Origin of the sequence: Pseudoalteromonas sp. GutCa3 (assembly GCF_002836155.1) — a bacterium.
Lineage (GTDB): Bacteria > Pseudomonadota > Gammaproteobacteria > Enterobacterales > Alteromonadaceae > Pseudoalteromonas > Pseudoalteromonas arctica.
This window is the reverse complement of record NZ_PJBK01000047.1, coordinates 1-57,671: the sequence shown is the minus strand read 5'-3', so window position 1 is coordinate 57,671 and position 57,671 is coordinate 1. Positions and strand designations below refer to the sequence as shown.

Sequence of the window (57,671 nt, the reverse complement as noted above, 5' to 3'; positions counted from 1 at the left end):
TATCGGTCCTCGTGGCGACACTATTCGCCTTATGGGTGATAAAGTGTCTGCTATCGCAGCAATGCGTAAAGCCGGCGTTCCATGTGTTCCTGGCTCTGACGGTCCAGTATCAGATGATAAAGAACGCAACATGCAAATCGCTAAGCGTATCGGTTACCCGGTAATCATCAAAGCTGCTGGTGGCGGTGGTGGTCGTGGTATGCGTGTTGTTCGCAGCGAATCTGAACTTATTGATTCAATTGCATTAACACAGCAAGAAGCTAAGCAATTCTTTGGTAATAGCATGGTTTACATGGAAAAATTCCTTGAAAACCCACGCCACATCGAAGTTCAAGTATTAGCAGACGGCCAAGGTAATGCAGTACATTTAGGTGAACGTGATTGTTCTATGCAACGTCGTCACCAAAAAGTAGTTGAAGAAGCTCCAGCACCAGGAATTACTGCTGAAACGCGTAAATTCATTGGCGAGCGCTGTACACGTGCATGTATCGAAATTGGGTACCGCGGTGCAGGTACGTTTGAGTTTTTATACGAAAACGGCGAGTTTTACTTCATCGAAATGAATACACGTATTCAGGTTGAACACCCTGTAACTGAAATGGTTACTGGTATCGATTTAGTGAAAGAGCAGTTAAAAATTGCAGCGGGTCAACCGTTATCATTCACTCAAGACGACGTTGTTATTCGTGGTCATGCTATTGAGTGTCGTATTAATGCTGAAGATCCTGAAACGTTTATCCCGTCACCGGGTAAAATTACACGTTTCCATCCAGCAGGTGGTTTAGGTATTCGTTGGGACAGCCATATTTACGCTGACTACACGGTTCCACCACATTACGATTCAATGATTGGTAAGTTAATTACTTACGGTGAAAACCGTGATGTAGCTATTGCTCGCGCACGCAATGCACTTAACGAGCTAGTAATTGACGGAATTAAAACTAATACTCCTTTGCATAAGAGAATTCTTGCAGATGAAAACTTCCAAAATGGTGGTACTAACATCCACTACCTTGAGAAGAAATTAGGATTGTAATTCTAGCCTGTAAAAGGCGTTTTATCTCAGTTAATAACCAGAGTTATTAATCTGATTTAAATAATTAAAAATCCGATATCAGGAGACTGATATCGGATTTTTTAATGTCTGTAATTTATACCAATTCGTTTAATTAAATGATCAAGTATTATTGCGGATTGGTATAAAGCCTTATAGGCAATAAAAAAGTCCATAAAATATACTGCAAAGAGTAAATTCGATGGACTCAATATTTATACAATATGTTGAACTAACATTAAACTAATTTAGATTCAATTAACTGTAGTGCTTCTTCTAAAATTGTTTCTACTGCTTTTTTAGCGCGTTCAGGATCGCGTGACTTTATGGTTTCTAAAATATCAGCGTGCTTAGCAACGTCTGCGCCCGGTACACCTTTAATGTGGTTTGTATAACGAATACTTACTCTAAGGGCAGTACTAATAAACTCAGTTAACTGCACAAAAAAGCGATTGTTACTGGCAACTAATATGCTGGTATGAAAAGCAATATCAGCTTCGAGTGGGTCGTCCAAGCCTTCGTCTGCTTCAGCCATACGGGCTAAGGCGTTATCAATTTCAGCGAGTTGTTCAGCAGTTGCATTTAGTGCAGCAAGAGCGGCTGCTTGTGGTTCAAGGGCAACGCGTACTTGAGTAAATTCTTTTAATAATGAAAGTGATGGCTTGCTGCTTAAAATCCAACGTAGTACGTCGGTGTCAAACATGTTCCAGCTGCTTTCAGGTAATACACGAATACCTTGCTTAGGACGAGAAGAAATTAATCCTTTAGCAGAGAGCATTTTTACCGCTTCGCGGGTAGCGCTGCGACTTACATCATACTTTATACATAAATCGGCTTCAGAAGGGAGGCCTTCGCTTACAGGGTAAACACCACGCACAATAGCAAAACCCAAATCGTGGGTTAATTGTTGTGTTAAATTTTGACGGGGTTGGCTTTTCATTGCGCAGGATTCCGAGTTGATATATTGCTTTATTATATATCATATATCATATTAATGTACTCAAGGATATGATATAAACTTTTAATTAGTTAAATATTTTAGCACAGCAATAACAACTTAGTTTGGCTCTTTATACTGTAAATGTAAGTTTATAAAGAGTTTAAATAAAATTGAAAATGCGCTGTATGGAGAGTTGAATTTGAACACCCTAGCTCAATATCATAGTCTTTCTGGTAAAGTTATTTTTATTACTGGTGGTGCATCAGGCATTGGCAGAGCAATGGTTAAGTCCTTTGTAAACCAAAATGCAAAAGTAGCATTTATAGATATTGATGATAAGGCAGCGCAATCGCTTATTCGTGATTTACCCAATGCAAAACTATGGTATAGGCAAGTTGATGTAACTGACTCTCATGCACTTCAGCAATCACTTGTGGATGCATGCGCCGCTTTTGGTGCCATTAATGTACTAGTCAATAATGTAGCGAACGACCGCCGCCAAGCGAGCGAAGACGTTACAGTGCAAGACTGGGATCAGTGCTTACAAATAAACTTAAACCCTGCATTTTTTGCCTCTCAAGTTGCTATGTCTTTTATGAAAGGCGATGGAGCCGGCAGTATCATTAATTTTAGCTCTATTAACGCGATTATGGGCCAGCCACAAATGGCAGGCTATGTAACCGCAAAAGCAGGGCTAATTGGTATGACTAAGGCATTGGCTCGCGATTACGGCGAGTTTGGTATTCGCGTTAACGCTATTTTGCCAGGGTGGGTGGCTACCGACCGTCAACTAGCAAGCTGGTTTACCGAAGAAGAGCAAGTTAAGTGGATGGAAGCCATGGCACTTAAAAAATTAGTAACTCCTGAAGATGTTGCTAATTTGGCACTCTTTTTAGCCGCCGATGAAAGCAGTATGATCACCGGGCAAAGTATTAAAATTGACGGTGGGAGGCTTTAAAGCTTGGCTAATTCATCTCTTTTTATTGCTGTTGACTGGGGCACGAGCCATTTACGTGCTTATTTGTGCGAAGTACAAGCGCAATCAACACTTAAATTATTAGCACAACGTGATGGCCCTGGCGTTGTTAAGGCGAATCAAAATTTTGAGCAAACCCTAATCGACACGATTTCGGTGTGGAAGCAAGAATATGGCAGTTTACCTATATATATTGCAGGGCAAATTACCTCAAGCATCGGCTGGCACGAAACGCCATATTTAGAATGCCCAATTAATCCCGAAGGGCTACTTAATGCTGCGGTTAGCTTTGATTGCGATGGGCATATAATTAAAGCGTTACCTGGCACAAAGTGTACGCTGCAAAACGGCTTGTTTGATGTAATGCGCGGCGAAGAGCTGCAAATTTTAGGGTTTTTAAAGCAAAATCCAGAATATCAACAAGGTAAAATATTATTATGTTTGCCTGGCACACATACCAAATGGGTGCTTATAAATAACGGCGAAATCATTTGCTTTAAAACAGCCATGACCGGCGAGTTATACGATTTGTTATGTCATCAAAGTGTTTTAATTCCTAATGACTGCGCAGAAGGTGAGTTTGATTTTAAAGCATTTGAGCAAGGCTGTGAGCTAACTTTAGGTAGTGATAGCGGTAACTTGGCTCATGGTATTTTTAGTGTGCGTACACGCCAGCTTTCAAAAGAGTTAACGCCAGTACAAGCCAAAGCTTATTTGTCGGGTGTATTAATTGGCAGCGATGTACGAGCAGCTCGGCATGCAAGCGAGTGGCAATTATTGAGTGATACACAAGTTGTAGTGATTGGCACAAAGCAGCTGAATAAGTGTTTTACTACGGCGCTTAACCAAATAGGTGTGAAGTGTGTTGAGTTTGATATTAAAACAGCGACGCTTAGCGGTTTTAATTATTTGTTTAATTTAGAGTCAAAAAAATAAACCCCTCTATAAAAATTAAATTATAAAGGGGTTAACAGGAAGCTATTATAACTTAATAGTTAAGCGCTTTTAGCTGCTTGGTTATGCTCAATGTAATCATTGAGCGCAGCAACTTGTGCCTCATTAAAACGTAGTCCTAATTTGCTGCGGCGCCATAAAATATTGTATGCGTTTTCTGCCCACTCTTCATTTAGCAAGTATTCTACTTCTGCTGCAAATAAACCATGGCCAAAATCTTGGCCTAAATCACTCAACCCAGTTGCATTAGCTAATATATTTTTAGCGCGAGTACCATAAGTGCGTACAAAGCGTTTAAGTGTTATTTCAGGTAACCATTCATATTTTTCTTTTAGCTCTGATTTAAGTGCTTCTACAGAGCTAAAATCACCACCAGGGAGCGAGCTATGCTTGGTCCACGCTTTGCTCATTTGTGGGTAAAAGTCTTCAAGCTTATTAACCGCAGCTTCGGCAAGTTTGCGATAAGTTGTAATTTTTCCACCAAACACACTCAGTAGAGGTGTTTGTTTAGCATCACTCGAAAGCTCTAATTTATAATCGCGTGTAACGGCTTGCGCATTAACTGATTCGTCATCAAGTAATGGGCGTACACCTGAAAAGGTATGTACTATGTCTTCGCGTTTAATCGGTTGTTTAAAGTAGGTATTAGTAATATCAATTAAGTAATCAATTTCTTCATCACTAATTTTAACGTCTTGTGCTTCACCTTTGTGTTCTACATCGGTTGTGCCAATAAGTGAGAAGTCATCTTCAAACGGAATAACAAACACAATACGCTGATCTTTATTTTGTAAAATATAAGCTTGTTTCTCATCGTGAATGCGAGGCACTACAATGTGGCTACCTTTTACAAGGCGAATATTTTGTGGCGATTTTTCTGTTAGGGCTTCATCAAATAACTTAGCAACCCACGGGCCTGCAGCATTAACGATACCTTTGGCTGAAATGCTGTATTTAGCTTTACTCTTTTGTTGTTCAAGCGTTACCTGCCATTTACCGTGCTCACGTTTAGCATTTACACACTTAGTTTGTGTGGTAATAACGGCGCCTTTTTGCTGCGCTGCAAGGGCGTTTAAAACGACTAAGCGAGAATCATCAACCCAGCCATCAGAGTATTCAAACCCTTTGGTAATAGAGGGTTCTAAAACGCTATTTTCGCCAAATTTAATGCTTCGAGAACCCGCTAGTGTTTCGCGTTTCGCTAGGTTGTCATACATAAACAAACCAATGCGAATCATCCATGCAGGGCGTAAATGCTTTTGATGCGGCAATCTAAAAGTAAGTGGCCACATAATATGGGGTGCGTTCTTAAGTAGCACTTCTCGCTCTGCTAGGGCTTCTTTTACTAATCTAAATTCGTAATGCTCAAGGTAGCGTAGACCACCGTGGATCAGCTTAGAACTATTTGAAGATGTTGCACAGGCAAGGTCTGATTGTTCGCACAAGAGTACTTTTAATCCTCTGCCTGCTGCATCAGCTGCTATTCCAGTGCCGTTTACACCGCCACCGATGACTAGTAAGTCATATTCGTTATCTGCTAATTCCACCGAGCTAACCTTTTTATTTGTAATATAAATAAGACATAAACATCATAAAGCTGCTGTTTTCATTTGACAATAGAAAACCCAGTTTTTTATTCGTTAATTTTGACGCCAATCCATTTTCAATTTAAAGCAGTAAAGCATGCCTTTTAAATCTAGCATTTAGCTAAGTTAAAAAAGCAAAGTGGTTAAAGTATTGACCTTAACCACTTAGTATTTACTATGGGCAGTTTTTATTCGTTAAGCATACTTGAGCTACGCAGTGCTGCCATTTTGCGTATAGATCGTTACGCTCGTCGGCACTCATGGTTGGCTCAAAACGACGGTCGCATGTCCACATTTTAGATAACTGCTCAGTCGACTCGTACACACCTGTTTGTAAGCCAGCTAAATATGCTACGCCTAAAGAAGTGGTTTCGGTCACAGTTGGGCGCTCAACTGTTGCGCCTAAAATGTTTGATAAAAAGGTCATAACCCAATTATTTTTTACCATACCGCCATCTACACGAAGCACACTTGGGCGAAGACCATCACGCTCCATCGCTTTTTGTAAATCTTTGGTCTGGTAACCAACTGATTGCAGCGCTGCGGCAACTATGGTGCTAATACCCGAATCGCGTGTTAGCCCTAAAATAGCGCCACGTGCATTAGGGTCCCAATAAGGAGCACCTAAACCCGTAAACGAAGGCACTAAAAATACACCATGATCGAGCGGTACATCTTTAACCATCGATTCACTTTCGCCAGCATGGCTAAGTAGTTTTAAGCCTTCAACAATCCACTGCATAGTTGCGCCAGCCATAAATATACTGCCTTCAATGGCGTAAGTTGGCTTGCCGTTTAATCTATAAGCAACAGTGGTCAATAAGCGGTTTTCTGAGGTCAGTGCTTTTTCGCCAGTGTTAAGCATTAAAAAACAGCCAGTACCGTAAGTACTTTTTGCCATGCCTTGTTCAAAACATGCGTGGCCAACAAGCGCAGCTTGCTGATCGCCTGCAATACCACAAACACGAATTGGCGCGCCAAAAATGTCAGCACTGGTTGAACCAAACTCGTCAGCTGAATCCATTACTTCTGGCAGCATAGATTCTGGAATATCGAATAACTCTAAAAGCTCTTGATCCCACTGCTGGGTGTGAATATTAAATAACATGGTGCGCGATGCATTGGTTGCATCGGTGCGGTGCTCTTTGCCGCCTGTTAGCTGCCAAAGTAGGTAAGTGTCAACCGTACCGAAGGCGAGCTCACCTGCAAGGGCTTGTTCGCGTGCGCCTTCAACGTTATCTAAAATCCAACGAATTTTAGTGGCCGAAAAATAAGGGTCGAGCAATAAGCCTGTTTTATCGCTTATTGTTTGGCAAAGCTCATCAGTTGTTAGGCTTTCGCAATAGTCACTTGTGCGACGGTCTTGCCATACAATAGCGTTATAAATTGTTTTGCCTGTTTTTTTGTTCCACACTAAAGTGGTTTCGCGCTGGTTGGTGATACCAATGGCAATAATTTCTTCAGGCTTTACATCGTTTTTAGTTAACACTTCGCGACTAGTGCTAAGCACTGTTTGCCAAATATCGTTAGGGTCGTGTTCTACCCAACCATTTTGTGGAAAATGTTGCGAAAATTCTTGTTGTGCTGTACCAAAAACGTCTGCATCTTTTGTAAACAAGATGGCCCGAGAGCTTGTGGTTCCTTGATCAATTGAGAGTATGTATTTGGACATGATATTTGTGTTATTTATCTTATCTTATATATGACTAGATTGCCTTTAACCGAAGTTAATGGCAATGGTTTTTTCTTAAAATAGCAGATTAAAAAATAAACACGCTAATATTTTCTGGTAACTCTTTTATATAAAAGGCGTTTTATTTTTGCATTATTTTAAGGGCGTACGCGGCTATTGATTAAAACAGCCGCTTAAAGTTTATTATTACTTGGTGTGAGGTTTAGCTTGTTGCCAATCCATACCGGTAGAAAAGCGATTATCAAACCCGCGCCACTGTGGCAGCGGTTTACCATCAACAACAGCTTGGTCGCCGTTTTGTGGTAAATCTAAGTATTTACACTCGCTGGCTATGCCTTTTACGTGGCAATCCATCATGGCAAGTACAAAGTGTTTGTTGATTTCGTTTAGTGTACGCATAGACCACGAAGGCTCGTAGTAATGGCCTATATCTAGCTCACTGCTGCTTTGTGCAATAGCAGGGGCTGGGTGTGGTGCAATATTGTGGCGTGCATTTTTGTAAGTAAGCATGTACTTATCTTTGCTGCCTGTTTGTTCATAAAGACTTTTAATGCCTTCATAGCCTGAAATGTCATCTAAGTTACCGGCTATATAAAGCGAAGGTACTTTAATATTTTCCATTGCTTTGGCATCAAATATAGCGTGCTGTCCGCCCCATGGTGCAAAGGCCACCATCGCTTTTATACGTGGGTCTACTTTTGGATTTTGGTATTGCCCACCAGCGCAGCTGTTTAATAATTGCTGTACTTGTTTAATTTGAGCTGGGTCTTTCATACCCGTAAACATAGCTGTAGTTTGCTCATTAAAAGCGTAACAACCACCTATCGTATTTACCGCGCCATAACCACCCATTGAGTAACCAATTACGCCTGCACTTTTGTTGTCTACTTGCTTGCTTGCAAAGTTGTTTTGCTCATTAAAGTAATTAATAACAAACTGCTGATCGCGTGAGCGATTTATAAGCGTGCTAAAAAAGCCAGAGAACGGCGCATTATTAAAATCAACATCGGCATTGGTCGAGTCAGTATGATCAATCGCTACCACAATGTAACCGTGCGACGCTAAGTGCTCGCCAAGGTAGTACATAATCGTACGGTAACCGGTATAACCGTGCGAAAGCACTATCACAGGGTAGTGCTCTTTATTATTAATGGCGACATCACGCATTGCATCGGCTTGCAGAGTAAATTCTTTACCTGAACGAGTTTCATCGGTGTAGCTGGTAAGTGGTGCTTTTGCTGTCTTTGCAGCCGGATACCACACTTCTACTTTTAAAGGACGATCTTTTTGACCTTGTGTAGCGGGGTCAAATTGCGCAGGGTTAACTAAATCAAGTGTTTGCACACCTACATTGTAGCTACCTTTAGCTGCAAGTTCTGGCAGTACTTCGCTAGTGATTGGCGGGTATAGCTGCTCTGGTTTATTAGATTCAGCAACAGCTACACTGGCAGATAAACTGCACGTAGCAAGTAATATAGCTTTTGAAAGCGCCTTGAGTGTGTGTGTCATTGTGTGTCCTTGTTGTGTATTTTTATTTTTTAATTAGTCAGTTCAGCCGACTCGACGGCATTGCTATATTGCAACTGCCATTGTGCTCGTAAGGTATCCATTATGTTCATAACTCGTAAGCTAGTACCCAGTGGTAATACGCTGCTTTGGGTTTGTTTTTGTAATATACACTGCGTGACATGTGCAATTTCAAACTTAAAATTTTCATCGTCGCTAAAGTCGTATTCAAAGTATTGCGGGTCTTGGTCGTTTATGTGTAGTTCTAGCGTTTTTGCACCTACAAACTGAGGTATTCGAATATAGCCAAGCTCACCATTAATACATGCTTCTGTTGGGCCATTTTGCTGCAGTGCGCTGGCAAGAGATGCAAATTGCCCGTTACCGTAATCAACTATAGCAGTGCTTCGCTCATCAATGCCGGTTGTACTTTTATGTACAAAGGATTTGATGTGTTCAGGGGTTTTATTAAATACCACATCAGCAATCGAAATAGGATAAATACCTAAATCGAGCAGGGCGCCACCCGCTGTTACAGGGTTCATTAATCGGTGAGTGTTGGCAAAGCTGCCAGGTAAACTAAAGTTGGCATTAACACTGTGCACATTACCAATAACACCTTCACTTAGGAGCTGTTGTAATTTTACTATAGCTGGTAAAAACCGCATCCAAACACCTTCCATTAAAAAGCAGTTTTGTTGCTTGGCAAGCTTAGTGAGGCTTTGTAACTGCTCAGCATTAACGGTAATTGGTTTTTCGCTTAGCACGTGCTTATTGTGTGTTAAGCATTCGGCTATCGTTTTAAAGTGTTGATCGTGCGTATTGGCAATATAAATAGCGTCAATGTTTGGGCATTGAATAAGTGCTTGATAGCTCTCATAGCCTTGAATATTGTACGATGTGGCAAATTCTTTAGCGCGCTGCATATTCGTTGATGCAGCGCCAATAAGCTGTGCATCACTGCAATGCGCAATGCTTTTAGCAAAGGTGTGAGCTATATTGCCACACCCAATAATTCCCCAATTAACCTTTGCCATGCTTATTCCTTAGGTTTATTTAAAAAGACGTAATTTGTAATCCTGAACCCGCTGAACATACGTAAATATCAGCATTTAAGCTAAAGCGCTCAAAGTAATGCTTTTCTACCGCAGCTTTAATAAGAGGTACTTCAGCATCGCGACACAAACATACAATTGCGCCACCAAAACCACCCCCTGTCATACGTACTGCGCCGCGATCGCCCATCGCTTCTTTACAAATTTCTACTAGGCCATCGGTTGCTGGTACGGTTACTTCAAAGTCGTGTTTGAGAGATTGATGCGATGCAGCCATTAATTCGCGAAGCGCATCCATATCGTTATTTTGTAGTGCAGTAGTTGCTGCAATTACACGGTCGTTTTCGCTAATTACGTGGTGTGCACGTTTATATTCGTTTTCGCTTAATGTCGCTTTTACTGCTTGCAAGCCAGTCATGGTTGCTTGGCGAAGTGTTTCTACACCCATTTTTACAGCAGCTTGTTCGCAGTCAATACGGCGCTGGTTGTATTCGCTATCAACCAACTTGCGCGGGTAGTTAGAGTTAACAATAACAATATTTAAATCATCAGGAACTTTAACTGATTTGGTTGCTAGGTTTTCACAGTCGATTAATAGTGCATGCCCATTTTCGCCTTTAGCTGAAATAAGCTGATCCATAATGCCGCATTGGCAATGCATAAAGTCATTTTCGGCTTCTTGGCCAAATAGCGCAATTTGCTCTGGCGGTAAACCAAGCTGTGCAACATGGTTAAACATACCGCCAACTGCAACTTCTAGTGCTGCCGATGATGACAAGCCACTACCTTGCGGTAAGTTACTGTCAATAAGTAGATCGGCGCCACGCAGTGTGTAGCCCGCTCTTTTAAGAACATAAGTCACAGCACGAATGTAGTTACCCCATTGCGACTGGCCTTCAGTGATTTCTTCATCAACACTAAAGCTGTCTTTTTCGCCTGGGTAATTTAAAGAATGCACAGTAATAATATTGTCGTCGCGCTCTTTAAACATTACTTGGGTACGAAACTCTAACGAACACGGTAAAACAAAACCGTCGTTGTAGTCGGTAAATTCGCCAATGAGGTTTACACGCCCCGGTGCTGCTGCAATACCTTGAGCAGGCGCGCCATACAGTGACAAAAATTGTTGTTGGAATTCGTTAAGCTTCATCTGTGTGTCCTGCTGTATCTTTATAGTGTGTTGTACTGGCTGCTTTTAAAATAGAAGCAGCGGTTTCTGCGCTTAAATCGCGTTGGCTTTCGCCTAGCATTTCGTAGCCTACCATGTGTTTTTTAACAGTAGCAGAGCGAAGTAGCGGCGGATAAAAGTGTGCATGCAAACGCCAATGTTGCTCATCAGAGCCTCTATTAGCGGGTGCATTGTGCCATCCCATTGAGTATGGGAAGCTGCAATTAAATACGTTGTCGTACTTAGTGGTTAATACTTTAAGTGCCTGAGCCAAAGAGTTGGTTTGCGCATCGTTTAGCTGGCTAAAGTTTTGAATATTATCTTTAGTTACTAGCATTGTTTCAAACGGCCATGCAGCCCAAAATGGCACAACAACAAGCCAATGTTCGTTTTCAAATACAACACGAGTTTTATCTGCTTGCTCTTTTTGCGCGTAATCGTCAAGCATGGCTGTGCCATGCTTTTTATAATAGGCAAGCTGCTGGTTATCTTCGGCTTCTATTTCGGTTGATAAATGCGAGTGAGCCCATACTTGGCCGTGAGGATGAGGTTGCGAACAACCCATGATCTCGCCTTTATTTTCGAAAACTTGTACGCATTCGTACTGCTGTGCAAGCTCTGTGTAATTTTGTTTCCAGGTTTTTACTACTTCGTGCAATGCGTTTTGGCTAAGCTCTGGTAGTGTTTTATTATGCTCTGGAGAAAAACAAATTACGCGGCATTCGCCACTGGCTTCGTCGGCAATAAATAAATCGCTGTCTGACTCTAAGCTTTGTAATTGCTCGCTGGCATTAGGTGTTAATGCGCCAAAGTCATTTCTAAATACGTGTGTGTATTTGTAATCTGGATTGCTGTCGAAATTTGCACGGGTATTGCTTGGGCAAAGTGGGCAGCTTTCATCGTGTCTTGGTAATACGTTTTCATTAACGGCTTCTGTTGCGCCTAACCATGGGCGGTTATTACGATGTGGTGACACTAATACCCAACGACCCGTTAGCGGATTTTTACGTCTGTGAGTACTTTCTAATAAAGCCATATTAACTCTCCAACCCACTTGGGTAATTAGTTTGCCAGCGCCATGTGTCGTTTGTCATGTCGCTAAGTGTTAGTTCTGCGTGCCAGTTAAGTGTGTTTTGCGCTTTTGTGGCATCGGCGTAGTTACAGGCAATATCACCTGCTCGGCGCGGTGCAATTTGATAAGGAATATCTTTATTGGCTGATGCGCTAAATGCGTTGATCATATCAAGCACAGAATAACCTTGCCCTGTGCCTAAGTTGTAAGCATGAAAGGCGGTATCTGTTTTATGCTGCATAAATGCCGCAACATGACCTTTAGCTAAATCTAAAACATGAATATAGTCGCGCACGCCTGTGCCATCTTCAGTGTCGTAGTCGTCACCAAAAATATTAACCACGTCGCGTTTGCCTACTGCAGTTTGAGCAATAAAGGGCATTAAGTTATTAGGAATACCATTAGGGCTTTCACCTAATAAACCACTTGGGTGTGCACCTACTGGGTTAAAGTAACGAAGCGCTATGCCCATAAATTTGCTGTTGGCATTACATACATCTTGCATGGCTTGTTCAACCATAACTTTAGTCCAACCATAAGGGTTAGTTGCGCGTATAGGGTGTTTTTCGTCAATAGGGAGGTAGTCTGGTTCGCCGTACACAGTAGCCGATGAGCTAAATATAATATGGTTAACGCCTTCATCTTGCATGCTTTGTAGCATGCTTAATGTGCCCGACACATTATTTCGATAATAACGCAGTGGTTGCTCAGTTGATTCGCCAACGGCTTTTAAAGCCGCAAAGTGAAAAACAGCTTCGGCTTTAGTGTGTTTTAGGGCGAGTTTAAATTGTTGCTCGTCTTGAATGTCACCCAATATAAACTCAAAACGAGTACCTGTAATCTTTTCGAGTTGGTCAAGTACCCGCGCACTTGCATTAGACAAGTTATCATAAATAACAGGCGTAATACCTGCTTCATGCAATGCAATACATGTGTGACTACCTATGTAACCCATGCCGCCAGTAACTAAAACTTTCATGTTTATTCTCGAAAAGTGTATTTATATGATAAATACTACTATTAAGGTGGTTTAAAAACAATAGTTATGATTACTGGATAATTCAAATAAAAGCATAAAAAACATTCAGATTGAACACTCGCTTGTGTTTAAGTGGCATGTTTTTATTTTAACTAACATAGACTTAGCTTTATCAATTGATTAGATAAACTGATTCGATTATTGACCTAATTATCAGCGGTAGGGAGGCTGCTAATATAGCGAAAACAAAGTTAGGAGAGAGCAACATAAATAAAACAGTTTTACTTACCGGTGCTACCGATAGCACTGGCTAGAAACGCAAAGATGTTATTAACCCAAGCACTGTATTTATGAAACCTGTGGGTGGCTTTGTAAGGTTTAGAGAAAATAGCCATTGTTGATCTAAAGAGCTCACTTTATCAGTGAGCTCTTTTTATTTAGTTGCATTACTGCTCTTGCTGCAAGCGCTCGTATAGCCAATCTTTTAATTCCGTACGTTCGTGTTTTAGCTGATGCATTTGCTCGTCGCTTATGGGGGCATCTTTGAGCTCTAACACTCTAATTTCTTTATCTAGCTTGTCGTACTTATCTGCTTTTTTTGCAAATTCAGTATCGCTGTCATTTAACTCGGCAATGGTCTTTAAGTACTCTGGAAAGTCATTAGTTAATGAGTGGTCTTCGCCTAACATATTCGCTCCTTAATAGGATATAAATGAGCTCACAAGTAAGTGAGTTGTATAAGTGAATTACTGCCTTTCATATAATACACTGGGGCTTACATAGATATAATTCAACCATTGAGCCGCTAATTTGATGTAGAGCAAACAATCTGTTTATTTTGCCCAGTAAGGCATTTCACCAAAGTATTTAACAGAGCGATCAATAAACGCACGTACTTTAGGAGTCAATAATTTATTGTTGGGGTATACAGTTTAAATAGTTGTATTAACTACTCGTGAAAAGCTTAGGGTTCGATATTATTGCTCAAGGTGCAAGGAATCTCTGGCTAGAGAAAATAAATTTAAATATAACCATGATTCAATACGTTAATAAATCTATTAACCAGAGTTCAGGTTAAGTAAACTAGTACCCGCTAAAGACTTTTAAGCATTTTAGCTAAAAGAGTTAATTTTTAACGCTTTTTGCTAATTTATGTTGGTTAATTAATAGTGGTAGAATGCAGCGCTTAGTACTACTTGTGTGAAGTAAGTGGTCAATAATTTATAAGGTTTGTTGTGTAATGCTGTTAATGATCGATAACTACGATTCGTTTACTTACAACTTAGTGCAATATTTTCAGCGTTTAGATCAAGACGTTTTAGTAAAACGTAATGACGAGCTAAGCATTGCACAAATAAAACAGTTGAACCCGAAACACATCGTTTTATCGCCGGGGCCATGCACCCCTAACGAAGCGGGTATTTCGTTAAATGTTGTTGAGCAACTAAAAGGGCAATATCCTATTTTAGGAATTTGCTTGGGGCATCAAACTATCGCACAAGCTTTAGGGGGAGATGTAATTCGTGCTAAAAAAGTAATGCACGGTAAAACATCACCCATAGTTCACACTAATAAAGGGGTGTTTAAAGGTTTAGCTAACCCGTTAACAGTGTGTCGTTATCATTCTTTAGTGGTTAAATCACAAACTCTACCTAAAGAACTTGAAGTAACCGCATGGACTCAGACTGAGCAAGGCGAGTTTGACGAAATTATGGGGTTACTTCATAAAGAACTAGCAATCGAAGGTGTGCAGTTTCACCCCGAAGCTATTCTAACTGATCAAGGCTTAGAACTGCTTGATAACTTTTTAACTCGCTTCTAATGTTATAATACACAGAGCATTTAATACTTTATTAATGGATGTCATGACTGAACTTGTAGCCCAGCAGCGTACTGCCAAAATACTAAGCCAACGGGCTCATGACTTATTGCTTGGGCACAGCTTTGCGCATCAGCAAATTGGTTTCATTCATACATTAGATATAGATTACGGCGAACCCATGAAGCAACGTACTTTGCTTCAGGTTGAAGTGGCCGCACAGAATAAACGCCAGCAAAGCAGTACTGCACATCATAAGTACCGCGCTCAAGCGAGTGAGCAACTGCACAAAACAATTGAAACAGCTATATATAAGCAGCTTGAAGATATAGATGGCGTAATTCACAGTACTATAGGTATTGAAGATGGCATTGCCAATATACTCGATATATTAGCTGTAAAGTCGGCATCGGTAGGGCGTTTAGAGCCACTGGTTAATGATATAAGCTGGTTGGGTAGAGAATTAGTAACGCTTGTTAATTTACCTTACTACCGTAATCAACGTAGTAAAAACACGTCTGTAAAAGTAGATAAACCATCGCTTGCCCTTCGTTATATTGGCCTTGATAACTTACAGCTAGTGATTCCTACATTTGCAGCGCGTCATTGGATGCCACATAGCACCGAACCATTTTCATTATTAAAACGCCGGCTACGCGACAGCGCGATGGCAAACGCGATTGCAGCGCAAAAAATTGCACAAATTAATAATGTGAATGACGTTCATGCATTTACCCTTGGTATGCTTTTAGATGTAGGGCGAATTGCATTAGTGCGCTTGTACTTAAAAACGTTTGAGAAAGTATGGCAACGCAAAGTGCAGTTAGCCCGAAATGAAAACCAAAAAGATTTACACACCGCATTATTAGAGCTACAGCCCGACCCGCTATTTTTAACCACTCTACTTAGCAATAAGTCGATAGAAGTAAGCGCCAAAGTAATAGACAAAATGGCTTTTAAATATTTACCGTTTAAAGGTGTCATGCAGCAGCTAGTAAATGGGGTAGATAAAGGCGATACATTACTGCCGTTAACAGAAGTAATGCTAAAGGCACGTTGCTACTCTCAATATCTTAATTTAAAAGAGCATCAACTTATTGAGCCTGATGAAACTCTAAGCTGGTTTTCGTACTTTAAGTTCACTAAAACGGAACTAAAAACCCTCCAATCGAGTAATTTTACCAATTTAGCTATTCAAATTGACTAAAAATCTGAATTTTTTGTTAATTTTTTTGCGACTAACCATTCATTCTCACTCTATTGTTATATTGCATATTTGCCGATTAAAGCATGCGCGCCTTGGTGCTCATGCGGTTAGTTGTTTAAAAATAAGCATAAATAGCTATGCAAATAGTTATTCACTATCTATGAAATAATATCTTTAGCCCTTTATTTTCAAGGGATACATGAAAGTTTTTAACGAGACAGATATAAGTAATTCTGAAATAATGTGCGTCTGAAAATTGAACCACAAAGCAATTTTGCGCAATTATCAGGTTACTGATCTTGCCTATAAAGTTGGTTACAAATATTAACCAAACACCTATTTTGATGTTTTGTGTTGCTCACAATTAAGAGGAAATAAAATGACAGTCAATCGCGAATTATTTGATCACGTAATGGTTCCTAACTACGCACCTTCAAGCGTAATTCCTGTTCGAGGCGAAGGTTCTCGCGTATGGGATCAAGAAGGTCGAGAGTTTATCGACTTTGCTGGTGGTATTGCAGTTAACTGTCTTGGCCATTGCCACCCTGCATTAGTAGGCGCATTAAAAGAGCAAGGCGAAAAAATCTGGCATCTATCAAATGTAATGACCAATGAGCCGGCACTTCGTCTAGCTAAAAAAATGGTTGATGCTACATTTGCTGAAAAAGTTTATTTTGCCAACTCAGGCGCAGAAGCAAACGAAGCAGCGCTTAAGTTAGCGCGTCGTTTTGCACTTGATAAGTTTGGCGCAGAAAAATCACAAATCATCGCGTTCAACAAAGGTTTCCACGGTCGTACATTCTTTACCGTAACTGTGGGTGGCCAAGCTGCATATTCAGATGGTTTTGGTCCTAAGCCTGGCGACATTGTACATTGTGATTATAACGACCTAGCTGCTTTTGAAGCGCTTATCAGCGACAAAACATGTGCCGTAATGATGGAACCTCTACAAGGTGAAGGCGGTATTGTTTCACCCACTGACGAGTTTGCTCAAGGCGTTCGCGATTTATGTACTAAACATAACGCACTGCTTATTTTTGATGAAGTTCAAACAGGTGTTGGCCGTACTGGCGATTTATACGCATACCAAGGCTTAAACATAGTACCTGATATTTTAACTTCAGCTAAAGCACTTGGCGGCGGTTTTCCTATTGGCGCTATGATCACAACAACTGAGATTGCACAGCACCTTAAAGTAGGTACTCATGGTTCTACTTATGGCGGCAACCCGCTTGCGTGTGCTGTTGCAGAAGCTGCATTTGATACAGTAAATACGCCAGAAGTACTTGCTGGCGTAAAAGCTAAAGCAGCATTATTTAATGAACTACTTACTGCGGTTAACGAAAAATACAACGTATTTAGCGAAATCCGTGGCCAAGGTTTATTAATTGGTGCAGTAGTGAGCGAGCAATATAAAGGTCGTGCAAAAGAGTTTTTAGTGGCAGGGACTGAGCAAGGCCTTATGTCATTAGTTGCTGGTGCAGACGTAATACGTTTCACTCCATCTTTAGTAATTCCTGAAGCGGACATTCGCGAAGGTATGGCACGCTTTGAAAAAGCAGTAGCAAGCGTAGTAAACGCATAAGCGACTTAAGCCAACCAATTAAGGGCAAGCACTACTTGCCCTGCAATTCCTATTTACCGTTATTTATAAGGGAGCAAGCGGACTCATGATGATCCTTCGCCCAATCCAGCAAAATGATTATTCAGCATTACTGAAAATTGCCCACGAATCAGGGCATGGTTTTACGTCTTTGCCATTAAACGAAGAACTATTGCAAAAAAAGATCGACCATTCAGTAAGCTCTTTTGCTAAACAAACGTCACAACCTGGTGACGAAGGCTACCTGTTTGTTCTTGAAGATAGCGAAACCGGTGAAGTTGTAGGAACATCTGCAATTGAAGCTGCGGTAGGGCTTGATGATGCATTTTATCATTATCACTTAAGTAAAGTGATTCACTCTTCGCGCACATTAGACGTATACAAAGCGGTTGATATTCTAACGCTATGTAACGACTACACAGGTGCTACAGAGCTTTGCACATTGTTTTTAAAAGATGGTTATCGTAAAAATTGTAACGGTAAGCTACTTTCAAAAGCTCGCTTTATGTTTATAAAACAGCATCAAGAGCGTTTTGCGCAAACAGTGATTGCAGAAATGCGCGGTGTGTCTGACGAAAACGGCAGTAGCCCTTTTTGGCAGTGGCTTGAAGAGCACTTTTTCTCAATGGATTTTCCAACAGCCGATTACCTAACAGGTATTGGCCAAAAGGTTTTCATTGCTGAATTAATGCCTAAATACCCAATTTACGTAAACTTGCTAAGTAAAGATGCGCAAGCCGTAATAGGTAAAGTACACGACAACACTCGCCCAGCAATCGAGTTATTAAAAAGCGAAGGCTTTACGTTTAATGGCTACGTAGACATTTTTGACGGCGGCCCAACGGTTGAAGCAAAAGTAGATAACATTGCGACTATTCGTAATGCACGTAACTTTAACGTTGAAATTGGCGAAATGACTGGCGACACCATGGTGTTACTAGCTAACGAAAAGCTTAATGACTTTAGAGCAACCGTTGCACCAATGACATTTGACGAGCGCGCAAAAAGCCTTATTTTATCGCAAGAAATAGCAGATGCACTGCATTTGCAAACTGGCGATATTGTTAGTGCAACCACGATTTAATTTAGGAGAAAGTATATGACTCATCCTGCACAATTTATAAATGGTCAATGGTCACAAGGCCAAGGCACAGAATTTAATTCAGTAAACCCTGCAAATAACGACGTTATTTGGCAGGCTTCATCGGCAACTGCGGCGCAAGTAGACATCGCAGTAAATGCAGCGCGCGAAGCGTTTTATGCATGGGCTGATAAAAGTTTTACTGAGCGTTTAGAAATAATTAAAGCATTTGCAGCGCAATTAAAAGAAAACAGCGAAGAGCTCGCTATTACTATTGCACAAGAAACAGGTAAGCCACTGTGGGAAACTCGCACAGAAGCGGGTGCTATGGTTGGTAAAATTGCCATTTCTGAAAAAGCATTTTTAGAGCGCACTGGCGACGTAGAAAACGCAATGCCACTTGGCCGTGCGATGATTCGTCATAAGCCACATGGTGTTGTAGCCGTATTTGGTCCGTATAACTTTCCGGGTCACTTACCTAATGGCCACATTGTGCCAGCGCTTTTAGCAGGTAACACGGTTGTGTTTAAACCGTCTGAACTTACTCCTAAAGTAGCTGAGCTTACGCTTAAACTGTGGGAGAAAGCAGGTTTACCAGCAGGTGTAATTAACCTTGTACAAGGTGAAGTAGAAACGGGTAAAGCCCTTGCTGCTCACAAAGGTATTGATGGCTTGTTCTTTACGGGTTCTTCGCGTACTGGTCATATTTTACATGAACAGTTTGCGGGTCAACCGGGTAAAATTTTAGCGCTAGAAATGGGTGGTAATAATCCACTTATTATTACTGACGTTGAAGACACTAAAGCGGTTGTTCACGATATTATTCAATCAGCGTTTATCTCAAGCGGCCAGCGTTGTACATGTGCACGTAAATTGTTTTTACCTAAAGGTAGCAAAGGCGATGTAATTTTAGAGCGCCTTATCACTGCAACTAAAGCGATTAAAGTAGGCAACTACGATGATGCAGACCAGCCATTTATGGGCTCTATGATCTCATCAGCTGCAGCTGCAGGCATGGTTAAAGCGCAAAACGAACTTGTTGAGCTTGGCGGTCAAGTATTAGTAGAGCTTGAGCACACAGCCAATACTGGTTTTGTAACACCAGGTATTATTGAGTGTACAAATATTAGTGACTTCCCAGATGAAGAGCATTTTGGACCACTTTTAAAAGTATTCCGCTTTGACGACTTTGACCAAGCCATTGATAAAGCAAACGATACAACCTTTGGTTTATCGGCTGGTTTATTAAGTGACAGTGCAGCAGATTACGACCATTTCTTACGTCGTATTCGTGCAGGTATTGTTAACTGGAATCGCCCAATTACTGGCGCATCAAGCGCAGCACCGTTTGGTGGTATTGGCGCATCGGGCAACCACAGAGCAAGTGCGTATTACGCAGCCGATTACTGTGCATACCCAGTTGCTTCGGTAGAGCTTGAAAAAGTAGCTATGCCAGCAACACTAAGCCCAGGCTTAAAAATAGATTAAGTAGTAATACTACTTAATTATTATAAAAGCAGCTTCGGCTGCTTTTTTTGTATTGCTAACGCGCAAAGCTAGCAATCAACAGCGCTTTCTGCTTAAATCAAAAATAATTAATTATACAAAGGTGGTACAAAAATGGTTTTAGATAGGCAAGGGTACGATGATTTGATCATGTATCTAACTCAAAATTTAGCATTGTTTGAGAAGCCAGGCGAAATAAAACCAGGTGCCCCAACAGTAATGGAATTAATCGAAGACGTTATTGCACAAAATGTGATGCTTATTTGCGAGCAGCACACAAACCTCAACACAGAGCAGCGTAGTCAAATTGTACGTGAAGTTGATGGCATAGTTTACGATTTAGAAGAAGTCCTCAGCAGCATCACCTCACAGCCTGTCACGGTTGAACAGCATGCCTTTATAGATGAATTTGCAGGTTTAGTAAAAAACCTCTTTGATAGCGCTTTAACACAACAATCTTAGCCATTTTATAGCCCTGCGTTGCATTTTCATTTGCAACTACGGCTAACTTGCTTACAATCAAGAAAATATTTTTTTGAGATATAAAAATGCAAGCAAATGTAAAATGGGTTGAAGGCGATACGTTTATTGGTCGTTCTAATTCTAACCACAATGTTGTGTTTGATGGCGGCAGTGATAGCGCAGCACCAAGCCCAATGGAAATGGTTTTAATGTCAGTTGGCTGTTGTTCATCAGTTGATGTGGTTAGTATTTTAAAAAAAGCCAAACAAGATTTTTCAGATGTACAAGTACAACTAAGTGCAGAGCGCGCCGAAACAGCCCCACGTGTGTTTACCAAAATCAACTTACACTTTGTTGTTAAAGGCAATAATGTGTCTGAAAAGCACCTTGCACGCGCGGTTTCACTCTCTGCTGAAAAGTATTGCTCGGTTGCATTAATGCTTGATAAAACAGTAGAAATTACGCATAGCCACGAAGTTGTGCAAGATCAAGCAAAATAACGCTTTTTCCACGAGGGAAATTCGTATAAAATCCGCGAACTTTTCATTCTGCAGGTGCAGAACCCACTAATTTATAGGTTGGTTTATTATGAACAAACCCTTCGATAAACTTAAACTTCATGGCTTTAACAATTTAACCAAAAGTTTAAGCTTTAGTATTTATGATATTTGTTACGCAAAGACCGAGCAACAACGTAAAGAATATATTGAATATATCGATGAGCAGTACAGTGCAGATAGACTAACCGACATTTTAGGTGAAGTTGTTGATATTATTGGTGCTAACATTTTAAATGTAGCGCGCCAAGATTATGAACCGCAAGGCGCAAGTGTAACTATTTTGGTTTCAGAAGAACCAGTAGAAGAGCAGCAAAATTACGATGCTGACGAAGCACCAGGCCCATTACCTGATTCAGTTGTTGCGCACCTAGATAAAAGCCACATTTGTGTACACACATACCCAGAAGCTCACCCTGATGATGGTATTTGTACATTCCGTGCTGATATTGAAGTGTCTACTTGTGGCATTATTTCGCCACTTAAAGCGTTAAACTTCTTAATTCATAGCCTTGAATCAGACGTAGTAACAATTGACTACCGCGTTCGTGGTTTTACCCGCGACATAAACGGTGTTAAGCACTACATTGATCATGCTATTAGCTCGATTCAAAACTTCATGACAGAAGATACAAAAGAAGCGTACCAAATGATGGACGTGAACGTGTATCAAGAAAACCTGTTCCATACCAAAATGATGTTAAAAGAAACCGATCTAAACACGTATTTGTTCGGCCTTTCTACGGCAGATTTATCAGAGGGCGAAGAAGACGAAATTCGCTCAAAGCTGACCCGTGAAATGCAAGAAATATTCTATGGCCGTAACCTGCCAGATACAGAATAATAGCAACGAATTAAATTAAAAATGGCGCTCAGTGAGCGCCATTTTTTTATACTTTATTTTACAAGCAATAGCTGTGTTTGTCGGCCATTTAAATACCAGACACCGCTTTTATCAAAAATAGTATCTTCCTCTAGCATTATTCTTATTTCTTTATTCCACTGTTTTATAAACACCGCATTGTTAAGCTCAATTGAGTAAGCCGTATTTAAATGTAGCGGATAGTCACCATTTCCCGGTACACCTTGCTGAGAATCCCACATACCTAATGTAGTGCCAGCAGCGTGGCCATGATAGCCAAGAGGATGAGTATAAATAGTGGGTTTTAATCCCTGATCAATAGCGGCTTTTCGTGCTGCAGCTAAAACCTCATTACCGGTTTTACCTACCGCAAATTGATTGGTAAATATGTCTTGTAGTTTATTACCGCTTTTTAGTGCTTCAACTAAGTAACTAGGCGCACTTATTTCGTTTTCTTTGAGCACATACGCATGCTGCTGCGTGTCGGTATTTAAGCGTAAATAAGTAATCCCAAAATCGACATGAAGTAAGTCACCGGTTTGTATAACGTTATCATCGTAGCCATTGGTAAAGCTTTCTTCATGATCGAACGACTTCGCATCGGCGCGCTGAATAGCAACACTTGGATGAAACCATGTTTGTAGTTTTAGCTCTTTTACGCGCTCTCTAAACCACCATACCAAGTCATCGTTAGTTGTTTCACCAACCGTAATTGTTTTACCCGAAAACCCCTCTGCAATAATATGATGGGCAATAGCGACAATATGTTTATACATTTTAACTTCTTCAGGAATGCGTTGCTCTAACCACGCAACAGCAAGCGGCTCTGCAGAAATTATTTTATTGTGATAAGTGGCGGGCAAGTTAGCCATTAAGGTTTTGTAATCGCCTAGCACAAGGCCATCGGCATGTGCCCAGTCGGTAGAAGTATTAAGCGCAATGTTGCGAGGTTTGTATTGCTCAATAAGCGTATTGAGTGCCTGCCACTGGCTAGGTTGTGTTTGTTTATCCCACCCTTTTTTAAATACGTTACCTATTTTATAAGGCGCAATAGCGTAAGCATCAACACCACTTTGTTTATTAAGTGCAAATAGTAAAATCGTGGTGCGTCTGGCTGAAAGCCATGTTGCAGGCAGCATTGTTTTTAATATTGGATCTTCGTTATATTCACGACTTATAAGTAGCCACATATCAGTGTTGTGCTGCTTCATTAATGAGGGCATTAAGGTATTAACTCTAAGCTCAGTTATTTTATCTATAAACGCAGCGCGCTCTTTCATCGATAAAATAGCGGGAGCGTCATCAGCTTTAACAAAGAGGCTTAAAACAAGCGTAGTTAGCAAGCTTACATAAAGTAGGAGTTGTTTAGTAAAGTGCATAATTGTTTTATTTTTAGGCTAGTTAATTTATAACATGCCTGAAGAGCGACTATAAAAAAACAATTTGAGATAAACAGCACACAAAAAAGCCCAGCTAAAAAAGTAGCCGGGCTTTTGTATAAACAGCTTTATTACTTAAGCATGCTGTATAAAAGTGCAAATACAGCAAGCGAGCCAACCGCTAATATAAATAGCGTGCTAAAGCGATTTCGGTATTTATTAAGTGCAGGTACTTTATAAACTGCAATCATTGGCATAATGAATAAAATCATCGCAATGATAGGGCCCGATAACTGATCCATCATGTCTAAAATACTTGGGTTTTTAACAGCACAAAACCAAATAGCTAAAAACATGATTAACACACCAATTTTATCGGTAACGCCAGCGCTTAAGCCTGTTTGTTTAGTTACTAATCCTGTAAAGCTTTCGCGTGCACCTAAAAAATGACCCAAAAACGACGATGTAATAGCAATAAAGGCAACAAGTGGCCCAAGTGTGGCAATAAACGAGTTATCAGTAATATTAGCAAGGTAGGATAAAACCGATACGTTAGCCGCTTTAGCCGCTGCCATTTGCTCGCCTGTAAGCGACAGCACGCAAGAGAACACAAATAACAGTACAAAGGTAATAAGTAGCAAGCTAGTGCGCTTTAAAATCGCCTCAGACTTACGTGTAGCTTGTTCGCCGTAATGACCGCGTTGCACATTTACAAAGCTTGAGATAGCCGCTGCGTGGCTAAACGAAAACACAATAATAGGAATCGATAACCACAACGTTTTACCAAAGCTGCCTATTTCAGGCACCGTCATATCTGGCATCTGCCAGCTAGGGATTAAATAAAGTGATAAAAAGAACAATATGCCCACAAGCGGATACACTAAAATAGCAAAGGCACGTAGCATTAAGCGCTCGCCGCCCATCATTAAGCTAATCATGCCTGCAACTAATACGCCCGAAAGTAGCACGCGAGAAGGTGATTCCATCCCCATTTGATTAACCATAAAACTATCAACGGTATTGGTTAAACCTACACCGTAAATAAGCAAAATTGGGAATATAGATAAAAAGTACAACAAGGAAATTAACCGCCCCGCAGTCACACCAAAGTGCTCTTCAACTACGTCGGTAAAATCGGCATCTTTATTTTTTGATGAAAGTACAAAGCGCGCTAATCCACGGTGCGCAAAAAAGGTCATTGGGAACGCTAAACACGCCATAATAATTAACGGCCAAAAACCGCCAATACCAATGTTGATAGGTAAAAATAAAATACCCGCACCAACGGCGGTACCAAATAAACTTAATGTCCACTGCGTATCGTGCAGGTTCCATTTAGTTTTTGTATTTGAATTTGTGTGTGTGTTTGGTGATGCATTTGAAAGCGTTGCATCTTGAGATGTTGTCATGTGTGTGTGCTCATCCATTATTTAAATAATAACTACGCCGAAGGGTATAGTTTTTAGAGACATTTTTCATGTTTTGAAGAGATTTTTAGACTAATTAATTAGACTCAATTGGAGGGTAAGTGTCATGAATACGAAACAGTGGTGTAAAAGTGAGCAAAAGCCTTAAATGGCAAGCCACATTATAGAGTTACTGTACGGGGTAGGTTGGTTAGTTGGAGCGAAACCCAACACGCTATAGCGTCATGCTAGCAGGAAAGCCGAGGAAGGCGGTTTTCATAACGTAAAAATAGGGGAAGGTCATTTTTATTGGTTTTCATTTAAAAATCAAAATCTGCTCCCAAAAGCTATTAAGTCGAAGCCATTGATCTGAACTTCATAAGAGATTTTTATTAAACTCCGTTATACTTCCTACAATTGAATATGCCAAACGAAGTAAATAGGCCGCTAACTGCAATGAGCAAAGAAATTCTTTTCCATACTACTTTTGCGCACGAAACCAGTAAAACATGGGTTGTATTTGTCCATGGAGCAGGTGGTAGTTCGGCAATCTGGTTTCGTCAGCTTAAAGCCTATAAAAAAGAATATAATGTGTTGTTGCTAGATCTTCGTGGTCACGGTAAATCGAATAACTTAGTACAAAACTTTGTTGATAATAATTATTCATTTAATAATGTCTCTAAAGACATTATCGATGTGTTAGATCATAACAATATCACCAGCGCACACTTTGTTGGTATTTCATTGGGCACAATTATTATTAGAAATATTGCTGAAATTGCGCCGCAATATGTTTCTAGCATGGTGCTAGGTGGAGCGGTTACTCGTTTTAATACTCGCAGTAATACATTGGTTTATTTAGGTAATACTTTTAAACACTTCCTGCCTTATATGTGGCTGTATCGCTTATTTGCTTTTATTATGATGCCGAAAAAGCGTCATAAAGAATCTCGACTTTTGTTTGTTCGTGAAGCAAAACGCTTGTGCCAAAAAGAGTTTATAAAATGGTTTAAATTAGCCATGGACGTAAATCCTTTAATGCAATATTTCAAAGAAAAAGACATTGATATTCCCATTCTGTACATTATGGGTAAGGAGGATCATATGTTCCTTGGCCCTGTTAAAGAAATGGTTAAGCGTCATAAAAACAGCGTACTGCAAACTATTCACCATTGTGGCCATGTTTGTAATGTGGAACGCCCTGACTTATTTAATCAGCACTCGCTTGCTTTTATCGCCCAGCAAAATCGCTAAGGGTTGTCGCTTTTAAAAAGCTTTCAATTAATGGCAAGTACTTAGTAAATTGGATTAGGTCATTCTTTTTGGCTTTCGCCCTAAACTAAAAGCAAGACCTGATCCTAAAGGAGTTATTCTGAGTGGGGTACGTAGTAATCGAGAAGGTAATAAAAACGCATAGCTTGCTTGCACATCCCTATTGATAAGCAATGTTTACATTAGAGCTTTCTGATGTGAATATAAGATTAGTTTTTTTGAGTTGACCTTTCAATGCTGGAATCGGAGAAGAATACATAAATGGAATTTAAATCACATAAAATAATTATTGATCCAAACGACCCTTTTGAGAATGACAAGCTTGGACGAAAACCTCATGTCGAAAACTTTACTACACTCCTCAAAAACATTAGCTCACCGATTGTTTTATCCGTGAATGCTCCTTGGGGGCAAGGTAAAACTACATTTTTGGAGATGTTAAAAGCTAACCTACAAATAAATGATTGTTCGGCAATTTACTTTAGTGCCTGGGAAACTGATTTCGTTAATGATCCACTGCAAGCATTTCTGGGCGAGGTTAATAAAAAAATAGAGTCTCTTGTTGAGGGAGATAAAGAGAAAAGTAAAGCATGGGTTAATGCAAAGAGTGCAGGTGCACAAATTTTAAAAAAAGGTTTACCCGTGTTAGTAAAGCTTGCTACTGCTGGAATAATTGACGCTGAAAAAATAATTGAAGCTGAAGCAGCCAAATTCACGGAGGGATTATCTAAAGATTTTTTGGATGATTATACAAAGAGTAAAGAGGCTATTACTTCTTTTAAAGAGAATGTATCAAAAGCTTTAAAAAATGAAGATGGAGCTACAAGTCAATTATTTATTATTATTGATGAATTGGATCGGTGCAGACCTACTTATGCAATTGAGTTACTAGAGAGAATAAAACATCTTTTAGATATTGAAGGTCTTGTATTTGTAATTGCAATGGACAAACTTCAACTGTCTCATAGCGTTAAAGGGGTCTATGGTGCAGGGTTTGAAGCAATGGGTTATCTTAGGCGGTTTATTGATATTGAGTATATTTTGCCTGAGAGTGATTTAGACGCATTTATTGAACAGCTTTATAAAATATTTGAGTTTGATATTTTCTTTCAAAAAAGAACTCAATACCAATCATTTAGATACGAAAAAGATCACTTAAAGAATACCTTTAAATTATTGGCGAAAGCTAAAAAACTGTCTTTAAGGGAAGTAGAACAGTTATTTGCGAAAGTAAATTTAGTAGTTAAATCTACAGCGGAAGATGTATATCTTTACCCTGACTTGTTAGCATTCTTGATTGTTGCTAAAGAGTACTATTACGAAAGTTATAGTGGGTATATTAATGGAGGAGATACACCAGAAAAGCTGATTAAAGTTCTTCATACAATAACCCCTAATTTGAAATCAATAGATTCTAGAGCGTGCGCAGTAATTGAAAGCTCTTTAATTGGAGCAAAAAATGATAGATACCACGGTAATATTGGAGAAGCGCTAAAGTACCATGAAGATATAAGTTCTGATGAAAGTGCTAGTACAGAAGAACAGAGCTATTCATATGATGTAGTACAATTAACAAAAAGTTTTGACGGGTTTCGAAATTCGATTGATCTAGAGAGTTTAAAGCAGAGGATAGAAATGCTAGAAAGCTTCAAATTCAATAGTTAATATAAAGTCCTATTGTAGTTAAAGCTATCACTTGTCTTTTTAACAACCGATAGCTAACCACTCAAAACTGCGCTTACTCTTCTATCGCACTTACAATAAAGTACGGATTTAAGTATTCATCTTTGGTGTTATAAATAAGCGGGCTGCCATCAAGCTTAGTGACTTTAGCACCGGCTATTTCGGCGATGGCGTGGCCTGCTCCGGTATCCCATTCGCAAGTTGGGCCCAAGCGCGGGTAAATATCGGCGCTGCCCTCAGCGACTAAACACAGTTTTAGTGAGCTGCCTTTAGACACCATTTCAACCTCGTCAAAGCGTTTTACAAATTCGGCTAAATCGGGTGATGGGTGCGAGCGGCTGCCTACAACACGAATTAACCCTTTGTTAGGTTTGGTGGTTACTTTAAGCTCAATTCGCTCATCGCCTTTATCTTTAAACGCGCCAATGGCTTCGGCGGCTAAGTACGATACGCCAAGGGCAGGTGCATCTACTACGGCTAAAATAGGAATGCCGTTTTTAATTAGGGCGATGTTTACGGTAAATTCACCGTTCTTTTTAATAAATTCTTTAGTGCCGTCGATTGGGTCAACTAACCAGTAGCTTTTCCATGTTTGGCGTACATCCCAGCTTATGTCGGCATTTTCTTCACTGAGTATTGGAATGTCGGGTGTGAGCTGTTGAAGCCCTGCCACAATCAGTTTATGAGCTGCTAAATCGGCGTCGGTTACGGGGCTTTCATCAGCTTTGTACTCAACGTTAAAGTCCTTTTCGTAAATTCCCATTATCGCTTGGCCTGCTTTGCGGGCAAGGATGAGGGTTTCTTCTAGCAGTTCGGTTTGATTCATGGGGTTAACCTATATTATGTGCTTTTGTTTTAGATACGTTATCAGTTGTGTAACCGATTGGTCTAGGGTGTTTTTACTTGTATCTAAAATTATTTCTGGATTGTTTGGCACTTCGTAGCTTGAATCGATACCAGTGAAGTGTTTTATCTCTCCAGCGCGGGCTTTTTTGTATAAGCCTTTTGGATCGCGGCTTTCGCATACATCCAGTGGGGTATCGATAAATACTTCAATAAATTCGCCTTCATCTACTAGACTGCGCACCATGTCGCGCTCTGCTCTAAAAGGCGATATAAATGCAGTAAGTACTAACAAGCCAGCGTCGGTCATTAGTTTAGCGGTTTCGCCTACGCGGCGTATGTTTTCAATGCGGTCTTCGTCGCTAAAGCCTAGGTCTTTACATAAACCGTGGCGTACGTTGTCGCCATCAAGCAGGTAGGTGTGCGTACCTTGCTGATTAAGCGCCGCTTCTAGTGCGTTGGCTACGGTGCTTTTGCCAGAGCCTGAAAAGCCGGTAAACCATAAAATAGCAGGCTTATGTTTTTTTTGCTCACTACGCTGTGCTTTTGTCGTTGCGTAGTTATGCCAAACTATATTTTCATCCATAGTGAGAGTCTCTTATGCTGTGAGCGCAGGTATTAAAACGGAAATACCAGCGGGATCAAGGTTAATACCGTGATTGAATAAATAATAGAAAGGGGTAAGCCCATCACTATGTAATCTTTTAAGCGATAGTTACCCGCGCTATAAACCATTAGATTAGTTTGATACCCAAATGGCGATATAAAGCTGGCTGATGCGCCAAAGGCAACCGCCATAATAAACGGTAGCGGGTCTACATTAAAACCAACCGCGAGTGAGTAAGCAACAGGGAACGACAATGCAGCTGCCGCGTTATTAGTAATAAGCTCGGTAAATAATACGGTCATTAAAAATATGGCAATAAATGCGCCGTAAGGGCCAAAGTCGCCAAGTACCATAAACATGGCGTCGGATATTTGCCCGGCAAGTCCGGTGCCTATCATTAACTTGGCAAGGCCAATGGCGCTGCCTACTACCACTAATAACTCGAGTGGAAAACGGCGTTTTACTTCGTTAAGTTTTATGGTGCCACTTAGCATTAAGCCAATCAGTAATACTAATAAGCCTTTAACCAGCGGGACTATACCAATAATGCTTAAACCCAGTACTGCGGCAAAGCTTAGAAGCACAATGTTTGATTGTTTAGGTGCAAGGTGGGCTTGTAAGTCAAACCCTGAAATATACACAAATTCGCGCTTTAAATTAGGCAAGGTGTAAAAGTTTTTGCCTGGCGCAAGTATTAGTGAGTCGCCAGCTTGTAGTTGTACTTGCCCAAGGCCGCCTTGTAAGCGGTCGTGCCCACGGCGAATGGCAATAACAGCAGCATGAAATTGCTCTCTAAAGCGGGCTTCTTTTACGGTTTTACCAATAAATTTTGATGACTGACTTACGACTACTTCTACTAAGTGTTCTATGTCTTTTTGATGATTCTCGTGCACTACTTTTAAGCCGTCGAAACGGGTAAGTAATGGCACCGATTTTATGTCACCTACAAAAAGCAGCACGTCGTCTTTTTGAATAATTTGCTGCGGGGTGACTGCGCAAATGCGGCTGCCATCGCGAATAATTTCCGCGAGGAATAAGTCTTTTAAATCACGCAGGCCGTTTTCTTCAACGGTTTGGCCTATTAATTTTGAGTTTGCTTGTACTTTACCTTCTAGGTAAAAAGGCACGACTTCTTGATCGCTTTTACCGTTGTCGGGTAAATATTTAAGCATTACTAAAATGGTAATTAGGCCTACGCTTAGCGCGCCTAAACCCACTAAGGTAAAGTCAAAAAAGCCTAGCGGTTTCATGCCCGCATCAACTGCAAAGCCATTGACGATTAAGTTGGTTGATGTACCAATAAGCGTAATAGTGCCGCCCAAAATAGCAGTGTACGACAGCGGTAATAATAGCTTTGAAGGGGAGTGATTAGGGTTGTCTTTTATCGCGGTAATAAGCGATGCAACAACGGCGGTATTGTTAGTAAACGACGATAAAAAGGCGGTTGATAACCCCAATTTTGTTACCGATTTTACTAAACTACCTTTAGATAGCGATTGCGCTAACTTTTGAATTAGGGTGGTTTTTTCTATTGCGGTCGACACTAACACCAATAGTACTAAGGTGATAAGCGACGGGTTAGCATAATTAATCAACATGCTTTCAAGATCGATTAGCCCTGCTAAGTAGCTGGTGCCAATGGCGCTTACAAATAACCATGCTGGATTAATACGGGTGCCAAAAAGGCACCCGACTAAGGTAAGCATAATGCCTGTTAAAACGAGCTGTTCTACCATGCTTTTAAATTCCTAACAGGCTAAAGTCAACTTATAACTTAGAAATATCAAGCGCTTGCCAATGCGGAAAGTGCTTGCGTACTAAGGTGTTAAATTCAACTTCAAATTCGCTAAAGTTACTTTGCTGTGCTTGGCTTTGCAGTACTTGTTCAATCATGCCCGCAGCAACCGTTAGGTTTGATAAGCGATCGATTAGTATAAACGAGCCTGTTTCGTGATTGCTGTGGTACTCGTCTGCCAAAATAGTTTCGGTTAGTTCAAGTGTCACAATTGCAATTTCGTTTAACTGCAGTGAGTCGCTAATGCCGTGTTCAAGCGTATTCACATCAATTGTGTAATCAATTTTTGTAACAATAGCTGAGGTGTTTTTACTACCTAGTTTTAGGTTATAGCTTTTACCTAATACTAATGGCGACTCATGCATCCACACAATTTTAGCTTGCAGCTGGTTAGTAACAACGGCCGTTGAATTTGCAGGTACTATTACATCCCCTCGGCTAATATCAATTTCGTTATTTAGGGTAACGGTAATTGCTTGGCCTGCTTCGGCGCTGTCTAGGTTGCCATCAAAGGTAACAATTTCTTTAATGCTTGATGTTTTACCCGACGGTAATACTTTTATTGCATCGCCTACGTGTATCTTGCCTGATGTAAGTGTGCCCTGAAAACCACGGAAGTTTAAGTTAGGACGCACTACATATTGCACTGGTAGGCGCGCTTCAAAGCCTGTATCTGTTTCGGCTGCTGGCGAATCTTCTAGTAATTCTAGTAGCGGCTTGTCGGTGTAATACGGTGTATGTGCAGAGCGTGTTACTACGTTGTCGCCTTTAAGCGCCGACATAGGTACAAACTTAATGTTTGATACGTTAAGTTGCTCAGCAAATTTAAGGTAATCAGCCTTAATTTTTTCATACACGGTTTCGTCAAAATCAACGATATCCATTTTATTAACGGCAACAACAAACTGCTTAATGCCCAGCGAGTCACAAATAAAGCTATGGCGCTTAGTTTGTACTTGTACGCCGTAACGCGCATCAACCAAAATAATGGCGACATCGCTTGTTGATGCACCCGTTACCATGTTGCGCGTGTATTGCTCGTGCCCAGGTGTGTCGGCAATAATAAATTTACGCTTAGCCGTAGAAAAGTAACGATACGCTACGTCAATGGTAATGCCTTGCTCGCGCTCAGCTTGTAGGCCATCAACTAATAATGCAAGGTCAAGATCTTCACCTGCATTACCTACTTTTTCGTTATCTTTATGAAGGGCTGCTAGCTGATCTTCATAAATTTGGTGGCTGTCGTGCAGTAGGCGGCCAATCAATGTTGATTTACCGTCATCTACGCTGCCACACGTAAGCATACGCAATAAGCTTTTGTCTTGTTGGCGTGCTAGGTAGGCGTCTATGCCTATTTCTTTTACTTCGTTAAATGTATCGTTATTTTGGCTAGACATTAAAAATACCCCTCACGTTTTTTCTTCTCCATTGAGCCGGCTGAATCATGGTCGATAACACGACCTTCACGTTCAGATGACGTAGATAGCAGCATTTCTTCAATAATTTCGGTTAAAGTACTGGCTGTTGACTCAACTGCACCGGTAAGTGGGTAGCAGCCTAATGTACGAAAACGTACAGATTTCATTTGCGGTACTTCACCTTCGTTAAGTGGCATACGCTCATCGTCAACCATTATTAGGGTGCCGTCGCGATCAACAACAGGGCGCTCTTTTGCGAGGTAAAGCGGTACCATGTCGATGTTTTCTTGGTAAATGTATTGCCAAATATCTAGCTCAGTCCAGTTAGACAACGGGAAAACACGAATGCTTTCGCCCGGATTAACTTGGCTGTTATAAGTATTCCAAAGCTCAGGGCGTTGGTTTTTAGGGTCCCAACGGTGGTGTTTGTCGCGGAACGAGTAAACACGTTCTTTTGCGCGTGACTTTTCTTCGTCGCGGCGTGCGCCACCAAATGCAGCATCAAAACCATATTTGTTAAGTGCCTGCTTTAAGCCTTGGGTTTTCATTATATCGGTATGTTTACCCGAGCCATGCGTAAACGGGCCTACACCCATTTCAATGCCTTCTGGATTTTTGTGTACCAGTAGGTCAAAACCGTATTCTTTAGCTATACGGTCGCGAAACTCAATCATTTCACGAAACTTCCAATTGGTGTCTACGTGTAATAACGGAAACGGAATTTTTGCAGGGTAAAATGCTTTACGCGCTAAGTGCAAAAGTACCGACGAATCTTTACCAATAGAGTAAAGCATTACTGGGTTCTCAAACTCAGCGGCGACTTCGCGCATGATTTTGATACTTTCAGCTTCAAGTTGCTGAAGGTGAGTTAAAGCCATTGTTAGTCGTCCTACTAAAATGATTAAAAGTTACAAATTTAAAATTCGGTTATGTATTTGATACATCTGTTAGCGGCTGTGCAAAGCTGCTTGTTTGTTCGTTTTTCCCAAACCACGCTAGTTGCGAGTGCAGGGCGGCTACTTCACCAATAATGAGTAGCGCAGGCGATATAATGCTGTTGCGCTGGATTAAGTCGGCAAGTTCGCCTAATTGGCCTGTTACTACACGCTGATTTTTACGTGTACCGTTTTCGATAATGGCAACAGGTGTGTCGGCTTTGCGGCCATGCTTTAAAAGCTCGCTTTGTATGTGCGGCGATTTAATTACGCCCATGTAAATAGCAAGCGTTTGATTTGCTTTTGCCAGTGATTGCCAATCAAGTTCTTGGCCGTCTTTTTTACAGTGGCCAGTTACAAATTGAATGGCTTGTGCATGGTCACGATGCGTTAGCGGAATACCCGCATACGCACTACAACCTGCAGCGGCTGTAATACCCGGTACAATTTGATAATTTACGTTGTTAGCAGCCAGTACTTGTACTTCTTCGCCACCACGGCCATAAATAAACGGATCGCCACCTTTAATGCGGCACACTTTTTTGCCTTGTTTAGCAAGGTCGACCAGCATTTGGTTGGTGTCGTCTTGAACAACACTATGATCGCCTAAACGTTTGCCTACACAAATAAGGTCAGCATCGCGGCGCACTAGTTCCATAATTTCGTCAGACACTAAAAAGTCGTATACAACCACATCTGCTTGTTGCATAAGTTGCAGTGCTTTAAGTGTTAAAAGCTCTGGATCGCCTGGGCCTGCACCTACTACATATACTTCGCCTTCAGGTTCTGCTTTTGCATCTAGCATTTGCTCTAATTGCTGCTGTGCGGCTTGAGTATCACCGGTTTGCACTTTACTCACGACAGATGAGTCGAACACGCCTTCCCAAAATTGGCGGCGGTCTGAAAAATGTTTAAAGCGTTTTTTTACTTTGTCTCTAAAGCCACCGACAAGTGTTGCAAGAGGGCCAATATGATGCGGAATAAGGGTTTCGAGCTTTTCGCGTAAGCGACGTGCAAGTACCGGCGCTGTGCCTGCACTTGATATAGCAATCGTAATTGGGTCGCGGTCAACAATGGATGGGAATATAAACGTACATTTAGGTTGGTCATCAACCACGTTTACAAATACATTGCGGGCATTGGCAAGTTCAAATACGTTGTTGTTTACTTCATCGCGGTCGGTTGCTGCAATAACAAGCATTTTGCCATCGAGATGCGACTCATCAAAATAAGCATCAATAAGCGTTACTTCATTATTATGCGCATGCTCTTTTAGTTCGTCGCAAAACCAAGGCGCTACTAAAGTAACGCTCGCTCTCGCTTTTAAAAACGCGCGACATTTGCGTAATGCGACCTCTCCACCGCCAACAACCAATACTGGTTTGTTGTCGAGTTTGGTAAAGATAGGTAAATACTGCACGTTAATAAGACCCCTAAACAAATTCAAATATAAGAAAACGCTTTATTCTGATAAGCAGAATATAGCGGCTATCAATAAGTAAAAAATAATTAAAACCAAGTTGATATAACCAAAAGTTATAATGGGTGGGCTTTTTAGGCCTAAGAGTTAGTTAACAAGGGATTGCGCCGAGTTACAAGTAAAATTAACAGCTTATAGTGTTTGGTTATGAGCTATAGCGAGTTTGGTTTAATTTGTTAATATGGAAGCATATTCTATTTTGTACTTATACCAATTGCATTAAATTAGTGATTTATTATAGCGACGAGAAAATAGCTCAATAACAAGGCTAAAATTATGATACATAGTTGTTCTATATAAATAATTTTTAACGTAGTTAGTAAGTTATTTAATACGCTAAAATGATCATGTTTTTAATAAAATTGGTATTACATAAGCAACGGAGCTCTAATGACACAACACCAAAAAGATGCCGCATTAGCAGTCGCACTGATGGATTTAACAAGCTTAAACACCAGCGATACAACCAAAAACATTCAAGCGCTTGTTGATAGTATAAACCCGACGCTGGGCACGCCTGCCGCTGTATGTGTTTATAGCGACTTTGTTGATGATGCAAAAATAGCACTCGCAGCGCGTGAGCTTAACCACGTAAAAGTTGCAACGATCACTAACTTTCCAACGGGTGATGCGCCACTGAGTGATGTAATTAACGAAACACTTATTGCAATAGAGCGCGGCGCTGACGAAATTGATTTGGTTATTCCTTATAAAAAGTTAATTGCGGGCGATGTTCAAACAGTACTTAGTTATGTAAGCGAAAGTAAAAAAGCATGTGGGTCGCGCGCCCAACTAAAAGTAATAATAGAAAGCGGTGAGCTAAAAACCGAAGCGCTAATAACGCAGGCTACTCAATTGGCAATTGAAGGTGGTGCCGATTTTGCAAAAACCAGTACGGGTAAAGTGGCCATTAATGCAACCCTTGAATCAACAAGAATTATGCTAACAGCCATTAAAAACTCGGATAAACGTGTGGGCTTTAAAGCTGCCGGCGGTGTTAAAACTGTTGCCGATGCCAGTGATTATTTAGCGCTAGCACGCGCAATAATGGGTGATGATTATTTGCAAGCAAATACATTTAGATTTGGTGCTTCAAGCTTACTGAATGATGTTTACAAGGTGTTGAATGAAACGCAGCAGTGATGAGGAAAAACGTCAGTTAGAGCATGATGCTGCTAAATTGTTTTTACGTTGCTATGAGCAGCAGTTGGGTGTTCATATGCGCAACATTTGGCATAATGAGCCTAATAAACCTGACGTTAGTTGTTATCAAGAGAGTGAACAGCTTGATATAGAAATTGCTCATTTATATGCCAGCGAAACAGAAGCGATGGCTGTTTTAGGACGATCGTTGTCAATGCAAATGCAACGAGATTTGGCAGATATGGCACAAAAGCCAAGTGAACACAGATTGCGGGCTGCATTAGAGCGGTTGCTGAAACAAAAAGCGAAAAAACGTTATTATTCAGAGCGTACTTGGCTTGTTATTCGTAACGCCAGTACTATTTGGCACAAAGCTGACTTTGAAGCTGTGATCAATGACCTTAACTTTCCAAGAACCTATCAATTTGAGCAAATTTGGTTAGTGTGTGATTTTTATCGTGGTGAGTTATTACGTATAGATTGAAAAACGGCTCTAAGTAACAGCCGTTTTTCATTTTAAACTTAAAGCTAATATTTATTAATTAAACTTGAACATGTTGCCTATACTTTCGAGGCTTGATTTGTTCGTTTTAGCAATACAACCACTATCATCAAGTGACTGCTTAGTTGTTTCATCAGCTAAACCGGTTACCTTTAGTTTTTTATCTTGTTGGTACTCACGAAGTGCGATAACTGTTTTACGATCGTACTCAACATCCTGTGTTTCGAATTCTTCGTAATCAGGCTGGTTTCTTAGGTAACCCAAACATACTAAGCTTAGGCGCGACATTGCTAAATCCATCTTTTCATAATGTGGCATTCTATGGGTTGGTACATCAACTGTTACAGCACTCTTGCTGGCTGTTTTTGCTTGTACAGCTGCCGGTGGCGGCGCAGTGTAACCCGGTGCTAAAGTGTTGTTACTGTTATAGCGATAGTAAGTATCTGGAATTTTAGTTTCTAAAAACTCAACCGCTTTAATAATAACTTCACGAAGGGCTTTTTCTTTAGGGGTATCAGACCATCCACTAATATTACCGCCAACAAGTGCGCCACCAAAGTTGGTTGCGGCTCCAGTAAAGTCAAAATCTTTACTGCCACCTTCAACACTTGTTGCTGCTAAAATTCGTGATGTGCGTGTATCTATTAGACGAAGGTCAATTGCCATATGAGAACCTGAAAAACCAGCTGATACAGAGCTAAATACATCGCCCATAAAGCCGCCACTGCCAACACTTGCACCAGAGCTATCGTCATCAAATTCAGTTACCGCTGCAATAACGACTATTTCAGCGCCTTCAATCTCACCATAAGCGGCACCCGATGATGCACTAACGCGACCTGAGGCTGCTAGGTCTTGTTCTGATAAAACAGCATCAAGCGCTTGGCGCTCTAAAACAATAAAGCGATTTGTTGATACGAGTGCCGTAGTTAATTGATCAGCCATACCGTCGCCTATTTCTTTACGCCACCATTTTGAGTTGTTAGATTTATCGGTAAAGCGTGCAACAGCAATACGAGCTTTAGGGCCATTGTATTGTTCTTGTGCAACTGCATTTATGTCTGGTGAGTTTTGACCTGAAGTGACATTTGTAGAGGTGCTTTGACAAGCGCTCAGAGTGGTCGTTAATAGTGCAGTTAATAGTAGTTTTTGTGGTGCTTTTAACATATGACTGTCCTTAATTAATATGCTTAAAGGAAATGCAGTGCATTTCCTTTAATATTTAAATTCATGTTAATTTAGTTAAATCAGTAGGTTAATAATAGTACTGGTGCGAAATTCTTAGTCACACAGGCGAAATTTATCAGGATTGTTCGCGAAACTGTTTTGGGGACATATTATATTTTGCTTTAAAGCACCGGGCAAAGTAGCTTTGTGAATTAAAGCCAACTTGCTGTGCTACTAGGCCAATTGCAAGCTCACTATTTTTTAAAAGCTCTTGTGCAAATTCTAAACGAATATTTCGAATGTAATCGCTTGGTGTTAGGTTGTACAAGGCTTTCATTTTTAATTGTAAAGCGCGAGGGCTAAGGTAGAGCGATGCTGCAAATTCTTCTACGCTAAATGCTTCGTCTTGGTAATGCTCTTTTACTGTTGTTTTTACACGCTCGGTAAATACATAATCTTTACTTTGCGCCATTTGTGGGTCGAGCTGGGCTGTTTGTGATAAAGCAGGTAGTTGTTGTTTTAAATGTTGATTAAGTACTTCTCTAATCGTTAATAACCCTTGAACGCGGCTGAGTAACAGCTGCGGCTCAAAAGGTTTACTCAAATAGTCATCAGCAAGTAAGTCTAGGCCCTTTAATTTACTATGCGTATCTGCCTTTGCTGAAAGTAATAACACCGGAATATGGCTAATAGCCGTGTCGCTGCGCAGTGCTTTAATAAACTGATAGCCATCCATAACGGGCATCATTACATCACTTATTACCAAGTCAGGCATTTCGTTTTTACATAAAGCTAAACCTAGCTCTCCGTTAGCTGCACTTATACACGTGAAGCTACTAATAAATAGTGACGTTATTAAATCACGCATTTCATCGTTGTCTTCAATAATAAGAATCTTATTACTTTTTACTGCACATAGATTATTGTTTTTAGACACAGCAAGAGCAGTGAGGTTAGAGGTTTCGTCTATTTGAGTTGTTGGGAGTGAAACAGTAAAACAACTGCCTTTGTTTAATTCACTTTTAAGTTCAATAGTTCCTCCATATTGCTCAACTAGCTGCTTCACCAGCGCTAAGCCAATACCGCTACCGCTTTGATTACTCGTATCTATGCGTGTAAATCGTTGAAAAATGGTCTCAAGGTGTTCTTTATCTATACCAACACCAGTATCTGAAACTGTGATGATTAATGTTTGTTTTTGAGTTAATAGCTGAAGTAATACTTTGCCAGTGTTTGGAGTGTATTTTTGGGCGTTACTCAATAAGTTACTGATAATAGAAATTGTATGATTTAGCTCTAATTTAATGGGAATAGTTTTTTGCGTTAAATCTTCAAACTCGAACGTAATATTTTTTTGCTTAAATAAAGGGGTGAAATCTTCAATTAATTGTTCAACTACCGGCTTTATAGCATAGGGTGTGACGTGTTTTACTGCAGTGCTTGGGCGCTGGCTGAGCTGTAAAAGTTGGTTTATTTGATCCAATAGCTTATAGCTATTACGTTGAATCATCGCTAGTTTTTGTTGGGTGTCTGAATCCTTATGGCTTTTTTGTAAACTCTCAAGTGGCGCTAATATTAAGCTCAATGGTGTTTTAAGTTCATGGCTAACATTATCTAATAGTTGGGTTTTTAAGTTGCTAAGTTCTTTCTCTTTTAAGTTTGCTTGCTCTGCAACGTTAGCTCTATACCTTGCTGTTATAATTAACCACATTATAAATAATACGATCATGATGTAAGTGACATAGGCAACATTGTTCTTCCACCAAGGTGGAGTAACTTTAAGCGCAACCATTGTTTTATCATCACTCCATTGACCGTATTGATCTTTAACTTTTACAATAAAGTGATAGCTTCCAGCGGGAAGTTGAGAATAACTAACTTGCCTCTGGTTTTTGTTTGCGTATAAAAACTGCTTATCTAACCCAGCTAACTTGTAAGCATATTGGTATTGAGAAGGGGGCTCTGCACTGTTTAAAGCAGAAAATTTAAAGCCGATAACACCATCTTCTTCTTTAAAAAAGAGTCTGTCTGTATAGCTTATAAGCTTAGCCGTTTGGGTCTTGTTTTTTATATATTGCTGCGTCGCGACTGACTGGTTATAAATAAGTAAGTCTGTAATAACGGGTTCTGGGGGTTGAGTTGCTAGGGTTAGTTTTAACGGATCAAATTGATTAAAACCGTTAATACCACCAAAAAATAGCTCGCCGTCATCTGCTTGAAAAGCGGCACCTAAAATAAAAGAATGATGCTGTATACCGTTTGCGGGTAAAAAATGCTGCATTTGTTGGGTTTGAGGAGCGTAACGGGTTAGGCCTTGGTTGCTGCTTAGCCACAAGTAACCGCTGCTATCTTGTTTAATTGCAAAAATATTATCGTTAAGTAAGCCATCAAACTCTGTAATGTTTATTACTTTGTTTGTTTGGATATTTAACTTATTGAGCCCGCCAAAAGTACCTACCCATAAAGTGTTTTTATCTTGTAAATGCAAGGATGTAACCATGTCATGCGTTAAACTATTAGGCTTTTTAAGATCGCTTTGGTAATGAGTGAATGTTTCATCATGTAAAGAAAGTTTATTTAACCCTGCGCGGGTTCCTGCCCATATAGCGTTATTGTCGCTGTCATAAGTAATACTAAAAACAGTATTATTTGAGATACTATTTTTATCTGCGGTGTATTTAAAATTTGTAACCTGTGAAGTATCGGGATTAAATCGCGTTAAGCCTTCGTTACTGCCCAGCCATAAATTACCACTTAGATCACCTTCGATTGCATAAATACGGTTACTACTGAGTTGATGGCTTTGCACAGTAAAAGCCGAAAAGTTATCATTAATTGGGTTGTAAAGCAGTAAACCACCTCCGTATGTGCCTATCCATACGCGTTTATTGGCATCTTCATAAAGACTAAATATATTGTTATTAGTTAAGCCTATATCTTGATTTTTATCTGTTTTATAGCGTTTAAATCCTGTGTCAGTTTGTTTGTTAAGTCCGTCGCGCGTACCCACCCAAAGTAAGTTTTTACTGTCTTTGAGTATTGCTCTTACAAAGTCATTCGAGATAGAAGCTGGGTTATTGCTTTGATGTTTTTGATGACCAAACTGAGCCTGCCTTTTATCATAGCGATGTAATCCATAGCCGTCTGTACCAATCCAAATAATGCCTTGAGGGTCTTGGTAAAGTGACAATAGGTGATCGTTAGCTAAGCCATGTTTTAAATCTGGAGAGTGAGTAAGTTGATGAAACTCGCTACTTAATAAATTATCTGTAGCTTGGTAATAAAGACCATGACCATAAGTGCTTACCCATAATTTTTTTTCATCATCAAAAAGTATATCTGTGACCCAAACATTTTTGAGTTGCTCAAAGTTATAAAATGCGAGTGTGTTTGAGTCAAAAACACTTAGACCAGTCTTACCTCCTATAATAAATTTGCCGTTTTCTGCTTTTTTTAATTGCCAGAGCTGTTCAGGGCTATTAGGTATATGTTCGAACTGATGTGTTTGTGTATCGAACTTAATCAGCCCGATACTACTTGCTAACCAAAGGTTTTTTTGATCATCAAAAAGCACATCCTTAAAAACAACATTTAAGTGATTCGTGCCCTGATAAGAAAATAATTCGGTAGTACCTGTGTATGTATCTAAACGAGTAAGTTGCCCTTTATCGTGACCAATCCAAATGATTTGTGGCGAATTAGAAGAAATTGATGAAATACGTTCGTTTGTAATAGGAGGGGTTGAATACTGGTTAAAAACACTAAAACTTCCTGTTTCAGTATTTAATAAGTTGAGCCCATTACTTGTTGTAGCAAACCAAATGTGGCCGTTTCCTAAATTCAGGCAGTCTGTAATCCAATTCCCCGAAATACTAGGGTGTGAAGGATTGAATTTATAGTGCTTAAATTCATACCCATCAAATCGGTTTAAGCCACCTTGGGTAGCAAACCAATGAAACCCTTTTTCATCAGTGGTACTGCAGGTGATTGAATTTTGTGATAAACCTTGTTCATTTGTATATGTATCTAAATACAATGGCAGGGCATAAGAACTAATATGAAATAATAATAAAAAGCTAATAATTTTATATCTTATGATTGTTTTTATTGCTTTCACAGACTTCCCATCTAATTGTGAGTCCCTATAATTTTGACAATCATAAACTGCTTTTTAATCAATGTTAAGATTGATTTTTTAATGCAATGCCGAGATTTTCCAATGTGGGTATCTTTTAGGCTTGTGTTAATGGACTGCGTAAGTATAATAGGCATCCACTTTGCAGGGGCGTAGTTCCAATTGGTAGAACAGCGGTCTCCAAAACCGATGGTTGGGAGTTCGAATCTCTCCGCCCCTGCCAGTTTTACTTGTGGTTTGAGTAGTCTGAGATTAAAAACCGGTTTAAATTAAGTCTGTTTTTAAGTTTAGATTTTAATGGATTAACCTTACCGTAGTGTAGGGTTGTTGTGTCTGTAGTTAAGGTAATAATATTATGAGCACGAATGTAGAAACACCATCAAGTGCGATGGAGTCAGTAAAGTGGTTAGTAGCAATCGCGCTACTTGCAGGCGCAGTTGTTGGTAATCATATGTATGCAGATCAGTCTGTATTGCTACGTGCTATCGGCGTTGTTGTTGCAATAGCGGCCGGATTAGCAATTGCCTCGCAAACATTTAAGGGACGTAACTTTCTTGCTTTCGCTAAAGAAGCTCGAATTGAAGTACGCAAAGTTATTTGGCCAACGCGCCAAGAAACTACCCACACGACATTAATTGTAATGGTTGCAACAGTGATTATGGCACTTATCCTTTGGGGATTAGATGGCATTTTATTCCGCGCTGTAGGCTTTTTAACTGGATTGGAGATCTGATCCCATGTCGGATGAGAACGAGAACAAAGAAATTAAGTTACGTTGGTATGTAGTACAAGCCTTTTCTGGTTACGAAAAGCGTGTAGCTCAAACGTTAACTGAACACATTAAAATCGAAGGTCTTGAATCGAGCTTTGGTGAGATACTAGTACCAACTGAAGAAGTTGTTGAGATGCGCGCTGGCCAAAAGCGTAAATCTGAGCGTAAATTCTTCCCAGGTTATGTATTAGTACAAATGGATATGAATGACGCAAGCTGGCACTTAGTGAACAGCACTGAACGTGTAATGGGCTTTATTGGTGGAACGTCTGATCGTCCTGCTCCAATAACTCCTAAAGAAGCAGAACGCATTCTTAATCGCCTTCAAGAAAATGCTGAAGCACCTAAACCTGCTACATTATTTGAACCAGGTGAAGTTGTGCGCGTTACAGACGGACCATTTGCAGATTTCAGTGGTGTAGTTGAAGAAGTTGACTACGAAAAGAGCCGCGTAAAAGTATCTGTACTTATTTTTGGTCGTTCTACGCCAGTTGAGCTTGAATTCGGTCAAGTTGAGCAAGATAAGTAATTGATTAAAAAAGCTTCGCTAATTTTTATTTAAATTTTGGCATGAAGCTTGAAAAAGGCCGCTGATTAACTTATAATCAGCGGCCTTTTTGTATTAAGGTAAAATTTATTTTTTACTGTGCAAAAAGTACGAAACCAATTTTTAAACTGGGAAGCCGTTAGAGTACGCGTCCTCGCGCGCACAAGGCTGAGACCCACCAAATGAGGTATTTATAATGGCTAAAAAAGTTGAAGCTCTAATCAAGCTACAAGTTGCCGCTGGTATGGCTAATCCTAGTCCTCCAGTAGGTCCTGCACTAGGTCAACACGGTGTAAACATCATGGAATTCTGTAAAGCGTTTAACGCACGTACAGAGTCTATCGAAAAAGGCGCTCCAGTTCCTGTAGTGATCTCTGTTTACGGTGACCGTTCATTTACGTTCGACATGAAAACGCCACCTGCTGCTTACTTACTTAAGAAAGCTGCTGGTATCAAGTCAGGCTCAGGCCGTCCTAACACTGATAAAGTAGGCACAGTAACTCGTGCTCAACTTGAAGAAATTGTTGAGACAAAACGAACTGACCTTACAGCTGCCGATATGGACGCAGCGGTTCGCACTATCGCAGGTTCTGCGCGTGCGATGGGCTTGAACGTAGAGGACTAAGAAATGGCTAAATTAACTAAACGTATGCGTACTATCCGCGAAAAAGTGGAAGTAACAAAAGATTACGAGATCAATGAAGCAGTTGCTCTTTTAAAAGAGTTAGCGACAGCTAAATTCGTAGAAAGTGTTGACGTTGCCGTTAACCTTGGTATCGATGCTCGTAAATCTGATCAAAACGTTCGTGGTGCTACTGTACTACCTAACGGTACTGGTCGTGACGTTCGTGTTGCTGTATTCACACAAGGCGCTAATGCAGAAGCTGCAAAAGAAGCCGGTGCTGAATTAGTAGGCATGGAAGATCTTGCTGAACTAGTTAAAAAAGGCGAGATGAACTTTGACGTTGTTGTTGCATCACCAGACGCTATGCGTGTTGTTGGTCAACTAGGTCAAATCTTAGGCCCACGTGGTCTAATGCCAAACCCTAAAACTGGTACTGTAACGCCTAACGTTGCAGAAGCAGTTAAAAATGCTAAAGCAGGTCAAGTACGTTACCGTAATGACAAAAATGGCATCATCCATACTACTATTGGTAAGGTTGATTTCACTGCAGAGCAATTACAACAAAACCTTGAGTCTCTAATTGTTGCGCTTAAGAAGGCTAAACCTTCTCAAGCTAAAGGTGTTTACTTGAAGAAAGTAACTATCTCTACAACAATGGGCGCAGGCGTTTCTGTTGACCAAAACACTTTAAGCACAACTGTAGCTTAATCAGTGTTTACATGGCGTGAAATTTGTACTATAATTTCGCGCCATTTTGTTGATTAATTTATTAATTGGCAAAGTAAAGAATTCGGGTTGAAGTCCATAATTTCGTTAAGCCTTCGGGGTTAACGATAAATTGGGCTTCCGTCCAAGACCGTAGGTGGCTTCGGCCTTAATATTCACCTACGTAGACGGTGTAGACCCCAGATAGATTTTTCCTAATCCTTCTGGCTCTCGCCGTAAAAAGCATCTCTACCTTGTTTGGTAGGGAAGAGTAGAACAGGGGAATCCGATAATCGGTATCCCCATTAAACCAGGAGTAACACCCATGGCTTTAAATCTTCAAGGCAAAAAAGCAATAGTTGCTGAAGTCAACGAAGCAGCCAATGGTGCTCTATCTGCAGTTGTTGCAGATTCTCGTGGTGTAACAGTTGGCGCAATTACTGCCCTTCGTAAAGAAGCTCGTGCAAATGGTGTTTGGATGAAAGTTGTCCGTAACACTTTAGCAAAACGTGCTCTTGAAGGAACAGATTTTGAGTGTCTTTCTGATTCATTTGTTGGTCCAAGCTTAATCGCTTTCTCATCAGAGCACCCAGGTGCTGCTGCGCGTATCTTTTCAGATTTCGCGAAAAAGAATGAGAAATTCGAGCTTAAAACGGCCGCTTTTGAAGGAAATGTTGTTGATGCAGCAATGCTTGCTACATTACCTACATACGACGAAGCTGTTGCACGCTTAATGAGTGCTATGAAAGAAGCGTCTGCTGGCAAATTGTGTAAAACAATTGAAGCAGTACGTGTACAGAAAGAAGAGCAAGCTGCTTAATTTTAAGCTGTTTAATCTCACTTTCGGTGTAAAATTTATTTGGACGTAATGTCCGTTAATTATTAGGAAATTTGTAATGTCTGTATCTAAAGACCAAATCCTTGACGCAATTGCTGAAATGTCAGTAATGGACGTTGTTGCTCTTATCGAAGCAATGGAAGAAAAATTCGGCGTAACTGCTGCAGCTGCAATGGTAGCTGGGCCAGCTGCTGAAGCTGCTGAAGAGAAAACAGAATTTGACGTAATCCTTACTGGCGCTGGCGCTAATAAGGTTTCTGCAATCAAAGCTGTTCGTAGCGCAACTGGCCTTGGCCTTAAAGAAGCGAAAGCTCTTGTTGAAGCTGCTCCTACACCTGTTAAAGAAGGTGTATCTAAAGAAGAAGCTGAAGCACTTGCAAAAGATCTTACTGAAGCTGGTGCTGAAGTTGAGGTTAAGTAATTTAGCTTTTGCTAAGTTCGCTGCCTGAGAAATCAGGCAAGGGCTGGTGATTATTTAATCACCGGCCTTTTTGCGCTATAGAGTGATGCACTCTTTTAGTTCAAATAAAATCTGATTTTTTCTTTACTTTCAACGCTTTATAGTTTGCTAGTGTTAAAGTGGGATCTAATTAGAACAACAGTTAAATGTTGTAAAATCTTGGCATAGCTGCCAGTTAAGTCTGTTCTTACAAGAACAGGTCGGGTCAAAGATCAGCAAGCTGAGGAACCCCATGGCTTACTCTTATTCTGAAAAGAAACGTATCCGTAAGGATTTTGGTAAACGTCCACAAGTTTTGGATATACCTTTTTTACTGTCTACACAGTTAGAATCGTTTAAAAAATTCTTAGTGCCGGACGCTGATGGCGATCATGGTTTGGAAGCTGCCTTCCGTTCTGTGTTCCCTATTAAAAGCTACTCGGGAAATTCTGAGCTTCAATACGTAAGTTACCGTATTGGTGAGCCAGTTTTCGATGTAAAAGAATGTCAAATTCGCGGTGTGACTTATTCTGCTCCACTTCGCGTGAAACTGCGTCTTGTTGTTATGGACAAAGAAGCACCAGGCACAGTTAAAGACATTAAAGAGCAAGAAGTTTACATGGGCGAAATTCCGCTCATGACAGATACCGGTACTTTTGTAATCAATGGTACAGAGCGTGTTATCGTTTCTCAGCTACACCGTAGCCCTGGTGTATTCTTTGATAACGACCGCGGTAAAACCCATTCATCGGGTAAAGTATTATATAACGCACGCGTTATACCTTACCGTGGTTCATGGTTAGACTTCGAATTTGATGCAAAAGATAACTTATATGTACGTATTGACCGTCGTCGTAAATTACCGGCGTCTATCATCCTACGTGCACTAGAGTATTCTAGCGAACAAATCCTAGATATGTTCTTCGATAACACTACGTTTGAAGTAACGAATGGTAAAGTTCTTATGGAACTTGTACCTTCGCGTTTACGTGGTGAAACTGCCGCTTTTGATATCAAGAGCGAAGACGGTGAAGTATTTGTTGAAAGAGGTCGTCGTGTTACGGCTCGCCACATCAAGAGCATCGAGAAGAAAGGCATTAAGCAATTAGAAGTACCACATGAGTACATCATTGGCCGTATTGTAGCTAAAAACTATGTTGATGAGTCAACTGGTGAAGTTATTGCAAATGCAAATGACGAGCTAACTCTAGAGCTAATGGCTGAATTGGTTAAAGCCGGTTACACTAAAATTGATACGTTATATATCAATGAAGTGGACAGCGGTGCTTACATGTCAAATACTTTGAACATTGACTCTGCAAGCAGCCGTTTAGAAGCACTAGTAGAAATTTACCGCATGATGCGCCCAGGCGAGCCACCGACGAAAGACGCGGCTGAAGCCTTATTCCAGAACTTGTTCTTCTCTGAAGAACGTTATGACTTATCTACTGTAGGTCGTATGAAGTTCAATAGCCGTGTTGGTTACGATACAGACACAGGCCCTGGCACATTAAGCAAAGAAGACATCGTGTCTGTTATGAAAGTATTAATTGCTATTCGTAACGGTCAAGGCGATGTTGATGATATCGATCACTTAGGCAACCGTCGTATACGTAGTGTTGGCGAAATGGCTGAGAACCAATTCCGTGTTGGTCTAGTACGTGTTGAACGTGCTGTACGTGAGCGTTTAAGCTTAGGTGACCTTGACGCGATAATGCCACAAGATCTTATTAACGCTAAGCCTATTTCGGCAGCGGTTAAAGAGTTCTTCGGCTCGTCTCAGTTATCACAGTTTATGGACCAAAATAACCCACTATCAGAAGTTACGCACAAACGTCGTATCTCTGCATTAGGTCCGGGCGGTCTAACTCGTGAACGCGCAGGCTTTGAAGTACGTGACGTTCACGTAACTCACTATGGTCGCGTATGTCCAATCGAGACTCCAGAGGGTCCAAATATCGGTCTAATTAACTCGTTGTCTACGTACGCACGTACAAATGACTACGGTTTCTTAGAAACACCTTACCGCAAAGTGGTAGACGGTGTTGTAACTGATGAAGTTGATTATTTATCAGCCATTGAAGAAGGTCAGTTTGTTATCGCACAGGCGAACTCAAACTTAACTGAAACCAATGAGTTTGTTGATGAACTTATCCCATGTCGTCACAAAGGTGAATCTACCTTTATGGGTCGCATGGACCAGCAGTATATGGATGTATCACCACAACAGGTGATCTCTGTAGCGGCAGCACTTATCCCGTTCCTAGAACACGATGATGCTAACCGTGCATTGATGGGTTCAAACATGCAACGTCAAGCAGTACCAACATTGAAAGCGGATAAGCCGTTAGTAGGTACTGGTATTGAGTTAACACTAGCGAAAGATTCTGGTGTAACTATCGTTGCTAAACGTGGTGGTGAAGTAATGTATGCTGACGCAAGTCGCATCGTTGTAAATGTACATGAAGAAGAACGCATTCCTGGTGAAGCGGGCATCGACATCTACAACTTAACCAAATACACACGTTCAAACCAAAATACATGTATTAACCAAAAACCAACTTGTATGGTTGGCGAACCGGTTACTCGTGGTGACGTGTTAGCAGATGGTCCTTCGACTGACTTAGGTGACTTAGCCCTTGGTCAAAACCTTCGCGTGGCATTCATGCCATGGAACGGTTACAACTTCGAAGATTCAATCTTGTTATCAGAGCGCGTAGTTGAAGAAGATCGTCTAACGACTATCCATATTCAAGAACTACAGTGTGTTGCCCGTGATACTAAATTAGGTCCAGAAGAGATCACTGCAGATATCCCGAATGTGGGTGAGTCTGCGCTAGGCAAGCTTGATGAATCAGGCGTTGTATATATTGGTGCTGAAGTTAAAGGCGGCGATATCCTAGTAGGTAAAGTGACTCCTAAAGGCGAGACACAGCTTACACCTGAAGAGAAGCTACTGCGTGCTATCTTCGGCGAAAAAGCGTCTGACGTTAAAGACAGCTCTTTACGTGTACCAAATTCTGTAACTGGTACTGTAATTGACGTGCAAGTTTTCACCCGTGATGGTGTTGAAAAAGATAAACGCGCGTTAGAAGTTGAAGACATGCAGCTTCGCGAAGCGAAGAAAGACTTCAACGAAGAGTTCCGTATTTTAGAAGCAGGCGTTTTAGACCGTGCACGTAAGCTACTTATAGCTGCTGGTTTTGATGAAGATAAACTTGCATCTCTAAATGCTGAAAAAGTACTTACGCAAAGCCTTGCTGAAGAAGACAAGCAAGCTGAGCTTGAGCAACTAGCTGCACAGTACGATGAACTTAAAGCTGAATACGATAAGAAGTTTGAAAACAAACGTCGTAAAATTACCCAAGGTGATGACTTAGCACCAGGCGTACTTAAGATTGTTAAAGTATACCTAGCTGTTAAACGTCGTATCCAACCGGGTGATAAAATGGCGGGTCGTCATGGTAACAAAGGTGTTATCTCGACTATCGTACCAGTAGAAGATATGCCTTACGATGACAAAGGTCGTACGGTAGATATCGTATTGAATCCACTAGGTGTACCATCACGTATGAACATCGGTCAGATCCTTGAAACACATATGGGTCTTGCTGCACGTGGTATCGGTGAACGTATTGAAGAGATGATGAAAGAACAACGTGAGCTTCATGAGCTACGTGACTTCATCAAGCAAGCATACGAAATTGGCGAATCTCGCCAAGTTGTAGATATTGCTAGCTTCACTGATGACGAAATTCGTCGTCTAGCTGAAAACTTAAAAGGTGGTTTACCAATAGCTACTCCTGCATTTGATGGCGCGAAAGAAAGCGAAATCAAAGACATGCTTGAGCTTGCGGGCTATCCTCGTAGTGGTCAGGTTACACTTTATGATGGCCGTACTGGCGATCAGTTTGAACGTCAAGTAACTGTTGGTTACATGTACATGCTTAAACTTAACCACTTGGTTGACGATAAGATGCACGCACGTTCTACTGGTTCTTACAGCCTTGTTACTCAGCAGCCGCTGGGTGGTAAAGCACAGTTCGGTGGCCAGCGTTTTGGTGAGATGGAAGTATGGGCACTTGAAGCTTATGGTGCTGCTTACACTCTACAAGAAATGCTAACAGTGAAATCGGATGACGTGAACGGTCGTACTAAGATGTATAAAAACATCGTTGATGGTAACCATAAAATGGAACCAGGTATGCCAGAATCGTTCAACGTATTGTTGAAAGAAATCCGCTCACTGGGTATCAACATCGAGTTGGAAGAAAATTAAGCCAATTAGATGCTGCAGTTAACGCTGCAGCATCTGTTACGGCTGAATAGAATGTAGGGACGAGATTATCCGTCCTCAAGATTAACTCCGACAGGAGAGCTAAGGTGAAAGACTTACTTAAGTTTCTGAAGCAACAAAATAAGACCGAAGAATTCGATGCAATTCGCATTGGTCTTGCTTCACCAGACATGGTTCGTTCATGGTCATACGGTGAAGTAAAGAAACCTGAGACTATTAACTACCGTACTTTCAAGCCTGAGCGCGATGGCTTATTCTGTGCCCGTATTTTCGGCCCAGTGAAAGATTATGAGTGTTTATGTGGTAAATATAAACGCCTTAAACACCGTGGTGTGATCTGTGAAAAGTGTGGCGTTGAAGTAACACTCACTAAAGTGCGACGCGATCGTATGGGTCATATTGACCTTGCGAGCCCAGTTGCACATATATGGTTTTTAAAATCATTACCGTCACGTATTGGCTTAATGCTAGATATGACGCTTCGTGATATTGAACGTGTTCTTTACTTCGAATCATTCGTAGTAACTGAACCTGGTATGACAACGCTTGAGCGTGGTCAGTTATTAGGTGAAGAAGAATACTTAGATTCACTAGAAGAGCACGGTGATGAGTTTGAAGCTAAGATGGGTGCTGAAGCAGTTTTAGACTTGCTTCGTGAACTTGATCTTGCTCAATTAATTGCTGAGATGCGTGAAGAGTTACCAACAATTAACTCTGAAACTAAGCGTAAAAAAATCACTAAACGTCTTAAGTTAATGGAATCGTTCCACCAATCAGGTAATAACCCTGAGTGGATGATCATGACAGTACTTCCAGTATTGCCACCTGATCTACGCCCATTAGTACCATTAGACGGTGGTCGTTTTGCGACATCTGATCTAAATGACCTTTACCGTCGTGTTATTAACCGTAATAACCGTCTTAAGCGTCTACTAGATTTAGCAGCACCAGACATTATTGTACGTAACGAAAAACGTATGTTACAAGAAGCGGTAGATGCGCTACTTGATAACGGTCGTCGTGGTCGTGCAATTACAGGTTCTAACAAACGTCCTCTTAAATCTCTTGCTGATATGATCAAGGGTAAGCAAGGTCGTTTCCGTCAGAACTTACTTGGTAAGCGTGTGGATTATTCAGGCCGTTCTGTAATCACAGTTGGTCCTACACTTAAGCTTCACCAATGTGGTCTTCCTAAGAAGATGGCACTAGAGCTATTCAAACCATTCATCTATGGCAAATTAGAACGTCGCGGCATGGCTACGACAATCAAAGCTGCTAAGAAGATGGTTGAACGTGAAGTTCCGGAAGTATGGGATGTACTTGACGAAGTAATTCGTGAACATCCAGTATTACTTAACCGTGCACCAACACTTCACCGTTTGGGTATCCAAGCGTTTGAGCCTGTGCTTATCGAAGGTAAAGCGATTCATTTGCATCCATTAGTATGTGCGGCTTACAACGCCGATTTCGATGGTGACCAAATGGCGGTACACGTACCGTTAACAATCGAAGCGCAGCTTGAAGCTCGTGCATTGATGATGTCAACAAACAACATTCTATCTCCTGCGAATGGTGAGCCAATCATCGTTCCTTCACAGGATGTTGTATTGGGTCTTTATTACATGACTCGTGACCGCATTAACGCTAAAGGCGAAGGCGCGATATTTAAAGATCCAAAAGAAGCAGAAAAAGCATACCGCAGTGGCAATGCAGACCTTCACGCAATTGTGAAAGTACGTATTAGCCAATCAGTTAAAAACGAAGACGGCGTAGTAGAAGATACTATTACTGTTATCGATACAACTGTTGGTCGTGCGATTCTGTCTCTAATTTTACCTAAAGGCATGCCGTTTGCGTCAATCAACCAGCCGCTAGGTAAAAAGCAGATTTCTGGCTTATTGAATGAGTGTTACCGTCGTCTAGGTCTTAAAGATACAGTTATCTTTGCTGACCAAGTTATGTACACCGGTTTCCATTATGCAATGAAGTCAGGTGTTTCTATCGGTATTGATGACTTAGTTATCCCACCGGTAAAAGCACAGATAATTGAATCAGCTGAAGCTGAAGTTACTGAAATCAACCAACAATTCCAATCAGGTCTTGTAACGGCTGGTGAAAAGTACAACAAAGTTATCGATATCTGGTCACGTGTAAACGAAAACTTATCACGTGAGATGATGTCTAACTTGTCGAAAGACACAGTTATCAATGCACAAGGTGAAGAAGTAGAGCAACCGTCATTTAACTCAGTGTTTATGATGGCCGACTCAGGTGCTCGTGGTAGTGCTGCACAGATTCGTCAGTTGGCGGGTATGCGTGGTCTAATGGCACGTCCAGATGGTTCAATCATCGAGACTCCAATCACAGCTAACTTCCGTGAAGGTCTAAACGTACTTCAGTACTTCATCTCAACGCATGGTGCGCGTAAAGGTCTTGCCGATACAGCACTTAAAACAGCAAACTCGGGTTACCTAACGCGTCGTCTAGTAGACGTTGCACAAGATTTGGTAATCAATGAAGATGACTGTGGCACAGAAGATGGCTTAACAATGAAACCGCTTATTGAAGGTGGTGATGTTGTAGAAGCACTTCGTGAACGTGTTCTAGGTCGTGTTGTTGCTGAAGATATTGTGATTCCAGGTACTAATACAGTGCTTGTTGAACGTAATATCATGCTAGACGAAAAACTGTGTGATCTTTTAGAAGAGCATTCAGTAGATGAAGTTCGTGTACGTTCTGTTATCACTTGTGATAATGACTTTGGTGTTTGTGCTAACTGTTATGGTCGTGACCTAGCACGTGGTCATATCATCAACGCTGGTGAATCAGTGGGTGTTATCGCGGCACAGTCAATTGGTGAGCCGGGTACACAGTTAACAATGCGTACCTTCCACATCGGTGGTGCGGCATCTAGAGCATCTGCAGAAAATAATGTACAAGTTAAAACTAACGGTACATTAAAACTTCATAACTCTAAGTACGTATTAAACACAGACGGTAAGATTGTTATTACTTCTCGTTCTACGGAAATTACTATCATTGATAGTCATGGTCGTGAGAAAGAGCGTTATAAAGTACCTTACGGTGCGGTATTAACAGTACAAGACAATGCTGAAGTTCTAGGTAACGATATCGTTGCTACTTGGGACCCGCATAGTCACCCAATCGTTCTTGAGCATAAATCAAAAGTATCGTTCAGCGATATCGATGATTCAAATACTGAAGCACAGACTGATGAGCTAACTGGTTTAACCCGTGTAGTTGTAAAAGATCTTGCTAAAGTAAATACGAAAGAACCAAAGCTTATCATCGAAAGTGAAGAGCGCGGTCTGCAAGAAACACGTCTTCCTTCATTCACGACGATTGAAGTTATTGACGGCGTTACAGCAAACCCAGGTGACGTGTTAGCACGTATTCCGCAAGAAGGTTCGAAAACTCGTGATATCACGGGTGGTCTACCACGCGTAGCCGACTTATTTGAAGCTCGTAAGCCAAAAGAACCAGCTATATTAGCTGAAGTAACTGGTACAATTAGCTTCGGTAAAGAGACTAAAGGTAAGAAGCGTTTAGTTATTACTCCAGCTGAAGGTGATCATTACGAAGAGATGATTCCTAAATGGCGTCAACTTAACGTGTTTGAAGGTGAGCAAGTGTCTAAAGGTGAAGTTATCGCCGATGGTCCTGAATCACCGCATGACATCTTACGCCTACGTGGTGTGACTCATGTTGCTAACTATATCGTTAACGAAGTGCAAGAGGTTTACCGTTTGCAAGGCGTTAAGATCAATGACAAGCACATTGAAACAATTATCCGTCAAATGTTACGTAAATGTACCATTATGCACGGCGGTGATACTGACTTCTTAGCCGGTGAACAAATCGAAGTGGCGCGCGTTAATATCGCAAACCGTGACCTTGAAAAACAAGGTAAGATACCAGCTAAGTTTGAAATCCAGTTAATGGGTATCACAAAAGCATCACTAGCAACAGAATCTTTCATCTCTGCAGCGTCTTTCCAAGAGACAACACGTGTTCTTACAGATGCGGCAGTGAATGGTAAGAGCGATGAGCTTCGCGGTCTTAAAGAAAACGTAATTGTGGGTCGTTTGATCCCAGCCGGTACCGGTTTTGCGTATCATCAAGAACGTATGGCTCGCCGTAAACAAAGCAAAGTAGTAGTAGAAGAGCAAACAGTAAGTGCAGAAGAGGCAACTCAAGCACTTACAGACGCTCTAAATGCTGATTTGTCTGGAAATCAATAAACTGTTCTTAATCAATAGATTAAGTGATCGCAAGTCAGTTATATGCTGTCTTGCGGTTAGTTTAGGTTGACAGGTTAAACTTTGCTCATTAAAATTCCGCCACCCATTTACTTGTGTGCTTAATGCAGGCTCGTAAATAAAGGGCGGATTTTTTATTTTTTTCAGTAGTAATTTTAATTTCAGGAGCTATTTAAATGGCAACTATTAACCAGCTAGTGCGTAAGCCACGCCGTAGCAAGGTTACGAAAAGTAACTCAGCTGCACTAAAAGCGTGTCCGCAAAAGCGCGGTGTATGTACTCGCGTATATACAACTACACCTAAGAAACCAAACTCGGCGTTACGTAAAGTAGCACGTGTACGTTTAACTAACGGTTTCGAAGTAACTTCATACATTGGCGGTGAAGGTCATAACCTTCAAGAGCATAGTGTAATCCTAATCCGTGGTGGTCGTGTTAAAGATTTACCAGGTGTGCGTTTTCACACTGTTCGTGGTGCACTTGACTGTGCAGGCGTTAGCGATCGTCGTCAAGCTCGTTCTAAATACGGTGCAAAACGCCCTAAAGGCTAATTGTTTTCCGTTAGTAAGGCCAAGCACTAAATATTTATAATTATTGTTTTGGGTGATTGACTCGAAAGAGCAAACCTGAATAAACCGGAGATACAAAATGCCTAGAAGACGCGTAATCGGTCAACGTAAAATTCTTCCAGATCCTAAGTTCGGATCGGAACTTCTTGCTAAATTCGTTAACATCGTGATGTTAGACGGCAAGAAATCTACTGCTGAAAAAATTGTTTATGGTGCGCTAGACGTGGCTGCTGAGAAATCAGGCAAGTCGCACCTAGAAATCTTTGAAACTGCACTTGATAACATCCGCCCACAGGTAGAAGTTAAATCTCGCCGTGTTGGTGGTTCAACTTATCAAGTACCAGTTGAAGTACGTCCAGTTCGTCGTAACGCATTAGGTATGCGTTGGTTAGTAGACGCTGCACGTAAGCGTGGCGAAAAATCTATGGGCTTACGTTTAGCTCAAGAAATCGTTGACGCTTCTGATAATAAAGGCACTGCGGTTAAGAAACGTGAAGACGTTCACCGTATGGCTGAAGCGAATAAAGCATTCGCTCATTACCGTTGGTAATCTGTCTTTAACCTTTAAGAGGATCATATGGCACGTACAACTCCACTTGAGCGCTATCGTAATATAGGTATTGTCGCTCACGTAGATGCAGGCAAAACCACCACAACAGAACGTGTTCTGTTCTACACGGGTCTTTCTCATAAGATCGGTGAAGTACATGATGGCGCTGCAACTATGGATTGGATGGAGCAGGAACAAGAGCGTGGTATCACAATCACTTCTGCTGCAACAACGTGTTTTTGGAAAGGGATGGACGCTCAATTTGACGCCCATCGTATCAATATTATTGATACTCCAGGACACGTAGATTTCACTATCGAAGTAGAGCGTTCTTTACGCGTATTAGATGGTGCGGTAGTTGTTCTTTGTGCTTCATCTGGTGTACAGCCGCAAACTGAGACAGTTTGGCGTCAAGCGAACAAATACGAAGTTCCGAGAATGATCTTCGTAAATAAAATGGATCGCACGGGCGCTGACTTCTTAGCTGTGGTTAGCCAGGTGAAATCTCGTCTTGGAGCAACGCCTGTTCCAATTCAGTTGCCTGTAGGCGCTGAGGACGACTTTAAAGGTGTTATTGACCTTATAAAAATGAAAGTGATTAACTGGAACGAAGCGGACCAGGGTATGACTTTCTCTTATGAGGCAATACCGGCAGAACTTCTGGAATTAGCTGAAGAATGGCGCTCTCACTTAGTTGAAAGCGCTGCTGAAGCAACAGAAGAACTAATGGATAAATACTTAGAAGGTGAAGAGTTAAGTGAAGCAGAAATTAAAAATGCTTTACGCCAACGAACATTAGCTAATGAGATTGTTCCAGTTACTTGTGGTAGCGCATTTAAAAACAAAGGTGTTCAAGCTGTGCTTGATTGCGTTGTTGAATATATGCCCTCACCAGAGCAAGTGAAACAAATCCAAGGTATCTTAGAAAATGGTACTGAGGAAGAACGTCCAGCTAATGATAAGGCGCCGTTTGCTGCACTCGCTTTTAAGATTGCAACAGACCCGTTTGTTGGAACCTTGACCTTTTTCCGTGTTTACTCTGGTACTGTTAAACAGGGTGACACGGTATATAATCCAGTAAAAAGTAAGCGTGAGCGACTTGGCCGTATCGTACAGATGCATTCAAACTCTCGTGAAGAGATCAAAGAAGTTTTCGCAGGCGACATCGCGGCAGCTATTGGTCTTAAAGACGTAACAACAGGTGAAACACTGTGTGATCCGAATTCTATTATTACGCTTGAGCGTATGGAATTCCCTGAACCAGTAATCTCTATTGCGGTTGAGCCTCGCACTATAGCTGACCAAGATAAGATGGGTATCGCGCTGGGTAAACTAGCTGCTGAAGACCCTTCTTTTCGAGTACAAACTGACGAAGAATCAGGCCAGGTTATAATCTCTGGCATGGGTGAACTTCACCTAGATATCATCGTCGACCGTATGAAACGTGAATTCAGTGTTGAATGTAACGTTGGTAAGCCGCAGGTCTCATACCGAGAAGCTATTCGTTCAACTGTTAAGGTTGAAGGGAAGTTTATACGTCAGTCAGGTGGTCGTGGTCAATATGGTCACGTTTGGATTAAACTTGAACCGATGGATATTACGGATGATGAGTCACCAATTTACGAGTTCGTTAACGAAACCGTAGGTGGTTCTGTTCCTAAAGAGTTCGTCCCTGCGGTAGACAAAGGTATCCAAGAGCAAATGTCTCAAGGTGTACTGGCAGGCTACCCATTACTTGGCGTTAAAGCGACTTTATATGATGGTTCATTCCATGATGTAGATTCGAATGAAATGGCATTTAAAATAGCAGGTTCACTGGCAATGAGAGATGGGGCGCTTAAAGCTAACCCTGTACTACTAGAGCCAGTAATGAAGGTTGAAGTACTCACTCCTGATTCAAATATGGGTGATGTAGTTGGCGACTTAAACCGTCGCCGCGGCATAATCGAAGGCATGGAAGATGCATTAGGTGGACTTAAGCAAATTAATGCGCAGGTTCCTCTTTCTGAAATGTTTGGTTATGCAACTGCTTTACGATCTGCAACACAGGGCCGTGCCTCATACTCTATGGAGTTTGTGAAGTACGCTGAAGCCTCTAAAAACGTTGCAGATACAATAATTTCAGCTCGCGCTGTTATATAATTTTAGCTTGTCTGGCTCAATAGTGAGTCAGGCTTTAATTTCTTTATTAGGAATTTTTTAAG

At 40.9% G+C, this 57,671-nt stretch carries 45 protein-coding genes and 1 tRNA gene (1 of these 46 running past the window's edge); 27 read left to right on the top strand and 19 right to left on the bottom strand.

The window, feature by feature from the left end; genetic code table 11:
* Nucleotides 1-1,036, top strand: the 3' portion of a protein-coding gene (gene accC, locus CXF64_RS08745; protein ID WP_007580045.1) for an acetyl-CoA carboxylase biotin carboxylase subunit. The gene continues 305 nt to the left of window position 1, outside the view; 1,036 of the gene's 1,341 nt are visible here — the last part of the coding sequence; its start codon lies beyond the left edge, outside the window; it ends in the stop codon at nt 1,034-1,036.
* Between the two features lie 256 nt (nt 1,037-1,292).
* Here accC and CXF64_RS08740 read toward each other — a convergent pair whose 3' ends face one another.
* Nucleotides 1,293-1,994 carry a FadR/GntR family transcriptional regulator gene (locus CXF64_RS08740; protein ID WP_007580047.1) on the bottom strand — a complete coding sequence of 234 codons (702 nt, stop codon included), beginning with the start codon at nt 1,992-1,994 and terminating at the stop codon, nt 1,293-1,295.
* A 199-nt stretch (nt 1,995-2,193) separates the two neighbouring features.
* Here CXF64_RS08740 and CXF64_RS08735 point away from each other — a divergent pair, with 199 nt between their 5' ends.
* Both CXF64_RS08735 and CXF64_RS08730 read left to right on the top strand, forming a co-directional pair.
* Nucleotides 2,194-2,952: an SDR family NAD(P)-dependent oxidoreductase gene (locus tag CXF64_RS08735; protein ID WP_002958845.1), complete on the top strand. Its 759-nt coding sequence runs from the start codon at nt 2,194-2,196 to the stop codon at nt 2,950-2,952.
* A gap of 3 nt (nt 2,953-2,955) precedes the next feature.
* Nucleotides 2,956-3,906 carry a 2-dehydro-3-deoxygalactonokinase gene (locus CXF64_RS08730; RefSeq protein WP_101216830.1) on the top strand — a complete coding sequence of 317 codons (951 nt, stop codon included), beginning with the start codon at nt 2,956-2,958 and terminating at the stop codon, nt 3,904-3,906.
* A gap of 59 nt (nt 3,907-3,965) precedes the next feature.
* On the opposite strand, the gene glpD is transcribed toward CXF64_RS08730, so the two are convergent.
* The 8 genes from glpD to CXF64_RS08690 form a co-directional block, all read right to left on the bottom strand.
* A complete protein-coding gene (glpD, locus tag CXF64_RS08725) occupies nt 3,966-5,471 on the bottom strand; it encodes a glycerol-3-phosphate dehydrogenase (protein WP_101216829.1) in 1,506 nt (501 codons plus the stop codon).
* 214 nt (nt 5,472-5,685) lie between these two features.
* Complete coding sequence (gene glpK / locus CXF64_RS08720) at nt 5,686-7,182, bottom strand: glycerol kinase GlpK (protein ID WP_033010428.1); 1,497 nt, start codon at nt 7,180-7,182, stop codon at nt 5,686-5,688.
* Between the two features lie 207 nt (nt 7,183-7,389).
* On the bottom strand, nt 7,390-8,712 hold the full coding sequence (locus CXF64_RS08715; protein ID WP_101216828.1) for an alpha/beta hydrolase family protein: 1,323 nt from the start codon (nt 8,710-8,712) through the stop codon (nt 7,390-7,392).
* A gap of 29 nt (nt 8,713-8,741) precedes the next feature.
* Nucleotides 8,742-9,746, bottom strand: a complete 1,005-nt coding sequence (locus tag CXF64_RS08710; protein WP_101216827.1) for a Gfo/Idh/MocA family protein — start codon at nt 9,744-9,746, stop codon at nt 8,742-8,744.
* A 19-nt stretch (nt 9,747-9,765) separates the two neighbouring features.
* The gene (gene galK / locus CXF64_RS08705) at nt 9,766-10,914 is read right to left on the bottom strand and encodes a galactokinase (protein ID WP_101216826.1); all 1,149 of its coding nucleotides are present in this window, start codon (nt 10,912-10,914) and stop codon (nt 9,766-9,768) included.
* Nucleotides 10,904-11,968: a UDP-glucose--hexose-1-phosphate uridylyltransferase gene (locus tag CXF64_RS08700; RefSeq protein WP_101216825.1), complete on the bottom strand. Its 1,065-nt coding sequence runs from the start codon at nt 11,966-11,968 to the stop codon at nt 10,904-10,906. Before CXF64_RS08700 ends, galK begins: the two co-directional genes overlap by 11 nt.
* Before the next feature lies 1 nt (nt 11,969).
* Nucleotides 11,970-12,983 (bottom strand): UDP-glucose 4-epimerase GalE, encoded by a 1,014-nt coding sequence (gene galE / locus CXF64_RS08695; RefSeq protein WP_101216824.1) that lies wholly within the window; start codon nt 12,981-12,983, stop codon nt 11,970-11,972.
* Nucleotides 12,984-13,429: 446 nt separating this feature from the next.
* Nucleotides 13,430-13,672, bottom strand: a complete 243-nt coding sequence (locus CXF64_RS08690) for a YdcH family protein (protein ID WP_024589575.1) — start codon at nt 13,670-13,672, stop codon at nt 13,430-13,432.
* 551 nt (nt 13,673-14,223) lie between these two features.
* On the opposite strand from CXF64_RS08690, the gene CXF64_RS08680 reads away from it, so the two are divergent.
* From CXF64_RS08680 to speD, 8 genes are all read left to right on the top strand, one after another.
* Entirely contained in the window at nt 14,224-14,805 is a 582-nt protein-coding gene (locus tag CXF64_RS08680; RefSeq protein WP_024589576.1) for an anthranilate synthase component II, read from the top strand.
* A 43-nt stretch (nt 14,806-14,848) separates the two neighbouring features.
* Complete coding sequence (locus CXF64_RS08675; RefSeq protein ID WP_024593401.1) at nt 14,849-16,009, top strand: HDOD domain-containing protein; 1,161 nt, start codon at nt 14,849-14,851, stop codon at nt 16,007-16,009.
* Nucleotides 16,010-16,388: 379 nt separating this feature from the next.
* On the top strand, nt 16,389-17,594 hold the full coding sequence (locus CXF64_RS08670; RefSeq protein ID WP_101216823.1) for an aspartate aminotransferase family protein: 1,206 nt from the start codon (nt 16,389-16,391) through the stop codon (nt 17,592-17,594).
* Nucleotides 17,595-17,679: 85 nt separating this feature from the next.
* On the top strand, nt 17,680-18,696 hold the full coding sequence (gene astA / locus CXF64_RS08665) for an arginine N-succinyltransferase (protein ID WP_101216822.1): 1,017 nt from the start codon (nt 17,680-17,682) through the stop codon (nt 18,694-18,696).
* A gap of 15 nt (nt 18,697-18,711) precedes the next feature.
* The gene (gene astD, locus CXF64_RS08660) at nt 18,712-20,181 is read left to right on the top strand and encodes a succinylglutamate-semialdehyde dehydrogenase (protein ID WP_101216821.1); all 1,470 of its coding nucleotides are present in this window, start codon (nt 18,712-18,714) and stop codon (nt 20,179-20,181) included.
* A 132-nt stretch (nt 20,182-20,313) separates the two neighbouring features.
* Entirely contained in the window at nt 20,314-20,661 is a 348-nt protein-coding gene (locus CXF64_RS08655) for a DUF3802 family protein (protein WP_007580087.1), read from the top strand.
* Nucleotides 20,662-20,747: 86 nt separating this feature from the next.
* Nucleotides 20,748-21,161 (top strand): OsmC family protein, encoded by a 414-nt coding sequence (locus CXF64_RS08650; protein ID WP_002958863.1) that lies wholly within the window; start codon nt 20,748-20,750, stop codon nt 21,159-21,161.
* 88 nt (nt 21,162-21,249) lie between these two features.
* Nucleotides 21,250-22,062 (top strand): adenosylmethionine decarboxylase, encoded by an 813-nt coding sequence (speD, locus tag CXF64_RS08645; RefSeq protein WP_007376266.1) that lies wholly within the window; start codon nt 21,250-21,252, stop codon nt 22,060-22,062.
* 53 nt (nt 22,063-22,115) lie between these two features.
* Here the strand turns inward: speD and CXF64_RS08640 are convergent, their stop codons facing one another.
* Together CXF64_RS08640 and CXF64_RS08635 are read right to left on the bottom strand one after the other, a co-directional pair.
* Nucleotides 22,116-23,459 carry a M24 family metallopeptidase gene (locus CXF64_RS08640; protein ID WP_101216820.1) on the bottom strand — a complete coding sequence of 448 codons (1,344 nt, stop codon included), beginning with the start codon at nt 23,457-23,459 and terminating at the stop codon, nt 22,116-22,118.
* Nucleotides 23,460-23,590: 131 nt separating this feature from the next.
* Nucleotides 23,591-24,868: an aromatic amino acid transport family protein gene (locus CXF64_RS08635; RefSeq protein ID WP_101216819.1), complete on the bottom strand. Its 1,278-nt coding sequence runs from the start codon at nt 24,866-24,868 to the stop codon at nt 23,591-23,593.
* 453 nt (nt 24,869-25,321) lie between these two features.
* Between CXF64_RS08635 and CXF64_RS08630 the strand changes: the two genes are divergently transcribed.
* Nucleotides 25,322-26,119 carry an alpha/beta fold hydrolase gene (locus tag CXF64_RS08630; RefSeq protein ID WP_007580097.1) on the top strand — a complete coding sequence of 266 codons (798 nt, stop codon included), beginning with the start codon at nt 25,322-25,324 and terminating at the stop codon, nt 26,117-26,119.
* A 279-nt stretch (nt 26,120-26,398) separates the two neighbouring features.
* Nucleotides 26,399-27,802 carry a KAP family P-loop NTPase fold protein gene (locus CXF64_RS08625; protein WP_101216818.1) on the top strand — a complete coding sequence of 468 codons (1,404 nt, stop codon included), beginning with the start codon at nt 26,399-26,401 and terminating at the stop codon, nt 27,800-27,802.
* Between the two features lie 73 nt (nt 27,803-27,875).
* Here the strand turns inward: CXF64_RS08625 and cysQ are convergent, their stop codons facing one another.
* Genes cysQ through cysG form a run of 6 tightly spaced genes read right to left on the bottom strand, consistent with a single transcriptional unit; the run spans nt 27,876 to nt 34,838 of the window.
* Nucleotides 27,876-28,646: a 3'(2'),5'-bisphosphate nucleotidase CysQ gene (cysQ, locus tag CXF64_RS08620; protein ID WP_024589584.1), complete on the bottom strand. Its 771-nt coding sequence runs from the start codon at nt 28,644-28,646 to the stop codon at nt 27,876-27,878.
* Between the two features lie 9 nt (nt 28,647-28,655).
* Nucleotides 28,656-29,249, bottom strand: coding sequence for an adenylyl-sulfate kinase (gene cysC, locus CXF64_RS08615; RefSeq protein WP_007378439.1), 594 nt, complete (start codon nt 29,247-29,249; stop codon nt 28,656-28,658).
* A gap of 32 nt (nt 29,250-29,281) precedes the next feature.
* Complete coding sequence (locus tag CXF64_RS08610) at nt 29,282-31,006, bottom strand: SLC13 family permease (RefSeq protein ID WP_101216817.1); 1,725 nt, start codon at nt 31,004-31,006, stop codon at nt 29,282-29,284.
* A 31-nt stretch (nt 31,007-31,037) separates the two neighbouring features.
* Entirely contained in the window at nt 31,038-32,462 is a 1,425-nt protein-coding gene (gene cysN / locus CXF64_RS08605) for a sulfate adenylyltransferase subunit CysN (protein WP_101216816.1), read from the bottom strand.
* The gene (gene cysD / locus CXF64_RS08600; protein WP_008133447.1) at nt 32,462-33,361 is read right to left on the bottom strand and encodes a sulfate adenylyltransferase subunit CysD; all 900 of its coding nucleotides are present in this window, start codon (nt 33,359-33,361) and stop codon (nt 32,462-32,464) included. The genes cysN and cysD overlap by 1 nt, the downstream gene beginning before the upstream one ends.
* Before the next feature lie 49 nt (nt 33,362-33,410).
* A complete protein-coding gene (cysG, locus tag CXF64_RS08595) occupies nt 33,411-34,838 on the bottom strand; it encodes a siroheme synthase CysG (RefSeq protein ID WP_101164434.1) in 1,428 nt (475 codons plus the stop codon).
* Nucleotides 34,839-35,288: 450 nt separating this feature from the next.
* Here cysG and deoC point away from each other — a divergent pair, with 450 nt between their 5' ends.
* Entirely contained in the window at nt 35,289-36,041 is a 753-nt protein-coding gene (deoC, locus tag CXF64_RS08590; protein ID WP_101216815.1) for a deoxyribose-phosphate aldolase, read from the top strand.
* Complete coding sequence (locus CXF64_RS08585; protein WP_101216814.1) at nt 36,025-36,525, top strand: hypothetical protein; 501 nt, start codon at nt 36,025-36,027, stop codon at nt 36,523-36,525. Before deoC ends, CXF64_RS08585 begins: the two co-directional genes overlap by 17 nt.
* A 54-nt stretch (nt 36,526-36,579) precedes the next feature.
* On the opposite strand, the gene CXF64_RS08580 is transcribed toward CXF64_RS08585, so the two are convergent.
* Nucleotides 36,580-37,710: a CsgG/HfaB family protein gene (locus CXF64_RS08580; protein WP_101216813.1), complete on the bottom strand. Its 1,131-nt coding sequence runs from the start codon at nt 37,708-37,710 to the stop codon at nt 36,580-36,582.
* A 136-nt stretch (nt 37,711-37,846) separates the two neighbouring features.
* The gene (locus CXF64_RS08575) at nt 37,847-41,827 is read right to left on the bottom strand and encodes a hybrid sensor histidine kinase/response regulator transcription factor (protein WP_101216812.1); all 3,981 of its coding nucleotides are present in this window, start codon (nt 41,825-41,827) and stop codon (nt 37,847-37,849) included.
* Nucleotides 41,828-41,991: 164 nt separating this feature from the next.
* Here CXF64_RS08575 and CXF64_RS08570 point away from each other — a divergent pair.
* From CXF64_RS08570 to fusA, 12 genes are all read left to right on the top strand, one after another.
* Nucleotides 41,992-42,068: transfer RNA gene (locus tag CXF64_RS08570), tRNA-Trp, on the top strand.
* Between the two features lie 132 nt (nt 42,069-42,200).
* Nucleotides 42,201-42,578 carry a preprotein translocase subunit SecE gene (secE, locus tag CXF64_RS08565; RefSeq protein WP_002958877.1) on the top strand — a complete coding sequence of 126 codons (378 nt, stop codon included), beginning with the start codon at nt 42,201-42,203 and terminating at the stop codon, nt 42,576-42,578.
* A 4-nt stretch (nt 42,579-42,582) separates the two neighbouring features.
* Nucleotides 42,583-43,146: a transcription termination/antitermination protein NusG gene (gene nusG / locus CXF64_RS08560; protein WP_007580122.1), complete on the top strand. Its 564-nt coding sequence runs from the start codon at nt 42,583-42,585 to the stop codon at nt 43,144-43,146.
* 214 nt (nt 43,147-43,360) lie between these two features.
* The gene (rplK, locus tag CXF64_RS08555; protein ID WP_002958879.1) at nt 43,361-43,789 is read left to right on the top strand and encodes a 50S ribosomal protein L11; all 429 of its coding nucleotides are present in this window, start codon (nt 43,361-43,363) and stop codon (nt 43,787-43,789) included.
* Nucleotides 43,790-43,792: 3 nt separating this feature from the next.
* Entirely contained in the window at nt 43,793-44,497 is a 705-nt protein-coding gene (gene rplA, locus CXF64_RS08550; protein ID WP_007580124.1) for a 50S ribosomal protein L1, read from the top strand.
* 322 nt (nt 44,498-44,819) lie between these two features.
* Nucleotides 44,820-45,314 carry a 50S ribosomal protein L10 gene (gene rplJ / locus CXF64_RS08545; RefSeq protein WP_002958881.1) on the top strand — a complete coding sequence of 165 codons (495 nt, stop codon included), beginning with the start codon at nt 44,820-44,822 and terminating at the stop codon, nt 45,312-45,314.
* Nucleotides 45,315-45,390: 76 nt separating this feature from the next.
* A complete protein-coding gene (rplL, locus tag CXF64_RS08540) occupies nt 45,391-45,753 on the top strand; it encodes a 50S ribosomal protein L7/L12 (protein WP_002958882.1) in 363 nt (120 codons plus the stop codon).
* A 271-nt stretch (nt 45,754-46,024) separates the two neighbouring features.
* On the top strand, nt 46,025-50,050 hold the full coding sequence (gene rpoB / locus CXF64_RS08535; RefSeq protein ID WP_024609121.1) for a DNA-directed RNA polymerase subunit beta: 4,026 nt from the start codon (nt 46,025-46,027) through the stop codon (nt 50,048-50,050).
* A 104-nt stretch (nt 50,051-50,154) separates the two neighbouring features.
* Nucleotides 50,155-54,330, top strand: a complete 4,176-nt coding sequence (rpoC, locus tag CXF64_RS08530) for a DNA-directed RNA polymerase subunit beta' (RefSeq protein WP_007580130.1) — start codon at nt 50,155-50,157, stop codon at nt 54,328-54,330.
* 194 nt (nt 54,331-54,524) lie between these two features.
* Complete coding sequence (rpsL, locus tag CXF64_RS08525) at nt 54,525-54,899, top strand: 30S ribosomal protein S12 (RefSeq protein WP_002958885.1); 375 nt, start codon at nt 54,525-54,527, stop codon at nt 54,897-54,899.
* Nucleotides 54,900-54,996: 97 nt separating this feature from the next.
* Nucleotides 54,997-55,467, top strand: a complete 471-nt coding sequence (gene rpsG / locus CXF64_RS08520; RefSeq protein ID WP_010555004.1) for a 30S ribosomal protein S7 — start codon at nt 54,997-54,999, stop codon at nt 55,465-55,467.
* Between the two features lie 27 nt (nt 55,468-55,494).
* Nucleotides 55,495-57,609: an elongation factor G gene (fusA, locus tag CXF64_RS08515; RefSeq protein WP_007580132.1), complete on the top strand. Its 2,115-nt coding sequence runs from the start codon at nt 55,495-55,497 to the stop codon at nt 57,607-57,609.
* Nucleotides 57,610-57,671: the final 62 nt, after the last annotated feature.

What these genes read in the sequence shown, in the direction of transcription:
- CXF64_RS08740 (WP_007580047.1), bottom strand. Translation starts at nt 1,994, where the DNA reads ATGAAAAGCCAACCCCGTCAAAATTTAACACAACAATTAACCCACGAT.
- glpK (WP_033010428.1), bottom strand. Translation starts at nt 7,182, where the DNA reads ATGTCCAAATACATACTCTCAATTGATCAAGGAACCACAAGCTCTCGG.
- CXF64_RS08715 (WP_101216828.1), bottom strand. Translation starts at nt 8,712, where the DNA reads ATGACACACACACTCAAGGCGCTTTCAAAAGCTATATTACTTGCTACG.
- CXF64_RS08710 (WP_101216827.1), bottom strand. Translation starts at nt 9,746, where the DNA reads ATGGCAAAGGTTAATTGGGGAATTATTGGGTGTGGCAATATAGCTCAC.
- galK (WP_101216826.1), bottom strand. Translation starts at nt 10,914, where the DNA reads ATGAAGCTTAACGAATTCCAACAACAATTTTTGTCACTGTATGGCGCG.
- CXF64_RS08700 (WP_101216825.1), bottom strand. Translation starts at nt 11,968, where the DNA reads ATGGCTTTATTAGAAAGTACTCACAGACGTAAAAATCCGCTAACGGGT.
- galE (WP_101216824.1), bottom strand. Translation starts at nt 12,983, where the DNA reads ATGAAAGTTTTAGTTACTGGCGGCATGGGTTACATAGGTAGTCACACA.
- CXF64_RS08690 (WP_024589575.1), bottom strand. Translation starts at nt 13,672, where the DNA reads ATGTTAGGCGAAGACCACTCATTAACTAATGACTTTCCAGAGTACTTA.
- CXF64_RS08680 (WP_024589576.1), top strand. Translation starts at nt 14,224, where the DNA reads ATGCTGTTAATGATCGATAACTACGATTCGTTTACTTACAACTTAGTG.
- CXF64_RS08675 (WP_024593401.1), top strand. Translation starts at nt 14,849, where the DNA reads ATGACTGAACTTGTAGCCCAGCAGCGTACTGCCAAAATACTAAGCCAA.
- CXF64_RS08670 (WP_101216823.1), top strand. Translation starts at nt 16,389, where the DNA reads ATGACAGTCAATCGCGAATTATTTGATCACGTAATGGTTCCTAACTAC.
- astA (WP_101216822.1), top strand. Translation starts at nt 17,680, where the DNA reads ATGATGATCCTTCGCCCAATCCAGCAAAATGATTATTCAGCATTACTG.
- astD (WP_101216821.1), top strand. Translation starts at nt 18,712, where the DNA reads ATGACTCATCCTGCACAATTTATAAATGGTCAATGGTCACAAGGCCAA.
- CXF64_RS08655 (WP_007580087.1), top strand. Translation starts at nt 20,314, where the DNA reads ATGGTTTTAGATAGGCAAGGGTACGATGATTTGATCATGTATCTAACT.
- CXF64_RS08650 (WP_002958863.1), top strand. Translation starts at nt 20,748, where the DNA reads ATGCAAGCAAATGTAAAATGGGTTGAAGGCGATACGTTTATTGGTCGT.
- speD (WP_007376266.1), top strand. Translation starts at nt 21,250, where the DNA reads ATGAACAAACCCTTCGATAAACTTAAACTTCATGGCTTTAACAATTTA.
- CXF64_RS08640 (WP_101216820.1), bottom strand. Translation starts at nt 23,459, where the DNA reads ATGCACTTTACTAAACAACTCCTACTTTATGTAAGCTTGCTAACTACG.
- CXF64_RS08635 (WP_101216819.1), bottom strand. Translation starts at nt 24,868, where the DNA reads ATGACAACATCTCAAGATGCAACGCTTTCAAATGCATCACCAAACACA.
- CXF64_RS08630 (WP_007580097.1), top strand. Translation starts at nt 25,322, where the DNA reads ATGAGCAAAGAAATTCTTTTCCATACTACTTTTGCGCACGAAACCAGT.
- CXF64_RS08625 (WP_101216818.1), top strand. Translation starts at nt 26,399, where the DNA reads ATGGAATTTAAATCACATAAAATAATTATTGATCCAAACGACCCTTTT.
- cysQ (WP_024589584.1), bottom strand. Translation starts at nt 28,646, where the DNA reads ATGAATCAAACCGAACTGCTAGAAGAAACCCTCATCCTTGCCCGCAAA.
- cysC (WP_007378439.1), bottom strand. Translation starts at nt 29,249, where the DNA reads ATGGATGAAAATATAGTTTGGCATAACTACGCAACGACAAAAGCACAG.
- CXF64_RS08610 (WP_101216817.1), bottom strand. Translation starts at nt 31,006, where the DNA reads ATGGTAGAACAGCTCGTTTTAACAGGCATTATGCTTACCTTAGTCGGG.
- cysN (WP_101216816.1), bottom strand. Translation starts at nt 32,462, where the DNA reads ATGTCTAGCCAAAATAACGATACATTTAACGAAGTAAAAGAAATAGGC.
- cysD (WP_008133447.1), bottom strand. Translation starts at nt 33,361, where the DNA reads ATGGCTTTAACTCACCTTCAGCAACTTGAAGCTGAAAGTATCAAAATC.
- deoC (WP_101216815.1), top strand. Translation starts at nt 35,289, where the DNA reads ATGACACAACACCAAAAAGATGCCGCATTAGCAGTCGCACTGATGGAT.
- CXF64_RS08585 (WP_101216814.1), top strand. Translation starts at nt 36,025, where the DNA reads ATGAAACGCAGCAGTGATGAGGAAAAACGTCAGTTAGAGCATGATGCT.
- CXF64_RS08580 (WP_101216813.1), bottom strand. Translation starts at nt 37,710, where the DNA reads ATGTTAAAAGCACCACAAAAACTACTATTAACTGCACTATTAACGACC.
- secE (WP_002958877.1), top strand. Translation starts at nt 42,201, where the DNA reads ATGAGCACGAATGTAGAAACACCATCAAGTGCGATGGAGTCAGTAAAG.
- nusG (WP_007580122.1), top strand. Translation starts at nt 42,583, where the DNA reads ATGTCGGATGAGAACGAGAACAAAGAAATTAAGTTACGTTGGTATGTA.
- rplK (WP_002958879.1), top strand. Translation starts at nt 43,361, where the DNA reads ATGGCTAAAAAAGTTGAAGCTCTAATCAAGCTACAAGTTGCCGCTGGT.
- rplA (WP_007580124.1), top strand. Translation starts at nt 43,793, where the DNA reads ATGGCTAAATTAACTAAACGTATGCGTACTATCCGCGAAAAAGTGGAA.
- rplJ (WP_002958881.1), top strand. Translation starts at nt 44,820, where the DNA reads ATGGCTTTAAATCTTCAAGGCAAAAAAGCAATAGTTGCTGAAGTCAAC.
- rplL (WP_002958882.1), top strand. Translation starts at nt 45,391, where the DNA reads ATGTCTGTATCTAAAGACCAAATCCTTGACGCAATTGCTGAAATGTCA.
- rpoB (WP_024609121.1), top strand. Translation starts at nt 46,025, where the DNA reads ATGGCTTACTCTTATTCTGAAAAGAAACGTATCCGTAAGGATTTTGGT.
- rpsL (WP_002958885.1), top strand. Translation starts at nt 54,525, where the DNA reads ATGGCAACTATTAACCAGCTAGTGCGTAAGCCACGCCGTAGCAAGGTT.
- rpsG (WP_010555004.1), top strand. Translation starts at nt 54,997, where the DNA reads ATGCCTAGAAGACGCGTAATCGGTCAACGTAAAATTCTTCCAGATCCT.
- fusA (WP_007580132.1), top strand. Translation starts at nt 55,495, where the DNA reads ATGGCACGTACAACTCCACTTGAGCGCTATCGTAATATAGGTATTGTC.